At 70.5% G+C, this 43,276-nt stretch carries 45 protein-coding genes and 2 pseudogenes; 26 read left to right on the top strand and 21 right to left on the bottom strand.

The window, feature by feature from the left end:
- Positions 1-155 precede the first annotated feature (155 nt).
- From PINTE_RS07780 to PINTE_RS07795, 4 genes are read left to right on the top strand one after another with little or no spacing between them, the layout of a single operon-like run.
- Positions 156-710, top strand: a complete 555-nt coding sequence (locus tag PINTE_RS07780; RefSeq protein ID WP_084343360.1) for a DUF2243 domain-containing protein — start codon at positions 156-158, stop codon at positions 708-710.
- On the top strand, positions 710-1,534 hold the full coding sequence (locus tag PINTE_RS07785) for a cytochrome c oxidase assembly protein (protein ID WP_068428298.1): 825 nt from the start codon (positions 710-712) through the stop codon (positions 1,532-1,534). Before PINTE_RS07780 ends, PINTE_RS07785 begins: the two co-directional genes overlap by 1 nt.
- 33 nt (positions 1,535-1,567) lie before the next feature.
- The gene (locus PINTE_RS07790) at positions 1,568-1,897 is read left to right on the top strand and encodes an ArsR/SmtB family transcription factor (protein WP_068428303.1); all 330 of its coding nucleotides are present in this window, start codon (positions 1,568-1,570) and stop codon (positions 1,895-1,897) included.
- Positions 1,894-2,418, top strand: coding sequence for an SRPBCC domain-containing protein (locus tag PINTE_RS07795; RefSeq protein ID WP_068428310.1), 525 nt, complete (start codon positions 1,894-1,896; stop codon positions 2,416-2,418). The genes PINTE_RS07790 and PINTE_RS07795 overlap by 4 nt, the downstream gene beginning before the upstream one ends.
- A gap of 782 nt (positions 2,419-3,200) precedes the next feature.
- On the opposite strand, the gene PINTE_RS07800 is transcribed toward PINTE_RS07795, so the two are convergent.
- From PINTE_RS07800 to PINTE_RS07820, 5 genes are all read right to left on the bottom strand, one after another.
- The gene (locus tag PINTE_RS07800; protein ID WP_068428313.1) at positions 3,201-4,427 is read right to left on the bottom strand and encodes a sensor histidine kinase; all 1,227 of its coding nucleotides are present in this window, start codon (positions 4,425-4,427) and stop codon (positions 3,201-3,203) included.
- The gene (locus tag PINTE_RS07805) at positions 4,400-4,942 is read right to left on the bottom strand and encodes a hypothetical protein (protein ID WP_157087126.1); all 543 of its coding nucleotides are present in this window, start codon (positions 4,940-4,942) and stop codon (positions 4,400-4,402) included. Before PINTE_RS07805 ends, PINTE_RS07800 begins: the two co-directional genes overlap by 28 nt.
- On the bottom strand, positions 4,939-5,622 hold the full coding sequence (locus tag PINTE_RS07810; RefSeq protein WP_217996532.1) for a response regulator: 684 nt from the start codon (positions 5,620-5,622) through the stop codon (positions 4,939-4,941). Before PINTE_RS07810 ends, PINTE_RS07805 begins: the two co-directional genes overlap by 4 nt.
- 111 nt (positions 5,623-5,733) lie before the next feature.
- Positions 5,734-5,961 carry a hypothetical protein gene (locus PINTE_RS07815; protein WP_068428320.1) on the bottom strand — a complete coding sequence of 76 codons (228 nt, stop codon included), beginning with the start codon at positions 5,959-5,961 and terminating at the stop codon, positions 5,734-5,736.
- Positions 5,962-6,142: 181 nt separating this feature from the next.
- Positions 6,143-6,769, bottom strand: a complete 627-nt coding sequence (locus PINTE_RS07820) for a TetR/AcrR family transcriptional regulator (protein WP_068428322.1) — start codon at positions 6,767-6,769, stop codon at positions 6,143-6,145.
- A gap of 157 nt (positions 6,770-6,926) precedes the next feature.
- Between PINTE_RS07820 and PINTE_RS07825 the strand changes: the two genes are divergently transcribed.
- Both PINTE_RS07825 and PINTE_RS07830 read left to right on the top strand, forming a co-directional pair.
- Entirely contained in the window at positions 6,927-8,243 is a 1,317-nt protein-coding gene (locus PINTE_RS07825) for an FAD-dependent oxidoreductase (protein ID WP_068428325.1), read from the top strand.
- Between the two features lie 205 nt (positions 8,244-8,448).
- Positions 8,449-9,351: an alpha/beta fold hydrolase gene (locus PINTE_RS07830; RefSeq protein ID WP_068428328.1), complete on the top strand. Its 903-nt coding sequence runs from the start codon at positions 8,449-8,451 to the stop codon at positions 9,349-9,351.
- 259 nt (positions 9,352-9,610) lie between these two features.
- Here the strand turns inward: PINTE_RS07830 and PINTE_RS07835 are convergent, their stop codons facing one another.
- The 3 genes from PINTE_RS07835 to PINTE_RS07845 form a co-directional block, all read right to left on the bottom strand.
- Positions 9,611-10,852: an RNA polymerase sigma factor gene (locus PINTE_RS07835; RefSeq protein WP_068428337.1), complete on the bottom strand. Its 1,242-nt coding sequence runs from the start codon at positions 10,850-10,852 to the stop codon at positions 9,611-9,613.
- 18 nt (positions 10,853-10,870) lie between these two features.
- The gene (locus PINTE_RS07840) at positions 10,871-11,242 is read right to left on the bottom strand and encodes a YciI family protein (RefSeq protein WP_068428340.1); all 372 of its coding nucleotides are present in this window, start codon (positions 11,240-11,242) and stop codon (positions 10,871-10,873) included.
- A 144-nt stretch (positions 11,243-11,386) separates the two neighbouring features.
- Positions 11,387-13,204, bottom strand: a complete 1,818-nt coding sequence (locus tag PINTE_RS07845) for a glycosyltransferase family 39 protein (RefSeq protein ID WP_068428347.1) — start codon at positions 13,202-13,204, stop codon at positions 11,387-11,389.
- 366 nt (positions 13,205-13,570) lie between these two features.
- Between PINTE_RS07845 and PINTE_RS25020 the strand changes: the two are divergent.
- The 4 genes and pseudogenes from PINTE_RS25020 to PINTE_RS07860 all read left to right on the top strand — a co-directional run bounded on the left by PINTE_RS25020 (position 13,571) and on the right by PINTE_RS07860 (position 15,427).
- Positions 13,571-13,781, top strand: a pseudogene (locus tag PINTE_RS25020) (winged helix-turn-helix domain-containing protein).
- 153 nt (positions 13,782-13,934) lie between these two features.
- Positions 13,935-14,636 carry a hypothetical protein gene (locus PINTE_RS07850; protein WP_068428350.1) on the top strand — a complete coding sequence of 234 codons (702 nt, stop codon included), beginning with the start codon at positions 13,935-13,937 and terminating at the stop codon, positions 14,634-14,636.
- Entirely contained in the window at positions 14,633-15,094 is a 462-nt protein-coding gene (locus PINTE_RS07855; RefSeq protein ID WP_068428354.1) for a helix-turn-helix domain-containing protein, read from the top strand. Before PINTE_RS07850 ends, PINTE_RS07855 begins: the two co-directional genes overlap by 4 nt.
- 90 nt (positions 15,095-15,184) lie before the next feature.
- On the top strand, positions 15,185-15,427 hold the full coding sequence (locus PINTE_RS07860) for a type II toxin-antitoxin system Phd/YefM family antitoxin (RefSeq protein WP_068428431.1): 243 nt from the start codon (positions 15,185-15,187) through the stop codon (positions 15,425-15,427).
- A 238-nt stretch (positions 15,428-15,665) separates the two neighbouring features.
- On the opposite strand, the gene PINTE_RS07865 is transcribed toward PINTE_RS07860, so the two are convergent.
- A complete protein-coding gene (locus PINTE_RS07865) occupies positions 15,666-16,070 on the bottom strand; it encodes a phosphotransferase (protein ID WP_068428356.1) in 405 nt (134 codons plus the stop codon).
- Positions 15,976-16,278, bottom strand: a complete 303-nt coding sequence (locus PINTE_RS24205; protein ID WP_245642844.1) for a phosphotransferase — start codon at positions 16,276-16,278, stop codon at positions 15,976-15,978. Before PINTE_RS24205 ends, PINTE_RS07865 begins: the two co-directional genes overlap by 95 nt.
- 97 nt (positions 16,279-16,375) lie before the next feature.
- On the opposite strand from PINTE_RS24205, the gene PINTE_RS07870 reads away from it, so the two are divergent.
- From PINTE_RS07870 to PINTE_RS07880, 3 genes are read left to right on the top strand one after another with little or no spacing between them, the layout of a single operon-like run.
- Positions 16,376-16,609 (top strand): type II toxin-antitoxin system ParD family antitoxin, encoded by a 234-nt coding sequence (locus PINTE_RS07870; RefSeq protein ID WP_068428362.1) that lies wholly within the window; start codon positions 16,376-16,378, stop codon positions 16,607-16,609.
- Positions 16,606-16,896: a type II toxin-antitoxin system RelE/ParE family toxin gene (locus PINTE_RS07875; protein WP_068428364.1), complete on the top strand. Its 291-nt coding sequence runs from the start codon at positions 16,606-16,608 to the stop codon at positions 16,894-16,896. The genes PINTE_RS07870 and PINTE_RS07875 overlap by 4 nt, the downstream gene beginning before the upstream one ends.
- A 31-nt stretch (positions 16,897-16,927) precedes the next feature.
- Complete coding sequence (locus PINTE_RS07880) at positions 16,928-17,602, top strand: NADPH-dependent F420 reductase (RefSeq protein WP_245642845.1); 675 nt, start codon at positions 16,928-16,930, stop codon at positions 17,600-17,602.
- A 230-nt stretch (positions 17,603-17,832) separates the two neighbouring features.
- Here the strand turns inward: PINTE_RS07880 and PINTE_RS07885 are convergent, their stop codons facing one another.
- A complete protein-coding gene (locus tag PINTE_RS07885; RefSeq protein WP_068428370.1) occupies positions 17,833-19,419 on the bottom strand; it encodes a 4-hydroxyphenylacetate 3-hydroxylase family protein in 1,587 nt (528 codons plus the stop codon).
- A gap of 191 nt (positions 19,420-19,610) precedes the next feature.
- On the opposite strand from PINTE_RS07885, the gene PINTE_RS07890 reads away from it, so the two are divergent.
- Complete coding sequence (locus PINTE_RS07890; RefSeq protein ID WP_068428374.1) at positions 19,611-20,234, top strand: TetR/AcrR family transcriptional regulator; 624 nt, start codon at positions 19,611-19,613, stop codon at positions 20,232-20,234.
- Positions 20,235-20,403: 169 nt separating this feature from the next.
- On the opposite strand, the gene PINTE_RS22625 is transcribed toward PINTE_RS07890, so the two are convergent.
- Entirely contained in the window at positions 20,404-20,589 is a 186-nt protein-coding gene (locus PINTE_RS22625) for a hypothetical protein (RefSeq protein ID WP_157087127.1), read from the bottom strand.
- A 326-nt stretch (positions 20,590-20,915) separates the two neighbouring features.
- A complete protein-coding gene (locus tag PINTE_RS07895) occupies positions 20,916-22,127 on the bottom strand; it encodes an ATP-binding protein (RefSeq protein ID WP_068428375.1) in 1,212 nt (403 codons plus the stop codon).
- A gap of 149 nt (positions 22,128-22,276) precedes the next feature.
- Between PINTE_RS07895 and PINTE_RS07900 the strand changes: the two genes are divergently transcribed.
- Positions 22,277-22,741: an SRPBCC family protein gene (locus tag PINTE_RS07900; protein ID WP_068428378.1), complete on the top strand. Its 465-nt coding sequence runs from the start codon at positions 22,277-22,279 to the stop codon at positions 22,739-22,741.
- A gap of 42 nt (positions 22,742-22,783) precedes the next feature.
- Here the strand turns inward: PINTE_RS07900 and PINTE_RS07905 are convergent, their stop codons facing one another.
- From PINTE_RS07905 to PINTE_RS07915, 3 genes are all read right to left on the bottom strand, one after another.
- Positions 22,784-23,125, bottom strand: a complete 342-nt coding sequence (locus tag PINTE_RS07905) for a rhodanese-like domain-containing protein (RefSeq protein WP_068428379.1) — start codon at positions 23,123-23,125, stop codon at positions 22,784-22,786.
- 101 nt (positions 23,126-23,226) lie between these two features.
- The gene (locus tag PINTE_RS07910) at positions 23,227-24,087 is read right to left on the bottom strand and encodes an Fpg/Nei family DNA glycosylase (protein WP_068428385.1); all 861 of its coding nucleotides are present in this window, start codon (positions 24,085-24,087) and stop codon (positions 23,227-23,229) included.
- 4 nt (positions 24,088-24,091) lie between these two features.
- The gene (locus PINTE_RS07915; protein WP_068428387.1) at positions 24,092-25,192 is read right to left on the bottom strand and encodes an App1 family protein phosphatidate phosphatase; all 1,101 of its coding nucleotides are present in this window, start codon (positions 25,190-25,192) and stop codon (positions 24,092-24,094) included.
- Positions 25,193-25,281: 89 nt separating this feature from the next.
- Here PINTE_RS07915 and PINTE_RS07920 point away from each other — a divergent pair, with 89 nt between their 5' ends.
- From PINTE_RS07920 to PINTE_RS07935, 4 genes are all read left to right on the top strand, one after another.
- The gene (locus PINTE_RS07920; RefSeq protein WP_068428389.1) at positions 25,282-26,124 is read left to right on the top strand and encodes an SMP-30/gluconolactonase/LRE family protein; all 843 of its coding nucleotides are present in this window, start codon (positions 25,282-25,284) and stop codon (positions 26,122-26,124) included.
- A 508-nt stretch (positions 26,125-26,632) separates the two neighbouring features.
- On the top strand, positions 26,633-27,727 hold the full coding sequence (locus PINTE_RS07925) for a YihY/virulence factor BrkB family protein (RefSeq protein ID WP_068428392.1): 1,095 nt from the start codon (positions 26,633-26,635) through the stop codon (positions 27,725-27,727).
- A 571-nt stretch (positions 27,728-28,298) separates the two neighbouring features.
- Positions 28,299-29,078 carry an inositol monophosphatase family protein gene (locus PINTE_RS07930; protein WP_068428394.1) on the top strand — a complete coding sequence of 260 codons (780 nt, stop codon included), beginning with the start codon at positions 28,299-28,301 and terminating at the stop codon, positions 29,076-29,078.
- Between the two features lie 21 nt (positions 29,079-29,099).
- On the top strand, positions 29,100-29,990 hold the full coding sequence (locus tag PINTE_RS07935) for a D-hexose-6-phosphate mutarotase (protein WP_068428396.1): 891 nt from the start codon (positions 29,100-29,102) through the stop codon (positions 29,988-29,990).
- A 190-nt stretch (positions 29,991-30,180) separates the two neighbouring features.
- On the opposite strand, the gene PINTE_RS07940 is transcribed toward PINTE_RS07935, so the two are convergent.
- Both PINTE_RS07940 and PINTE_RS07945 read right to left on the bottom strand, forming a co-directional pair.
- Complete coding sequence (locus PINTE_RS07940; RefSeq protein WP_068428398.1) at positions 30,181-31,257, bottom strand: tartrate dehydrogenase; 1,077 nt, start codon at positions 31,255-31,257, stop codon at positions 30,181-30,183.
- 100 nt (positions 31,258-31,357) lie between these two features.
- Complete coding sequence (locus tag PINTE_RS07945; RefSeq protein WP_068428401.1) at positions 31,358-32,260, bottom strand: LysR family transcriptional regulator; 903 nt, start codon at positions 32,258-32,260, stop codon at positions 31,358-31,360.
- 166 nt (positions 32,261-32,426) lie between these two features.
- Here PINTE_RS07945 and PINTE_RS07950 point away from each other — a divergent pair, with 166 nt between their 5' ends.
- Complete coding sequence (locus tag PINTE_RS07950) at positions 32,427-34,025, top strand: SLC13 family permease (RefSeq protein WP_068428410.1); 1,599 nt, start codon at positions 32,427-32,429, stop codon at positions 34,023-34,025.
- A gap of 151 nt (positions 34,026-34,176) precedes the next feature.
- Positions 34,177-34,719: a Uma2 family endonuclease gene (locus tag PINTE_RS07955; protein WP_068428435.1), complete on the top strand. Its 543-nt coding sequence runs from the start codon at positions 34,177-34,179 to the stop codon at positions 34,717-34,719.
- A 9-nt stretch (positions 34,720-34,728) separates the two neighbouring features.
- On the opposite strand, the gene PINTE_RS07960 is transcribed toward PINTE_RS07955, so the two are convergent.
- The 3 genes and pseudogenes from PINTE_RS07960 to PINTE_RS22630 form a co-directional block, all read right to left on the bottom strand.
- Positions 34,729-35,439, bottom strand: a complete 711-nt coding sequence (locus PINTE_RS07960; protein WP_068428411.1) for a GntR family transcriptional regulator — start codon at positions 35,437-35,439, stop codon at positions 34,729-34,731.
- Positions 35,440-35,546: 107 nt separating this feature from the next.
- Positions 35,547-37,105: pseudogene (locus PINTE_RS25025) on the bottom strand (alanine/glycine:cation symporter family protein).
- Positions 37,102-37,254, bottom strand: a complete 153-nt coding sequence (locus tag PINTE_RS22630) for a universal stress protein (protein WP_157087128.1) — start codon at positions 37,252-37,254, stop codon at positions 37,102-37,104. Before PINTE_RS22630 ends, PINTE_RS25025 begins: the two are co-directional and overlap by 4 nt.
- Positions 37,255-37,473: 219 nt before the next feature.
- On the opposite strand from PINTE_RS22630, the gene PINTE_RS07970 reads away from it, so the two are divergent.
- The 5 genes from PINTE_RS07970 (at position 37,474) to PINTE_RS07990 (ending at position 42,945) form a co-directional block, all read left to right on the top strand.
- Positions 37,474-38,592, top strand: coding sequence for a proline racemase family protein (locus tag PINTE_RS07970; RefSeq protein WP_068428412.1), 1,119 nt, complete (start codon positions 37,474-37,476; stop codon positions 38,590-38,592).
- A gap of 158 nt (positions 38,593-38,750) precedes the next feature.
- Positions 38,751-39,353, top strand: coding sequence for a short chain dehydrogenase (locus PINTE_RS07975; protein WP_068428438.1), 603 nt, complete (start codon positions 38,751-38,753; stop codon positions 39,351-39,353).
- Positions 39,350-40,663: an NAD(P)/FAD-dependent oxidoreductase gene (locus tag PINTE_RS07980; RefSeq protein ID WP_281178838.1), complete on the top strand. Its 1,314-nt coding sequence runs from the start codon at positions 39,350-39,352 to the stop codon at positions 40,661-40,663. Before PINTE_RS07975 ends, PINTE_RS07980 begins: the two co-directional genes overlap by 4 nt.
- On the top strand, positions 40,663-41,562 hold the full coding sequence (locus PINTE_RS07985) for a dihydrodipicolinate synthase family protein (protein ID WP_068428416.1): 900 nt from the start codon (positions 40,663-40,665) through the stop codon (positions 41,560-41,562). The genes PINTE_RS07980 and PINTE_RS07985 overlap by 1 nt, the downstream gene beginning before the upstream one ends.
- A gap of 66 nt (positions 41,563-41,628) precedes the next feature.
- Complete coding sequence (locus PINTE_RS07990; protein ID WP_068428418.1) at positions 41,629-42,945, top strand: aspartate aminotransferase family protein; 1,317 nt, start codon at positions 41,629-41,631, stop codon at positions 42,943-42,945.
- The last annotated feature ends 331 nt before the right edge of the window (positions 42,946-43,276 follow it).

Consider the following 43,276-nt stretch of genomic DNA (forward strand, 5'->3'; position numbering starts at 1 on the left):
CGGCCCTGAAGGCGCTCGGCCCCGAAGAGCCGCCGTTCTGAGTCGGTGTGCACCACGGGTGTGTGGACACGGTTTCGGATCGCGGTCGGCCCGATCGGATGCGAGGGTGAGGGCGCCCGGGCAGCCCTCTCGGGCCGAGTGCGAGGAGGCCCGCCATGTCCCACCCCGACCACGCCGGAGGGGGCGCGGCCGACGTCGCGGCCGATCGTCCGCCCCTCCCGCCCCGCCCGGTGAGCATCCGGCTGCCCGGCGTGCTGCTCGGCATCGGCCTGGGCGGCTTCCTCGACGGCATCCTGTTGCATCAGCTGCTGCAGTGGCACCACATGCTCTCCAGCTCGGGCCGCGACCGGCTCGGCCTCGACGTCTACGACCCTGCGACCGTGCCCGGACTGCAGATGAACACCGTGTGGGACGGCATCTTCCACACCACGACGTGGCTGTGCACGCTCGCCGGACTCGGCATCCTCTACGCACGGGTCAGCCGAGAGCGACGTGCCGTCTGGGGTTCGCGGGTGCTGTGGGGCTGGGTCCTGTTCGGGTGGGGGCTGTTCAACCTCGTCGAGGGGACCGTCAATCACCACCTCCTCGGCATCCACCACGTGCGCTCCGGTCCGAACGAACTCGCCTGGGACCTGGGATTCCTCGCTCTCGGAGCGGCGCTCATGTCGATCGGTTGGGGGATGACCCGCCGAGCGCGGCCGGCGCTCTGATGCACGACCACGGCTCCGGTGCACCGTTCGGTCCGGACCTGCTGTTGCCCGCCGTGGTGGCCACGCTGACGCTGGCCTACATTGTGCTCGCCCTGCGCGCGGCGGCAGTCGGCGGCGGCCGGTGGCCCGTGCGACGGTCAGCGGTGTTCGTTCTCGGAGCGGGTCTGGTGCTGTGGGCGCTGACCGGCCCGCTGGCCGCGGACGACACCTTCGCGGCGCACATGGCCAAGCACCTGCTCGTCGGCATGCTGGGGCCGTTCCTCATGGTGCTCGGCGCGCCGATGCGGCTGCTGCTGCGCTGGGGGCCGCGGGCCTGGCGATCCCGGATCGGGGCACTCCTGCACGCGCGACCCGTCCGGTTCGTCGCCCACCCGGTCGTTGCACTGATCCTGGCCGTCGGTCTGCTGCCGGTGGTGTACGCGACGCCCCTGCATTCCGCGGCCACCGCCTCCGCGTGGGGGCATGCCGCGTTGCATGGACACTTTCTGGCCAGCGGCTACCTGTTCGCGTGGGTCATCTGCGGCCCCGACCCCGCACCCGCGCGCCCCTCCGTGCCCGCGCGGCTGGTCGTGTTGGGCGTCGCGGTGGCCGTGCATGCCACCGTCTCTCAGCTCATGTACGCCGGGTTCTTCCCCGCCGACGTCGAGCCCGTCGACCTGCGTCGCGGCGCCACGCTCATGTACTACGGCGGCGACCTCGTGGAACTTGCGCTGGCCCTGGTGCTGGTGACCCAGTGGCGACCCGGCCGAGCCGCCTCGGCAGCCGCAGCCGCGCCCGGCCCGACGAGGAGTCGGACAGGCCAGGCGCGAGCAGCCAACCGTTGACATGTGACTAAAAGGTCACCTATCGTCGTTCACGTGGACGACGACCTGGTGTTCAAGGCGCTGGCCGACCCGACGCGGCGGCTGCTTCTCGATGCGCTGTTCACCAAGGGTGGACGCACCCTCGGCGAGCTGGAACAGGTCGTGGCCGAACGCACGGAGATGACGCGATTCGGGGTGTCGAAACACCTCAAGCTGCTCGAGCAGGCCGACCTCGTCGTCTCTCGCAAGCAGGGCCGGGAGAAGCTGCACTACCTCAACCCGGTCCCCATCCGGTTGATCCACGACCGCTGGATCGACAAGTTCACGCAGCACCACGTCACGGCCCTGGCCGATCTCAAACGACAGCTGGAGGACAAGCCATGAGCAGCACCGACGACCTGACGATGACCGACGGCACCGACCGCAACGCACCCGACGTGCAGGTGTTCCGGGTCTACATCGAGGCGACCGCGCAGCAGGTGTGGGACGCCATCACGAGCAAGGAGTTCAGCACCAAGTACGGCTACGGCGGCGAGGTGTTCTACGACCTCGTCGCCGGCGGCGAGTACCGCAGCGACACCACCGCCGAGATGAAGCAGATGGGCATGGGCGACGTCGCGGTCACCGGCCAGGTGCTGGAGGCCGACCCGCCGCACCGACTCGTGCAGACCTGGATCGCCGCCTGGCACAGCGAGGAGACCACGCTGACGTGGGAACTCGTCGAGTACGGCGGCCCGCTCACCGGCCTGACCCTGACCCACGACTGCACCGGCGCGCAGAACACCGCCCGCGACATCGAGGGCACCGGCAACGCCGAGCAGGGTGGCGGCGGCTGGCCGTGGGTGCTCGCCGGCCTCAAGACCTACCTGGAGACGGGGCGCCAGATGGTCGGCTCCGGCTCCTGAGTCGACCACCCGCGGCGAGGCCGGTCGCCAGCCGGCCTCGCCGCGGTCCTGGGTCTATGCGCGGAATCCGGTTGTCGACCGCTCACTCTCGTGGAGGCGCGGAGCGTCTGGAGCCGGTTCGCTGCGACCTCGCCGGCCCGCTCTCGCAGGTTCGTGGGCTGCCCGGCAGGGCGTGCACGACGATCCCCTGCGCGGCGGCGGTCACCGCGAGGATGCCCGCCCGTGCGCCCGTCACAGCGGGAGGTCCGGGAACGGCTGCGGCCACGGCGAGGGCGGACACCAGCGCCGCAGCTCCTGCTCCGAGCGGTCCCCGAGCGGGATCGGACACGGGGGCGGCCAGCAGACCGTCGGCCGTGCCATGTCGTCGGGCGCAGGTCGCGGCCAGCACTCCCATCGGCCCGATACCGACGAGGACGTGCCCGTCACGACGGAGCCGGCCGTCGATGTCGTCGGTGCAGCACCCGTCTCGGCCGCGTGGGCCACCTGGCCGCCTGCGAACGAGGCGGCCAGCAGGCCCGCCACCGTGGCCGCTCGAGCCCGTGGGAATCGCCGGCGCGCCGCGGCGTTCGTCGTGTGTGTCATCTCGTCCTCCCGTGCCGTGCCTCGGGGGCCCCGATGTCATCGAGACCCGCCGAGGGTGTGTCCCTGACACCACGAGACTGCGAGCGCGACACCGGCTCCAGCATCGGCCTCGATGCTGATCTACGGCTACGTCAGCGCGATGACGCGACGAGGGGCTGCGGCATCCACGGCCGGCGAGCGGGCCTTCGGGCGAACGGTCGTCAGGCCCGGCCCGCGGGGATGCGGGCGCGCACGCGGAACGCCTGCGCCGTGCCGTCGGCCTCGACGTCGCCACCGAGTTCGGCGAGGCGTTCGGCGATGCCGCGCAGGCCCATGCCACACCCGTGACCCGACAGCGCCGCGTCGCGTCCGGCGCCGCCGACGCTGACGACGTGCGTGACCACCGAGTCGTCGTCGATCTGGAAGTGGATGCCGACCCGGCAGCCGCGGCCCTGGTGGCGCAGAGCGTTGGCCAGCGACTCCTGCACGACGCGCAGCACGGCGTGCTGCTCGGCCGGCGGGAGGGCGGCGACGGCCTGAAGTCCGACCGTGCTCACGCGCAGACCGCACGCCCGCGTGCTGTCGACGAGTGCGCCGATGTGCGCGACCAGGTCACCGGAGCCGGTGCGAGCCGAGGGCTCGTCGGCGGGCTCCGGCGGTTCGGACAGGAAGCCCAGCAGGCTTCGCAGCTCCTGCATCGCGGACGTGCTCGTGGCCGTGATGTGCCCGAGCGCGTCGGTGACCCGGGGGTCCCCGGGCGGCAGGGCGCGGGCCCCGGCCGCCTGCATCGTGATCGCCCCGATCGTGTGCGACAGAACGTCGTGCAACTCCCGCGCCAGGGCGACGCGGTCCTGCTGGCGCGTCAGGTGCAGGCGCGCCGCGAACACCTCGTCGCGCAGCCGCAGCATCTGCGCGTTGCGGTAGGTCACCTGACCGGCCATCCACACGAGCGCGGTCAGCACCGCCCACAGCGCGGCGTTGAGCGCGGTGCCGAGGCGATCGACCCCGCTGAGCGCGGCGGCGTTGGCGGCGTTCAGCAGCCACGGGGCGGCACTGGCACTCAGGTATGGCCAGGCGCGGCGGGTCGGAATCCGGCGCGCCAGCTCGTAGAGGGCCAGCAGCAACGCCGTGAACGGCTGGTAGTGGGGCAGCAGCGCGCCCCAGGCCAGGGAGTACGCCCAGGCCACGGCGAAGCCGGTGGGTGCGTCGCGGCGTTCGTCGAGCAGCACGGCGAAGACCGCGACGGCGCCGATCACGACCACCCAGGTCGGCGCCGCACCGCCCCAGCGCAGCGACCCGTCTCCGCCCCACATGGCCAGGTCGAGCGCCGCGGCCGCGAGGCACACGCACACGCGCGACCAGCGGGGCCGCCACCGTCGCGGTGCGGCCCCGCTCTCGACGCGTGTCGACACCGGCTCCGTCAGCGGCACCCCCAACAGCCCGGCCACAGGTGGCACCACGGCGGACGGACGCCGCCCATCCGGGTGCTCTCCCGGCGTTCGAAGCCGGGGCCATCGGGCGCGGCCGGAGGCTGAGTCGGGTCGGCCGCGCCGGCCGCCAGCAGGAACTCCTCCAGGGCGGTGAAGCGCGCGGGGTCCTCGCCGAGGCTCGGAGTCGGGATGGGCGTGGGCTCCTCGGCGATCGGGAAGTCCAGTTCGACGGCGACGAGCTGGCCCGGCACGGTGTCGTTGCCGAGGATGACGCCGCCGTCGACGACGTACCTGGAGAACTCGGTGTCGACGACCACGCGGAGCCGGTTCACGGCCTCGCCGTCGGCCAGCACCGTCGCGGCCGCGCGCGGGTGCAGGACGACGAACGTGGTCGTGGCCAGGGTGGCGTCACCGAGGAACTCCCCGGTGGTACCGTCGCCGCCGAGGCGCCAGACCGACACGCGAAGCGCCGAATCCGGTTGCCCCGGAGTCTCATCACGGTCCGGCGGCTGGGGGTTGAGTCGATCGGTCATGGTCGGGTCTCCCATCCGAAGGCCGGGATCGGCGCGGCCCCGCAGCGATACGCGAGCACGACGGCCTGGGTGCGGTCCCGGGAGTCTGTCTTGGTCAGGATGCGCGACACGTGCGTGCGCACGGTCGCCTCGCTCACGACGAAGGCCTCGCCGATCTCGCGGTTGGATAATCCGTGCGCCATGAGGCGCAGCACGTCCAGTTCCCGCGGGGTCAGGTCGGCGAGCGGGTCGCCGTCACCGGGGCGCTCCCACGGCTGCTGTCTGCGCAGGGTGTCGAGCACGGGTGAGGTCACCGCCGGGTCCAGCCAGCTGCGGCCGGCCGCCACGGCGCGCACCGCCTCGCCGAGCCGGGTCGGTGCGGAATCCTTGACGAGGAACCCGTCGGCCCCGGCGCGCAGCGCCCGCACCACCGTCTCGTCGTCGTCGAAGGTGGTCAGCGCGAGAACGCGCGGGCGCCCGGCGCCGGAGTCGGCGATGCGGCGGATCGCCTCGGTGCCCGCCAGCAGGGGGAGGCCGAGGTCCATGAGCACGATGTCGGGTGCGAGGTCGCCGGCGGATTCGACGGCGACGAGCCCGTCCCCGGCCTCCCCGACAATGCTCACGTCGTGCTCGGCGGCGAGCAACATGGCGATGCCGGAACGCACCAAGGGGTCGTCGTCGACGACCAACACGCGGATCACACTGCCTCCGTTAGTCGCTCGTGGGTCTGGACTCGCGGAGGGGTTGCGAGGTGGTGGTCGGCAGCCGCCGGCGGTGCGAGGCCGTCAACGGCTGCCGAGGTCTCGGCGCGGCTATTGGGCCACCGTCACCCAGGCGCTGCCGTTCGAGTCGACCGGGTGGTCGGTGTACATCACGCCGCCGCTGGAGTTCGTGTACTTGTAGATCGTCTGCCCGTTCATCACCCGAGTCGCCGTCAGCCTCCAGCCGCCCGTCGCGGACGCGGAGTCCACCGGCAGGGCGGCCAGACCGGCGGTGGCCAGCAGTGCGCTCAGGGCGATGGTCGTCAGCCTCTTGTTCATGTCGTGTCCCTCCCCTCATCGGCAGCGCGGGCTGCGCCACCTGGGATATCGACGCTAAGAACGCGAGAGGGCGCGGATCGTCAGCGCGCAGGCGTATTCCGTCGTACGCGCCCAGGCTGATGCGGGCGGTCGACGTGCGCTGGTAGGGCGCCTGACGGCACTCGGTCGCGCGGCGGCCCGGTCAGGGTGTCTGCCCGGCGCCGGTCGGGGACAGGGGGCCGGTCAGGTAGCGCTGCACGCTGGGGGCGATGAGCGTGACCAGGTCGTCGAGGCTGTGCTCGACCAGCGGCGGCACCCGCAGGATGTAGCGGCCCATCGCGATGCCGACGATGTGGGTGATGGCCGTCGCGATGCGCAGTTGCGGGTCGTCGTCGGGCAGGTGGGGGCGCAGGCCCTCCATCACGGTCGACATGATGAACTCCCGCAGCCGCGCCATCGCCTGCTCGTTACCGAACGCCGACACCACGGCCGCGCGCATCGGTGCCGCGGTCGGCGGCTCGTCCCACAGCTGGAGGTAGGCGCGCGCCAGCCGCTCCCCCCATTGATCGCGCGGTCCGTCGACGGTCTGCAGGACGACCCCGAGCGCGTCGATCGGCAGCTCCATGGAGGCCGTGAACAGGCCCTCCTTGTCGCCGAAGAAGTGTCGGATGAGCCCCGGGTCGACCCCGGCCGAGCCGGCGATCGCCCGCAGGGTCGCGCCCTTGTAGCCGTGCGCGCTGAACTCCGCGCGAGCCGCGCGCAGGATCTCCTCCCGCGTCGAGACGGGCCCCGGCCGACGTCCGGTGCGGCCCGCGCTCTCATCCGACATGTGCGTCTCCCCGGTGCTCCCTCATGACTGCGCCAGTATTCCACAACCGTTGATTTCTACAGATGAAGAGTTCTACAGTTGTGGACATGGCCGCGCGGCGACCGCCGTGAACATCGAGCGGCGACGTCTGACGACTTAACCCACGCCAGGAGGAGTCATGACAACTACGTCTGAGCGCGACACCGGCTCCGAGAAGTCGAACGGGAGCCGCAGCGAGCGCACGACCTGCGTCGTGGTCGGCGGCGGACCGGCCGGAATGGTGCTGGGCCTGCTGCTGGCCCGCGCCGGCGTCCACGTCACGGTGTTGGAGAAGCACGCCGACTTCCTGCGGGACTTTCGCGGCGACACCGTGCACCCTACGACCCTGGACCTGCTCGACGACCTCGGACTGTTCGAGCGGTTCGACGCCCTGCCGCACAGCAAGCTGAGCCGGGCGCGGGTGCAGGACTCGGACGGGCGGGAGGTCACGCTCGTCGACCTGACGCGGCTGCCGCTTCGGCACCCGTACATCGCGATGGTGCCGCAGTGGGACTTCCTCGACCTGCTCGCCGAGGCCGGGCGCGCGGAGCCGACGTTCGACCTGCGGATGCGCCACGAGGTCACCGGTGTGGTGCGCGACGGCGATCGGGTGGTCGGCGTCGACGTCGAGAGCCCGGACGGTCCGATCCGGCTGCTGGCCGATCTCGTCGTCGCCTGCGACGGGCGCTGGTCGCTCGTGCGCCGCGAAACGGGGCTGCCGAAGCGCGAATTCCCGGTCGGCTTCGACGTCTGGTGGTTCCGCATCCCGACCCGGCGCGACCTGGCCGAGTCGCTGCTGCCGCGGTTCAACGACGGCGAGGTGGCAATCGCGATTCCCCGCGAGGGTTACCTGCAGGTGGCCTACCTGGGCCGCAAGGGCAGCGACGCGGCGCTGCGGGCGCGCGGCATCGAGGACTTCCGGGCGCGGATCGCGCGGCTGCTGCCGCAGGCCGCCGATGACGTCGCGGGCATCGCCTCGATGGACGACGTCAAGGTGCTCGACGTGCGCGTCGACCGCCTGAGCCGCTGGCACGCGCCCGGGGTGCTGTGCATCGGCGACGCGGCCCACGCGATGTCGCCCGTCGGGGGAGTCGGCATCAACCTGGCCGTGCAGGACGCCGTCGCCACCGCCCGCCTGCTGGCCGGGCCCCTGCAGCGCGCCGGCTCCGACGGCCCGGTGCGGGAGGCCGACCTGCGTCGGGTGCGGCGCCGCCGCCTCCTGCCCACGGTCGTGGTGCAGGGTGTGCAGCGGGTCATGCATGCGGCACTCATCGACCGCGTCCTCGACGGCGACGTCACCGGCCCGCCCGCCGCGGCCGTGGCGGCGTGGCGTCGGGTTCCGGCCCTGAGCGCGATCCCCGCCCTGCTCATCGGAGTCGGTCCGCGCCCCGAGCGCATCCCGGCCTGGGCCCGCCGGGCTTCGTCGGCGCGCGGTCGGCGGCTCGTGCGTCGCTAGCGGTACCGCGTCCGATCCTCTCCCCATCGTCGCCACCGCCCGGCGAGGAGACGACGGACGCCAACGCCGGGACCATCGGCCCGGTCCGACGGCCCGGTCGACCCGCCCAATCCCCGGCTGCGGGATCAACGTGCCGCATGATGGTGAAAAGTCCACTCTCTTCGGAGGGTTTGGCAACTGCGGGGGGACGAGTCGAAAGGAAACCATGGCCTACTCGACCTGGAGCGTCGCCGTCGAGGGTGGCAGTCTCGGCGGTCTGGATTACGGGGGCGCCGGGCAGGACCTGCTGTTCATCCACACCGCGGGCATGTGCGCCCTGACGTGGGATCCGGTGATCTCGCAGCTGAACGGCTTCCGCGCCGTCTCGATGGACGTGCGCGGACACTCGCTCAGCGCGTCCGCGCCGGTGACCGACGCGGGGTACAACTGGCGTGACGTGCTGACCGTCATCGACGAGCTCGGGCTGAACCGGCCGATCGTCATCGGCCACAACACCGGGGGATTCATGGCGGTGGCGGCCGCCGCCGACAGCCCCGAGCGGTTCCGCGCCGTCATCACCATCGAGTTGAGCCTGCCGCTGGGGTCGCGGCAGGAGGTGCACGACGACCTGCAGATGGCACAGTCCGACGAGTTCATGGACGACCTGTGCGCCCGCTTCGGCTTCGGCCAGGTGGTCGCGTCACAGGAGGAGGTCGAGGCGGCCGCGCGCGAGCAGGCGGCGAACTCCTCCACGGACTGGCTGATGGCCGGGGCCGGCGAGGCGATCGCCGAGGAGACGCGCTACTCGTTCGTGCAGCGACCCGACGGCACGTGGCTGCACACGCCCGACCGCGCGACGCTGCAGCGGCTGTACGAGATCGACATCGACGCCCCGTACTTCCCGACCGCCGACTTGTACGACCTGATCGACGTGCCCCTGCACCTCGTGCAGCCCGAGGCCGGCATGGTCACGCTGACCCCGCCGGAGGTCGAAGCCCTGCTGCAGCGCCGCCCAGACCTGCACGTGCACGCCATCGGCGGTGCGCACCTGGCGCACCGGTCGCACCCCGGCGAATTGGCGTCGATCATCCGGTTCGTCGCCGAGGACCGGTACGAACCCGGGGCCTGATTCGGCCCCGGATCGCGGGTCGAGACGAGAATGACTTACACACTCCCGTGCAACTAATTCGGTCGTCTCGCTGACCTGCGGTGATGCAGAGCGCCTCATCGCCGAGCGCGGAGTATGTAAGCCAACTTCGTCTTCGGCCCATCCGCGCGCGGCACTGTCCGCGACCGCGTCCTCCTGCGAGACCCCTGCAGCGCACATGTCGCAATGACTGCGACACAAGGACATTCGTGATCCGAGGCGCAAGCGCGGTCTGTTTCGCTCAACCGGCCGTCGACCACTCCCGTCTCAGGCCCTCCAAGTGCGCGCGCTGAGACGGGTCGTGGGTGAGCGACAGGGCCTTGTCGAGGGCCTTGAGGGCGTCGGCGTGCCGCCCGGCGCGGGCGAGGAGGTGGGCGCGGGTGACCCACGCGGGCTGGTAGCGGGAGGCGGTGTCACCTGGGCCGGCCTGCGAATCCAGCACGGCCAGACCGGCGTTGGGGCCGTCGACGTCGGCGGTCACCGAGGCGAGCGCGGTGACGGCGCCCAGGCTCGGGGCGAGGTCGACGAGGGCGCGGTGTAGCTGCAGGAGGAGCGTGGGGTCGGGCTCGGTGCCGTCGATGCGGGCGCAGTGGAGCGCCTGGATGGCGGCCTCGAGCTGGAAGCGGCCGAGTTCCCCGAGGCCGTGCGCGGCGGCGAGGTGCGCGCGGCCCCGGTCGATGAGCGCGCGGTTCCAGCGCGACGGGTCCTGGCGTGCGAGCGGCACGAAGCGGCCTTCGTCGTCGGTGCGCGCGGACCGGCGGGCGGCGGAGAGATCGACGAGCGCCGCCAGTCCGCGGACCTCGGCGTCGCGGGGCATCAGCTCGGCGAGCACCTGCGCCAGCTGCAGCCCCTCGGGAGGCAGCCCGCTCGCCTCGGGACCGGTCGACCACTCGATCGTGTACGCGGCGTAGACGGCCTCGAGCAGGGTGTCGAGCCGGTCCGGTAGATCGGAGCGATCCGGGATGCGGAAGGGGATGTGTGCCGCCTTGATCCGCGACTTCGCCCGCGTCAGCCGGGTCGACATCGTCGGCGCGGGCACGGCGTAGGCGCGCGCGATCTGCTCGGCGGTGAACCCGAGAACCGTATTGAGCATCAACGCGGTTCGCGCGTTGGCGGCGATGGCCGGGTGCGCGCAGACGAGCATGAGCTCGAGGCGGCGATCGGGGATCGCGTCGGGGTCGATGTCGTCGAGCACGTGCGGCAGGCCTCCCGCCTCCGGATCGAGCTGCTGCGTGCGGGTGTGTTCGGCGGACTTCCACCGGTCCCGCAGCCGGTTGCGGGCGACGGTGAGCAGCCAGGCGTCGGGGTAGGCCGGGATGCCACTCTCGGGCCAGGCGCGCAAGGCCCGCTCGAAGGCGTCGGCGAGGGCGTCCTCGGCGGCGGCGATGTCGTTGGTGGCCGAGCTGAGCAGGGCCAACAGCCGGCCGTAGCCGGTGCGGGCGCGCTCTTCGGCGACGGCCCGCACCGGCTCTGTCGTGCTCATCGGGTGCTCATCGGGTGCTCAGTGGGTCCAGGCACCGTCGACGTAGGAGGTGCCGGCCGGCCGGACCTCGATGACGCCGAACTGCGCGGCGGGGCACTTCTCGGCCCACCCGATGGCGGCGTCGAGGTCGGGCACGTCGAGCACGAAGACCCCGGCGAGGGCCTCGACGGTGTCGGCGAACGGCCCGTCCTGAACCTCCAGGGAGCCGGTGCGCCGAGTCACCGTCGTCGTGGCGGTGCTGGGCTGGAGCACCTCGGCGGCGACGAGCACCCCGGCGGAGTGCAACGCGTCGGCGTACGCCTGGAAGGCGCGCATGGCGGCCTCCATCGTCTCCGGGTCGATCTCGCCGGCGGCCGGCTCGCGGTAGTGCAGCAGCAGGGAGTAGCGCATGGTCTGATCCTCTCGTCGCTGGGCGACCCGTGTGGCTGCCCGACACCTCCATGACGATCGGCCTCGGCGCGATTCGTCACCCTGCCCCGGGTGTTGTGGATCGGGTTCTGGCAGTCGGGCCACGAGTGCGCGGGGAGACCGCGGTCACGACAGGTCGTAGACGCTCGTGCCGAACATCGTGATGGCGTCGTAGTGCGTTCGGGCCCACTCGCTGATGCGCCACGTGTTCTGCATCGCCGCTGCCGGCCCGCCCCACCAGCGCGGTGCCACGGGCTGTGTGGCCGCCCGGGTCGGTGACGGCTCCGGCACGATGACGTAATAGCGCACCTGGCCCCGGCGCACGGCGTCGAGGAACGCCGGGAGCGCAGGGGTCGCGTCGGTGCCGTGAAATCCACCGATGGGCATGACGGGCACGCGGGCTTGCACCTCGAGGTTGGCGGCCTCGTACGAGCCACGGACCGCGGCGGCCCAAGGGGTGCCCTCCGAGCGGAGGGTGGCGATGAACTCCGGGGAGTAGGTCGTCGGACGGTCCTTGGCGCGCAGGGTGAGCACGGTTCCAGCGACGGGCGGTGCGCCTTGCTGGAGCACGGGGTTGACGCCCCCGTGCGGGGAGTCGATCGTTGCGACGGCGTAACCGGCGGGTGCCAGCGCCACCACGAAGGCGCTGACCAGCGTGACGTTCGACCACCATCGCGAGGGAACCACCAGCAACGCGGCCGCGACGACGACGGTGGCGACCGCCAGCAGAGCCGCCCACCTTGTCGCGCCGTCCCACCCGCCTCGGGCGTACAGACTCACCTCCCAGGCGCCCTGGAGGAGCACCACGCTCGCCACCGTGAGTCGGCCGGGTGCGGGGAGGCGATTCTTTCGCGCCGCATCGACGCCGAGCCCGAGGAGGATCGCTGCCGGCGCCGCCAGCGCAGAGGTGTAGTACGGGTGCACGATTCCGCGCATCAGGCTGATGACGAGCGCATGCGTGAACAGCCAGGTGGCCATCGAGAGCGCCACGGCTCGCGCGAGGTCGTCGCGCGGGAGGCCGCGCCTGCGCCACAGGACCCACAGCAGCGCAGCGGTCGCCGGCAGCAGGATCCAGGAGGACTCGAGGGCGAACTCTCCGGTGAACAGACGGAACGGTCCGGGACCGCCCTCGGGGCCGAGGCGTTGCCACCACGACTCGGTGTTGCCGGCGCTCGCGCTGGGTGTAGAGCGACCGACGATCCGCGCCAACCCGTTGTAGCCGATGACCAGGTCGAGGAACGAGTTAGTTGCGGACTCACCGAGGTAGGGACGCAGGTTCGCCGGCCAAATCTGCAGCAAGAGGACGTACGAGCCGCCGGTCGCGAGCGCGGCCGCGGCTGCCGCGCCGACTCGAGCGGCGCGGCGACGAAGTGGCTCCTGGCCACCCAGCAGCACCAGCAGGGCGAAGGCGGGTGCGGCGATGAGCCCCTCCAGCATCTTGGCCAGGAAGGCCAAGCCCACGGCGGAGCCCGCGAGCAGCGCCCAGGGCCAGGCGGGTCGCCGGACGAGGCGAAGGCTCGCGGCGGCGGCGGCGAGGAGACACAGGTTCATCACGGCGTCGGGGTTGTTGTACCGATAGATGAGGACATTCGCCGGAAGTAGCGCCATGCAGACCGCGGATGGGAGGGCGGCTCGCCAGTCCGTGAGGCGTCGCACGATGGCGTACACCGCCGCGACCGAGACGACGCCCATGAGAACCTGCGGCACGAGGGTGCTCGCGCCGCTGAAGCCGAAGACCCTGGCGGAAAGCGTCATGAGCCACGTCGATAGAGGCGGTTTGTCGACCGTCACGGTGGCACCGGGGTCGATGGCGCCGAACAGCCAAGCCTTGGCGCTGCGGGTTCCGGCCCAGGTCGCTCCGGAGTAGAACGCGTTGCCGAACCCCACCCGATCCAGGTGGTTCAGGTATAGGGCGCCGACGGCCGCGGCGAGCAACGGCGCCACCCAGTGTGGCTGCCCGGCCGGCTCCGTGCGATGTCGCCGGGTGAGTGCATTCGGAACCGTCCGCCCCAAGGGCGCAGTGTCGACAGCCATCGTTCGGCCTCCGTTCGCAACCGACGCAGCGATCGTCACCGGCGGCAGCTGAAGCCACACCAAACGGAGCCGGTGCCGGGCGAGTCGGCTTCAGAGTGGTTTCAGACATGCGTGCTCGTCGCGCGGCTGAGGGCGCTGGCTCGGCGAGGGGCGCCGGAACACCCCGTCACGTTGACCGTCGGCGAGCCCACCCTCGACCCGAACACCCGGCGCGTCACCTGTCGAGGGCAGGAGATCTCGCTGACAGCCAAGCAGTTCGCGGTCCTGCAGTTCCTCATGCGCCACCCCGACGAGGTGCTGTCGAAGGCCGAGATTGTGGGATCCGACCTACGACGGCGGCGAGAACATCGTCGAGGTGTACGTCGGCAATCTGCGCAAGAAGATCGACATCCCCTTTGATCGTCACTCCCTGGAGACGGTGCGCGGCGCCGGCTACCGGCTCCGCCCGGTCGCCCCGGAGGACGGGCGAACTTTCTGTCGTCCGTGAGGACCGGCGCGTCCAGGGCCTCTGCCGCCGCGACGTACCGCGCGTCGTGCGCCGCGAGGTCGTCGCGCAGCTCAGGCGTTCGTCGCTGCGGCGGCTGCGCGGGGTGCAGCTAGCTCGACCCGGTACCGTATCAGAACTGATACGATGAGTGCCATGACACGCTCACCCCGGCTGCAGGCGGTCCTGCGCTCGGCGGCCAGGCTCCAGGAGTTGGTTCCCGATGCTGTCCTCGTCGGGGGTACCGCGTCAGCCCTGCACGCTGGGCATCGGCTGTCACTGGACCACGACCATGTCCTGGCCGATCTCACCGAGCGCTACGCCGAGATTGTCGAAGCGGTCGAGGCCAGCGAGGGCTGGGTGACGTCGGTGCGCGCCAGCAGCCCGCCGCTCACCCCGCTCGGGAGCCTGGACGGTATCGAGGCCGGCCTGCGTCAGCTCCGACGCACACGTCCGCTGGAAGTCGAGGACGTCGACCTCGGAGCCGGGGTCACGGTGCGCGTTCCCACCCTCCCCGAGATGCTCCGCGTCAAGGCGTACCTCGTCGTCCAGCGCAACGCCACCCGTGACTACCTCGACACGGCGGCGCTGATCGACCGGATCGGGGAGGCCGCGGCGGCATCAGTTTTCGTGACGATCGACGACTACTACGCCGACCGGTCGAACGAGGGGGACTCCGTGCTCACCGCAGTGACCCTTCGCTTGGCTGAGCCGACGCCCAAGGATCCACGGGTAACCACCCAGCTGCGGACCTATAAGGAGCTGGACGAGCGGTGGCACGACTGGGCGTCGGTGACCTCGGTCTGCGCCGAAGTTGCCGACCGCCTCCTGGAGCTCACCGAACAGGACCAGCGATGACGTCTCCTGCGCTGCGCCGACTGCGCCACGTGGATGTCGACCCGTCGGATCCCGTGGCCACCTGGCCCTACGAGGCTCTGTTCGCCGTTCTGGAGCGCGGGTCGCTGCGGGACTGGGCTGTGCTCACCGCAGAGATCGGGCGCGACCCGTGGGGCCCCGTGGCGCGCCAGCTGGAGGACTACCTGCGGCAGGAGACCGTGCCCGGCCTCGAGCCCCTCCTGCGCCGAGCAATCGCGCGGGCGCGGCGCCGTGCGGAGCGGACCGAGCGAGCCGCCGTCGCCGCTCGCGTGTCGCAGCTAGTGACTGAATCCGGCCTCAGCCCAGCCGAGTTCGCCGAACGCATCGGCACCTCGCGCAGTCGGCTCTCGACCTATCGCCACGGTCGAGTCACGCCCTCCGCTGCCCTCATGCTTCGCATGGAGCGCGTCGCCCGTGGTCCCAGCGGCCTGGCGCCCTAACCGGGGGACCGGTTGTGCACCGGTAAACAGCTGGCCGCAGCCTTGCTCTCACGTACGTAATGACGTACACCTTCGGTGAAGGAGGCCATCATGACTTCGGTGAGTGCAACGTGGGCCAGGGCCAACCTGTACCGGCTGATCGATCAGGTGAATCAGGAGTCGGAGCCGCTGACCATCACCGGGCAGCGTGGTAACGCCGTGCTCGTTGGCGAGGACGACTGGCGGGCGATCCAGGAGACGCTGTTCATTGGGTCTGTCCCGGGTCTGGCCGAGTCCATCCGCGCCGCGCGAAGCGAGGGTGTCGAGGCTGGTTCGACTGAGCTCGACTGGTGAGTGGTGCTGGGTGGACCGTGGTCTACTCCCGACAGGCCCAGAAGGATGCCCGCAAGCTGGCGTCGTCGGGCCTCAAGACAAAGGCTCAACAGTTGCTCGATCTGTTGGCGCAGGATCCGCTCGGCACGCCACCCCGCTTCGAGAAACTCGTCGGCGATTTGGAGCTTAGTGTGTCACCCCAACACCCCGCGGCGCCCTGACCAGCATCAACACCAGCCAGAACCACCACAAGCCCCCCTCACCTGTGCAAGTCAGGTCGGAGTTGTCGGCGTGCTGGTGCCTCCAACATGCTCCAGGCGTAGAGGAAGTCGATGGATCGGTCGCCCACGCCCATCCCCCCGAAGTCGATCACCCCTGCCAGGCTCCCGTCGGGGTGAACCAGGAGGTTCTCCGAAGACACATCGCAGTGGACGAGGCACGGCAGCTCCGTCGCGGGCGGGACTCTTCGCAGGCGCCGCCAGGCCTCGTGAACGGCCGCCTCGTCGAAGAGATCGGCGAGCTCCGAAGCGGCGCGGTCGGCCCATTCGTCGATTGTGTCCGTGACCGGTTCACCGCAGCGGTATCCCCAGTTCGCCCACAGCCACGATTCTCGGCACAGGGGACGGGAGTCTGGCAGCGAGGTGGGGGAGCCAGCGCACCTCATTGAGAAGGTCGGGGACGTAGCTGTCGGTACGAGGCAGCCGAACGGCAAGCTCCTCGCCCAGACGGAAGACCCAGTTGCTGCTGCCGGATGTGGAGCTCGCACGAACCGGCAGATGAGCCAAGTGAGGCACCTGTTCAAGCAATAGCCGCGTGACCATCTCGGGCCCGGGCGCGATCTCGGATGAAGCGTTGCCGGCGGAAGTCGTCACCGTGCCCATGCTGGCCGCTGCCGCTCTCCGGGCAAACCGGGTTTCGCGCAGGGACGTCGCCGACTAGCGCTTACCAAAGATTGGTATTATCCAGCGCATGGCGCGCAACACCTCGATCAGTCTCGATGAGCACTTCACGAACTTCCTCGCCCGCGAGGTGGCTTCCGGTCGCTATCGCAACGCCAGTGAGGTCGTCCGCGCCGGGCTGCGGCTACTTGAGGATGAGGAGACGCGCCTCGCGGCTCTGCGCCAGGCACTCGTCGCCGGTGAGGAGAGCGGCCCTGCCGAAGAGTTCGACTTCGACGCCTTCATCGCGGCCAAGAAGCAGTGACCCGCTATCGGCTCACCCCTGCAGCCCAAAGAGACCTTTCTTCGATCTGGGACTACACCGAGGACCGGTGGGGAAGCCAGCAGGCGGAGAGCTACACCCTGGAGATCAAAGCCGCCATCGAGCGCGTCGCGGCCGACCCGAGGCTGGCGCGCGCGTGTGGGGAGATCCGAGCCGGATATCGCCGCCATGGCGTGGGCAGCCACATGCTGTTCTACGTCGAGAGCGGCGCCGGGGTTGACGTGATCCGCATCCGCCACCAGCGGATGGATCCAACGCGCCACCTCTGACGGAACACCTATCCGCAACCCGGTACTCACGGTGCACGACCGCGTCCTCGCCGCCCGCCTCGCAGGGCTCGGCCAGGAGGTCGTCATTGGCACCCGCGACCCGCGGGCCACCCTCGCCCGCACCGAACCCGACGCCCTCGGCACCGTGCCCTACGCCCGGTGGGCCGCCGAGCACACCAACGTCCGCCTGCTGCAGCTCGCCGAGGCCGGCGCCTTCGCCGAGCTGGTCATCAACGCGAGCAACGGCGCGAACAGCCTTGCCGCGATCGAGGGCGTCGGGGCGGAGAACCTCGCGGGCAAGGTGCTCATCGACGTCGCGCTGCCGCTCGACCTGAGCCAGGGCATGCCGCCCATGCTCACCGTCGCCAACACCGACAGTCTCGGCGAGCAGCTGCAGCGCGCCTTCCCCGAGGCCAAGGTCGTCAAGACGCTCAACACCGTCTTCTGCGAGGTCATGGTCGACCCGTCCCGCATCCCCGGCGAACACAACCTCTTCATCGCCGGCGACGACGGGCAGGCCAAGCAGGTCGCGCTCGGCATCCTCGAGTCGTTCGGCTGGCACCGCGACGCCGTCATCGACCTCGGCGGCATCATCGGCGCCCGCGGATCGGAGATGTACATGCGCCTGTACTTCCAGCTCGCCCAGCTCCTCGGCACCTTCGACGTGACCATCCAGGTGAAGCGCGGCGACACCGCCGGCCGTTGATCACCGGCCCCCAGACCCAGAAAGAGGAACCGTCATGGCCATCTCGATGACCCTGCAGTACGACACGCTCACCGTTGACGACTACGCCGCCGCAGGCCGCGCTCTCGACTTTCCCGGCCGCTGGCCCGAGGCCTCCTGCACCACGACAGTGCCGTCATCGACGGCAAGCTTCGCGTGTACGAGGTGTGGAATTTCGTGACCGTCGACGGGGTGCAGGCTCCGTGAGGACGTCAGGGGGTGTTCTGCGTCTTCGAGGGGTTCGGGAGGGGGATCATCAGCGGCTGGCCGGGTGGTGTGCATCCGGTGGCGCAGCACCGGCCGGGTTGACGGTTCCTGGTGATCGAGCGTCCCGACGAGTGCTCGGCTGCTGCCAGTCCGCGATCGAGCAGCCGTTCGACGAGTTCGACCTTGGAACCGACGGGGTAGTTGCGCCAGATCTCCTGCTTCATGGCGGCCGGGGAGCCTCCCCCGTGCAGGCTGATCACGGAGTACCAGCCGCCTTGATAGGACGCCGTCAGATCCTCCAGGAAGCGTGCCACCTGGATGCGCTGCTCATATGGCACGTCCGGGTTGGCCTGGAGCACCTCGGACAGGCGCGCCGCTGTCGCAGGGTTGTGGTCCTCGTCAGGTCCCGGCAGAGCGACGATGAGGCCGCCGGACACCTGGTGGGCGAGGCGGTGCATGTCGTAGATCTGCGTGGACAGCAGCAACTTGCCGATGTTGGAGAACACCGGATCGGGCATGAACGACCCGGAATGCTCGTCCTGCGTGGCGTAGACGCTGGCTGCGACCCCGCAGGCGTAGAACCCCTCGGTGATGGTGATGAGTTCGACCATGGGGTCGCGGAGTGCCGCCTTCCGGTCGGGATCGAGGCCGTTGGCCTCGCACATGAGTGTCCCTGCGCCGATGAGCAGGTCGCCGAAACCGGCGCGCGCGGCGATGCAGCTGTGCCGGTGGTGGGTGGCGTAGCTGTACGTCAGGACGTGGCTGCGTTCCCACTCGCCGTCGAGGAAGACCCGCTCCCAGGGAACGAACACGTCGTCGAAAAGAACGACGGCGGTCGACTGGCCGTACCGTCGCGAGAACAGCGGGTCACCGTGTTCGGGCCGCTCCCCGGGCCGACCTGCCGGCCGCGCCACGATTGTCACGCCTTCCGCGTCGACCGGAACCGCGCAGCACACGGCGAAGTCGGCGTCGTCGGCGCCCATGTTGCGGCTCGGCATGACGAGGAGTTCGTGCATGTAGGGCGCGCCCGTCACGATGGCCTTCGCGCCGCTGATACGGATCCCGCGGGCGTCGCGGCTCACGACATGGACGTAGGCGTCTGCCCGGTTCTGCTGATGCGGTTTGAGGCTGCGGTCACCCTTGGCGTCGGTCATCGCCACCCCGAGGGCCAGGTCTCTGTCCTGGACGTCGGCTAGGTATGCGGCGAACCGTTCCCGCTGTTCACGGCCACCGCGGGCGTCGTCGATGTGTGCGACCGCCTGATGGATGCCGTTGAGGGCGTCGTGGGCCAGATACCGCTGGGCGCATCCGGTCTCTTGGCAGAGGTGGCGGACGGCTTCGAGCTTGTTGAGCAGGTCGGAGGGGTCGGCGTCGATATGCAGCATCCGGTCGACGATCCTGTTGCGGTCGCGGGCCACGGCCAGGGCGATGGGCTCGAGTTCGGGACGCAGGGCGTAGTCGTACGTGTACGCCAATGCGTTCACGCCCGGTCGCAGCATCGGCTCGTCGGCAACGTTGTCGATCCGGCATCCGTCGACATAGACGACGGGATTCAGCCCGCGCAGGGACTCGCGGAAGTCGTCTCCGCTCATCAATGGTGCGCGGGTGTTCGCCTCGGGGTGTGTGGTGTCGTGCGGCAAGACAACTCCTCAGGTGCAGAGCGGGCTCGGAGCCAGGCGGGCCGAGAAGGGCTGAACTGCCAGGGCCGTTGAGCGAGGTTCATTCTTCTGAACAGTGTTCAGAAGGTAGCATCATCGTCCAGTTCCTGGGTAGAGGGAGTGCCATGTCCGACGACGCACGCGCCGAGCGCCTGGCCGCCGTGAACGAAGCCAAGCGCGCCCACATCCTCGGATCAGCGCTGCGGGTGTTCGCGCGCGACGGCCTGCAGAAGGCGAGCATCCGCGCGATCGCGAACGAGGCCGGGTACGCCCCCGGGGCGATCTATGGGTACTTCTCGACGAAGGACGACATCTACGCCGCCGCCCTCGAGGAGTCCCTGACACGGTTGCGCGCCGCAACCGAGGCGACGGCCACCTTGCCTGGTGAAGGTGGGCCGGCGATGCGGTACCAGGCCGCCTCCCTGGCGTTCTACGACTTCTACGACGCCAACCCGCAGGACCTCGACATGGGTTTCTACCTGTTCTCCGGCGGCGTGGCCCCCCGAGGGCTCACCGACAGCCACATCAACCGCCGGCTCAATGCCGCCCTTATCGCCGCACTGGCCCCGATCCGTGAAGCGGCAGAGGAGGTTTTCGGGGCCGATGCCTCCGCGCGCGTCGCTGCGGACACGTTCGCTCACGCGTCAGGCTTGCTCCTGCTGCGCCACACTCGCCGACTCGACCTCTTCGAACTGGACGCCCGCGACCTCATGAAGCGTTACCTGCATACCCAGCTCGCGACGACTTGAGCCTTGCGGCCCGGCGCCTTCGCGGAGCTGGTCATCAACGCCAGCAACGGTGCGAGCAGCCTGGCAGCCCTGCAGGCGTGGGGTCCGCTGAGACAAGGCAACACCGCGATCCGTGAGGAGCCGGCCATCGTCGCCATCGCCCAGGCCTACGGCGTCACGGTTCCGCAGGTCATCGTGTGCTGGATCGATCGTCCAGCGACGCGCCACGCTCGTCGCAAAGAGCACCCACGCCGAGCCGCTGCTCGCCCACATCGACGTCTACGACTTCGCGCTCGCCGACGACGAGATGGCCGCCATCAGCGCTCTCGACAAGAAGCAGCCCAACGCCGGGTTCACCCACCGGGACCCCCCACATGCTGAAGCTCCTTCAGCGGTTCGACTGAGCGGCACGACAGAGGCGGGCCCCGGAACCTTGAACTGCCCGGGGCTCGTCGCGCCCAGGTGCCGGAGCGTGCTCATCGGCATGACACCGCGACCACGCGCGGCCGCGCCATGAGCGGACGTTCGCAGCCGGGGTGGGCCCGGGCTTGGTCGCGACACTGCGGCCTGGCTCGCCTCCCTCCGGCGTCTCATTTCTCACGCCAACGGGGCCGTTTGTCGGCTCACTTGTCCCACGCAACTCGCGAGAGTCTCACTTTGACGCGTTGCGGACACCACTGCTCGCCACGCTCGCCACGTGAGTCACGCCGTGTTGCGCAGGTACTTTCCGAAGTGCGGAACCGTGAACGCGATGCGGCCGCGTTCGCCGGAGTAGATCAGGCCCTTCTTCAACAGCCCGTCCCGCGCGGGAGACAGCGACTGCGGCTTGCGGTTTAGGTGCTTGGCGACCGTGGCGGTGGGCACCGACTCCGTCTCGTCCAACTCCTCGCCGGCGGCGAACAACTCGGCCGCCACGTCGGCCATCGCGCGCAGGTATTCGCGCTCGCCGGGGGTGGCGCGTTCGAAGCGCGAGCCGAAGAAGCCGACTCCCAGTTCCTCCTCGGCCTCCGGGCTGGCGACCGTCACGTCGTCGGCCGTGATCGGCGACTTCGGCGCCACGTCCCACGCCACCTTGCCGTACGCCTGGATGAAGTACGGGTAGCCGCCCGTCGCGTGGTACATCGCCTCCAGCGCGTCGGCGCCCCACTCCGTCTCTTCCTCGCGGGCCGGAGACTGCAGCGCCAACTCCGCTGCATCCCGGTCCAGGCGGTCGATCCGGGTGTAGCGAAACAGCCTCTCCGAGTAGGACTTCGACGCCGATAGCAGCGCCGGCAGGTGCGGCAGGCCGGCGCCGACGACGATCACCGGCAGACTGTTCTGGCTGATCTCGTGGCACGCCGCGCACAGCGCCGACACGTCATCGGCCCCCAGGTCCTGCATCTCGTCGATGAAGATCGCCACGCCCTTGCCCACGTCGGCCGCCAGCCCGCCTACGTCCGTGAGCAACTCGACGAGATCGATCTCGATGTCGCCCGAGTCGGCCCGCCCCGTCTGCGCCGGCGCGTCGATACCCGGCTGCCACTTGTCGCGCAGCTTCGCGTTCGCCGGCGCCTCCCGCAGCGCGAACGCCTTGATGACGCCCAGCACCTGGTCGACCTCTTCCGAGGCGGGGTGCCCCAATTCGCGCACCGCCACGTGCAGCGCCGCGCTCATCGGCCGCCGCAGCCCCTGCTCCGGCCGCGCCTCGAACTTGCCCGAGCCCCAGCCCGCCCGCACCGCCGTGCCGCGTAGCGCGTTGAGCAGCACCGTCTTGCCCACGCCGCGCAGGCCCGTCAGCACGATCGAGCGCTCCGGGCGCCCTCGGGCGATGCGCTCGAGCACCACCTCGAACGTGCGCAGCTGCTCGTCACGACCGGCCAGCTCCGGCGGGCGCTGCCCGGCTCCGGGCGCGTAAGGGTTGCGAATCGGGTCCACGCGAGCAATCTATTCGCAGCTCTAGTCGATTCGACAGAGACACGCAGAGAAACGGATCGGCCGCTTCTCGGCCGGTCTTCCCCCGCAGTCAAGGGCCACAAAGCCCACGTGTCGGGTGGTGTTCAGACGACCGCCCAAGGGTGGCGCCCATGGAGCAGTCCATCGAGAAGGTCGACGCGGCCCCTCGCGTCGTGGCCCTGCGAGCGCGTGTCAACGCAAGCGTGCACGAATTGTGGCGGATGTTGGCCAACCCCCACCGTCACCACGAGGTCGACGGGTCCGGCACCGTCCAGACGCGTGTCATCGGCCCCCGCGAACTCGAACTCGGCGACCGGTTTCGCGTCGACATGCGCATGATGGGCGTTCCGTACGCCATCACCAGTACCGTCACCGCTCTCGAGCAGGACCGGCTCGTCGAATGGCAGCACCCCGGCGGCCACCGCTGGCGCTGGGAGCTCGAGGCCCAGCCTGACGGCTCGACGATCGTCACCGAGTCGTTCGATTACTCGACCGCGCGGGCGCCGCGCATCATCGAGCGGATCAAGGCGCCCGAACGCAACGCAGTGAGCATTCGTGACAGCCTCGCCGCCTTGCAGCGACGATACGGAGGCTGACCGCTCACCTCCGGCAGGGAGCCGGACGGCGCCTCCGATCGCTCAGATGACGGTCGGGCAACCGGGTCCGTCGTGCGTCATCGGCCGGCCCGCGGCGTGCCAGGCCTGCATGCCGCCGGCGAGGTTCACGGCGTCGAAGCCCCGCGAGAGCAGGAACTCGACGATCCGCGAGGAGCGCCCGCCGCTGCGGCACACGACGACGATCTGTCGGTCGCGCGGTATCTCCGCCTGGCGAATGCCCACCTCGTCCATGGGGATGTGAAGTGCGTGGGGTGCCCGTCCTGCGGCCCACTCGTTGTTCTCGCGCACATCGAGCAGCGCCGCGTTGTCGGGGAGGGCGTCCTGCGTCACGGCAGGAACGGCGTCTCGCGATTGCGTGCTCATGCGCAAAGTCTTCCACCCCCACCCCGGCGTCGTCAGGACTTCTGGCCCGGTGGTGCCCGAATCTGCACGCTTTGGGTGAGCTGACCCCGTGTCGCACAGGTCTACTTCAGGAGACGGCTCATTCGGCGGTCGGCCAACGGCCTGCCGCCGGTCTGGCACGTCGGGCAGTACTGCAGCGACGAATCCGCGAACGACACCTCGCGCACGGTGTCGCCGCACACCGGGCACGGCTGGCCGGCGCGGTCGTGCACCGCCATCCCGGCCCGCTTCGCGTCCTTCAACTCCGCCGCCGGCTTGCCCGAGGCCGCCGCAACCGCACGGTGAAGTGTGCGAAGTATCGCCTCGTGGAGCCGGGCCACCGCCTGCTCGTCGAGCGAGCCCGCGAGCGCGAACGGCGACATCTTCGCCGCGTGCAGGATCTCGTCGGAGTAGGCGTTGCCGACGCCGGCGATGACGCTCTGGTCGCGCAGCAGCCCCTTGAGCTGCTTCTTGCGGTCGGCGAGGATGCCGGCGAGCGCCTCCACCGTGAAGTCCGGCGACAGCGGGTCGGGCCCCAGGCTCGCGATCCCGGGCACCGCCGCCGGATCCTCGACCAAGTAGACCGCCAGGCCCTTCTTCGTGCCCGCCTCGGTGAGGTCGAAACCCGAATCGTCGGAGAACCGAACCCGCAGCGCGATCGGCGAACGTCCCGGGCGCAGACGGGCTTTCGGCGCCGTCTCCGACCAGCGCAGCCAGCCGGCCCGGGCCAGGTGGAAGATCAGGTGCAGCCCGTCGCAGTCGATGTCGACGAACTTGCCGTGCCGCCCCACCCCGGCCACCATGAGCCCGACGAGCGCGTCCGGAGCCGGGTCGTACGTCTTGAGCACCGCCACCGACCCGAGCTCCACGCCGGTGATCGCCAGCCCGTCCAGACGCGTGTCGAGGAAGTCCGACAGCGCCTGCACCTCGGGCAGCTCGGGCATCGGCTCAGAGCACTTCCTGGCCGCGCAGCACCGCCCGCACCTTCGGCAGCAGCCCGTAGCCGTCGGGCGCCCGCACCACCGGCACCGGCCGGTGCACCTTGGGCAGGAAACCCTCGTTGGAGACCGGGATGCCGTGGCTGAGCACCTGCTCGGTGGGGGTCAGTTCGCGGATCGCGATCGCCCGCACGACATCGGCCCGGTCGCGCGCGAAGTCGCCGTAGATCTTCGGGTCGTGCTGCCCGTCGTCGCCGACGAGCACCCAATGGATGTGCGGGAACTCGCGGGCCAGCCGGTGCAGCGTCGTGCGCTTGTGGTCCTGCCCCGAGCGGAACCAGCCGTAGTTCGTCGGCCCCCAGTCGGTCAGCAGCAGCGGACCCGAGGGGTAGCCGTGCCGCTTGAGAAAGCGGGTCAGCGTGCCGCACGTGTTCCACGCCCCGGTCGACAGGTAGAAGATCGGGGCGCCCTCGTGCTCGGCGAGCAGCTCGCGGTACATCGGCGCCATGCCCGGCACGATGTGGCGCGCCTGCTCGTGGCGCATGAACGTGTTCCACGCCGCGATGAGCGGTCGCGGCAGCGACGTGATGAGCACCGTGTCGTCGATGTCGCTGACGAGCCCGAAACGCACCGAGCCGGAGATGATCCGCACCTTCGCCTTCGCCGGCCGGCCGTCGCGCGGGCTGATCGTCACCGAGTGCCAGCCCGGCTCCAGGCCGTGGTCGGTGATCGTCAGGTCGATGTAGCCGCTGCGGTCCGTCGTCGTCTCGTAGTCGGTGCCGTTGATGCTGACGACCACGGGGTGGTCCATCGCCTGGGCCGTCATGAACGCCCGCCACCCGCGCAGTCGCTCCTCGGCCCGCTCCCGCAGCGTCGCGTTCGCGTCGATGCGCTCGTCGAGGGCCGCCGGGTCCTGGTTCGGCGGGGTCTGCGGCTCGTCGGTGTCCTGGCGCGAGAGCAGCACCCGCCCCAGCACCCGCAGGAACGTCTCGCCGCCGTACCCCGGATAGCCGATCGCCCGGCAGGTCCACCCCCACTGATCGCGCAGCACGCCCGTGAGGCGACGGTTCATCACGTCTTCCATTCGCGCCGCGGCGTGTAGGCGAGCCATGGGAAGACGGTAGTCCATGTGGTCCGGATCGATCGGTGCGAGAGGGTGCAAGCGGGTGCAGGTGGTGCGCGCCCGTGATGCCATGGGGCATGGGCAGCGTCGAGAACGTCACCGGACCGCAGGCCTTCCACGCCGAGGGGCCGGTGTGGCACCCCGGGTGGGGCGGACTGCGCTATGTCGACCTGACGGCGGGCGACCTGCTCACCCTCACCGGAGACGGTGTCACCCGCCGCCACGTCGGCACCGTCGCCGCGTTCGTGCGCCCCCGCCGCGACGGCGGCTTCGTCGTCGCCCTCGAACACGCGCTGGCCCTCGCCGACGACGAGCACAGTGAACTGCGCGTCATGCGACCGGTCGTCACCGATCCAGCCGTGCGCTTCAACGACGGCACGTGCTCACCCGACGGCACGCTGTACGGCGGCACGATGGCCAACGAGCAGACGCCGGGCGCCGGGGTCTTGTACCGCTTCGGTGCCACACTCGATGCCGCGGAGCCGATCGAGACGGGCGTGACCGTCTCCAACGGGATCGGGTTCGCACCCGACGGCACGCTCGCCTACTACGCCGACACCCCGACCGGTCGCATCGACGTGTTCGACAACGTCGACGACCGTCTCGTGGAGCGCCGCCCGTTCGTCGAGACCGGCGCGAATCCCGACGGGCTGTGCGTCGACGCCGAGGGCGGGGTGTGGGTGGCCTGCTACGGCGACTCCCAGGTGCGCCGCTACGGCCCCGATGGCCGGCTCGAGGCCGTCGTCGAGGTGCCGGTGACCAACGTCACGGCCTGCACGTTCGGCGGCGACGACCTGGCCACGCTCTACATCACGACCACGCGCGAGAACGTGCCCGAGGGTGAGCAGCCCGACGCCGGAAGCGTTTTCGCCACCCGCCCGGGCGTGCGCGGGCTGCCGGTCGCGCCGTACGCCGGCTGACCCGGGCGGCGAAGGCCTGCTGGGCCGCGTCGTCGCAGGTCATCGGCACTCTCACATCCGTAGCGCCACGGCCGATGGGGCCGGAGGACAGCCGGTGCCCCGTGTGATCACGCCCGTGATCCGACGCCTGCGGGGCGCCGCGGATGGGGGGATTGGCCGTCATGGGCTCGAGGTCCGCGTGGACTCACGGTGCCCGGCCGCGCGCTGCCCGCATCTCCGGCGGCGGGTGCCGCCGATGAACGGGGGCCGACCCACCCGGCGGGTGAGCCGCGGGTACGCTCCCGCGCCGCGGACCAGGCGCTATCCGACTCCGCCGCGTGCCCTCGGGGCGACCGGGCGTGGACTGCGCCCCCGGCCGCCGGCGATCAGTCGCGACCACGTGCGGCTGCGCCGGCCCACCGGCGTCGGCTGCCGACACACCCAGGGGCTGGAGGAGGTTTGGTCGGCGCGACACCGGGGTACGGTCGGATTCGCCCTATCCGACTCCTTCCCCTCCCCGAGGAGCTTCATGACCGGCCAGAGTGAGGAACGGGCGGCCGAGAAGGCCGACACGGCCCCGCCCCCCGATGCCCCCGAAAAGCCCGACAGCCCGGCGGAACTCACCAAGCCGTCGTGGACCTACACGCTGAAGAAGGCGTTCAACGAATTCACCCGTGACCAGTGCACCGACCTGGCCGCGGCCCTGACCTACTACTCGGTGCTCGCGATCTTCCCGGCGCTGCTGGCGCTCGTCTCCCTCCTCGGCGTGTTCGGCCAGGGCGAGAGCACCGTGCAGTACCTGATGAACATGATCGGGGAGTTCGTGCCCCGCGACGCGCTCGACCAGGTGCAGCCGGTCATCGACCAGATGGTCAACACCCGGGCCGCCGGGTTCGCGCTCATCGCCGGTCTGCTCGGTGCCCTGTGGTCGGCCTCCGGGTACATCAACGCGTTCAGTCGCGCGATGAACCGCGTCTACGAGATCCCCGAGGGTCGCCCGATCTGGAAGCTGCGGCCGCTGTTCCTCGCCCTGACCCTCGTCATCCTGCTGCTCGTCGTCGTCGTTATCATCGGGCTCGTCGTCAGCGGCCCGGTCGCGCAGACCGTCGGCGACCTCGTCGGGCTCGGCAGCTTCACCGTCATGCTGTGGGACTGGCTCAAGTGGCCGGTGATCCTGCTCATCGTCATGGGCATCATCGCGCTGCTGTACTACGTCACCCCCAACGTGCAGCAGCCGAAGTTCCGGTGGGTGTCCGTCGGGTCCCTCGTGGCGATCGTCGTGTGGGCGCTGGCCTCGTTGGCGTTCGGCTTCTACGTCGGCAACTTCGGCAACTACAACGCGACGTACGGTGCGCTGGCCGGCGTGATCATCGCGCTGCTGTGGCTGTGGCTGACCAACCTCGCGCTGCTGTTCGGCGCGGAGGTCGACGCCGAGCTCGAGCGGGCCCGCCAGCTCCAGGCCGGCATCAAGGCCGAGAAGACGCTGCAACTGCCGCCGCGCGGCACGAGCGCCAGCGACAAGGCCGCCGCCAAGCGCGACGAACTCATCGACCAGGGCCGCCAGATCCGCCTCGAGAACGAGGCCACGCAGGAGTCGGCCAAGGAGTCCGATACGCGCGAGTGAACGCGTCCATCGACGGGGCCGGGTGATCTTCGGATCATCCGGCCCCGTCGTATATCCAGCTGGCGCACAGCAGGTTTCACGACTTGTCGACAAGCATTGTTGGCAATGGACGAGCGTTCAGTACGCTTGCACAAGACGGGCGTTAAGGAAGGTCGTGGGGGCGACCGACCGACACGGCGCAGTCACCGGCCTGGGGAGGCCGGGCACGACGGCGGAGTCCGATCGGCTGGGGGGGCCGAGGGGTGACGCCGACAGGGGGAACGGGCTGGGGGAGCCCGAGCAGTTGGGGACACGGGCTGGGGGAGCCCGAGCAGAACAGGGCTGGGGGAGCCCGATCGTTGGGGGAAGACCCGGGCAACCGGGAGCACCAAAGGGAGGGGAGCAGGCGCAACGGCCATTCCCTCGCGACGGGGGTACGCGAGGGCACGGGCAGGGCGCTTCGACACTTCAGAGGACGGCGGGATCGCGTTGGGGAACGCGGTCCCGCCGTCGTCGTGTGCGGGCTCCGGAATCGGGGTCGGGCCAGGGGTCACCCGGCATCGCCCAGGGCCGGTTGTGAGAACGTGGGGCCGTGGACACCGACTCCGTGCTCGCCCTCATCCAGGACGTCGCCGCGCAGGTCATCACCCCGCGATTCCGCAGTCTGCGGTCCGAGCAGGTCATGGAGAAGAACCCCGGTGACCTCGTCACGGTCGCCGATCGGGAGGCCGAGGCGATCATCGCGGCCTGGCTGCGCGAGCGGCAGCCCGACGCGCTCGTCGTCGGCGAGGAGGCGACCGCCGCCGACCCGGGACTGCTGGACCGGCTCGGCGAGGCCCCCCACGCCTGGCTCATCGACCCCGTCGACGGCACGAAGAACTTCGTCCACGGCCGCACCGACCACGCCGTCATGGTCGCCGAACTGCGCTCCGGGGAGTGCGTGCGCGGCTGGATCTGGCAACCGGAGTACGAACTGGCCTACGTGTGTGAGCGCGGCGCCGGCCTGACCCGCAACGGGGAGCCGGTGACGCGCCCGGCGCCCGAGATCGACCCCGCCTCCCTGCGGGCGGTTACGTCGCGGCCCGACCAGGAGGGTCGACACGGCACGCTGCAGTTCGGGCGAACCGCGTGGTGCTGCGGGGTGGACTACCCGATGCTCGCCGAGGGCCGTGTCGACGCCATCGCCTACAGCCGCGGACTGCCGTGGGACCACGCCGCCGGGAGCCTGTTCGTCGAGGAGATCGGCGGGGTGGTGCGGCACCTGGACGGTTCGCGCTACCTGCCCGGCACGGCGCACGCGTCGGTCGGTGGGCAACTCGTCGCCGCCGCGAGCCCGCAGGCGTGGGAGTACGTCGTCGCCCAGCTGCGGTGAACCGGCGCTACCGTCGGTGCCATGACGCACACCGATGACGTGCAGCTGCCCGAACTGCCCGACGGCGTGAGCCTGGTCGAGGGGGAAGGTGGGCTGCCGGCGGTCGCCGTGCACACCGACTCCGTTGTGGCGCAGGTGTATCTGCAGGGGGCGCATGTGACCTCCTGGGCGCCCGCCGGGGCGACGGAGGTGCTCTGGCTCAGCCCGACGTCGTCGTTCGCGCCGGGCAAGGCCATTCGCGGGGGTGTGCCGCTGTGCGCGCCATGGTTCGGGCCCGGGCGCGACGGGGACAAACCGGTGGCGCACGGGTGGTTCCGCACCGCCACGTGGCGGCTGGCCTCGGCACGGCGGGACGGCGGCGACGTGGTGCTGCGGTTCACGCTGTCGGGCGCGGACGCGCAGGTGCCGGCCGGTGAGCCGTCCAATGTGAGCGCGGAGTACGTCGTGCGGGTGGGTCGTGAGCTCGAACTCGCGCTGACGATCACCGCGGGGGTCGACGGGCTGCTCATGGAGGAGGCGCTGCACAGCTATTTCGCCGTCTCCGACGTGCGGGGTGTGCGGGTCGAAGGGCTTGCGGGGCACCGGTATACGGACAAGGTGAGCGACTCGCAGGAGGTGCAGTCCGGCGACCTGCGGCTGGCGGGGCGCACCGACCGGGTGTACGACCACTCGCGGGTCGCCACGGTCGTCGACGAGGGCTCGGGGCGGCGGATCGTCGTCGCCAAGGAGGGGTCGGACAGCACCGTCGTGTGGAACCCGTGGGAGGCCAAGGCCGCCGAGTCCGCCGACATCGGTGACGCGTGGCCCGGGTTCGTCTGCGTCGAGGTCGCCAACGCGCTCGACCACTACGTCGTGCTGGGGCCGGAGATGCCGCACACCATGGTCGCGACGGTTCGCGTCGAGTCGCTCTGAGTCTCGAATCGTCGACCGTCACCGCAGGCGGTTCTGTGGGGTGACCGCTCGGCGGCCGTCGAGCGGTCACCCCTGGGTTTGGCGAGGAGAACCGGGGTCGCTGACCTGCGGTGTTGCGAGGAGCGACCAACGTGACCGCTCGCGAGCGGTCACCGCCCAGACCCGTGTGGGAGACGTGGCGGCGAGCCCGTCAGTCGCCGAGGTTGGCGATGACGGCGTCGGTGACCTGGTCGGTGGTGGCGGTGCCGCCGACGTCGCGGGTGAGGATGCCGGCTCCGGTGGTGCGCTCGATGGCCAGCTGCAGCGACTTGGCCTCGTCGGGGCGGCCGAGGTGCTCCAGCATGAGGGCTGCGCTGCCGAGGGCGCCGATCGGGTTGGCGATGCCCTGGCCGGCGATGTCGGGTGCCGAGCCGTGCACCGGCTCGAACATGCTCGGAAAACGCTTCTCGGGGTTGAGGTTCGCGCTGCTCGCGAGCCCGAGGCTGCCGGCGAGGGCGCTGCCGAGGTCGGAGAGAATGTCGGCGTGCAGGTTGGAGGCGACGACGACCGACAGATCCTGCGGCTGCAGCACGAACTTGGCGGCCATCGCGTCGACGAGCACCTTCTCGGTCTCCACGTCGGGGTAGTCGGTGCGCACGCGGTCGAAGACCTCGTCCCACATGACGAAGCCGTACTGCTGGGCGTTGCTCTTCGTCACGCACGAGACCTTCTTGCGCGTGCGGGTGCGGGCCAAGTCGAAGGCGAACCGCATGATTCGCTCGCTGCCGAACTCGCTGAAGATCGCCGACTGCACGGCGAATTCGCCGCCGGGGCCGCGGCCGGCGAAGTTGCGGCCGCCGAAGCCGGCGTACTCGCCCTCGGAGTTCTCCCGCACGCACACCCAGTCGAGCTCGGTGTCGTCGGCCGCGCGCAGCGGTGAGGTCACGCCGGGCAGGAACTGCACGGGGCGCACGTTGGCCCACTGGTCGAAGCTCTGGCAGATGTTCAGCCGCAGGCCCCACAGCGTGATGTGGTCGGGCACCCCGGGCCAGCCGACGGCGCCGAAGTAGATCGCGTCGTGCTTCTTCAGCTCATCGAGCCCGGTCGGGTCCAACATCACGCCGTGCTCGGTGTAGTAGTCGGTGCCCCAGGGGTATTCGACGAAGTCGAAGGCGAGTCCGTCGCCGGAGCGGGCGGCCAGCGCGTCGAGCACGGCGCGTCCGGAGGCGACGACCTCCTTGCCGACGCCGTCGGCGGGGATCGTGGCGATGCTGAACGTCGTGCTCATCGGTGAGCTCCTTGCGGCCGGGGATGGGATTGCCCCTAGTCAACCGAGGGTGGCGGGTTCGCGTCCAAGACCGGGTGCCCATCGCGCTTATCGGCCGCTCCTATCGATCCCTGGCGACGCCTTCGAGGGTGGCGAGGAAGTCGGTGGCCAGCGGCGTGAGGCCCTGGGTTCGGCACACCGCGGCCGACCACATGCGCGGGGAGTCGGTCAGGGGCCGCACCCGCAGCCCCGAGCGTTCCGCAAGCTCCCGCCACGCCGTCGGCAGGATCGCCTCGCCGGCCCGGGCGAGGATGAGCGGCAGGATCATCGCCCGATGGTCGACCTCGCACGTGATGCGGGTGTCGGGCTGGTCGAGCAGCACCTCGTCGACGATCTGGCGCATCAGGCTCCCGGGGTGGGAGGTGATGAGCCGGCAGCCGGCGAGGTCGGTGACGCGCAGCTCGTCGCGCTCCGGGCACGGGCCGGGGTCGGCGGAGATGAGCACGAGGGGCTGGGCGCCGAGCGGCACGACCGCGAGGTCCTTCTCCCGCCGCAGCCGGGCCGCGGCAATGAGGCCGATCTCGACGAGGCCCTGTTTGACCATGCCCGTCACCTCCTCGGCGGTCCAGCCGCCGATGATGGAGACGGTGGCCCCCGGGTGCGCGGCCGCGAAGTCCGCGACGATCTGGGCACCCGGCGCGATGCCGGCGCTGGGCATCGTGGCGATGACGAGGCGCCCGCGGTGGGCCTGCCGGTTGGCGTGCACCGCGTCCTCGGCGGCCTGCATCGTGCGCAGCGCGCGGCGGCACGGTTCGAGCAGGTCGCGACCCGCCTCGCTGAGCACGACCCGGCGACCGACGCGGTGGAACAACGGGATTCCCAGCTGCTGCTCGAGCCGGGCGATGGCCTGCGAGAGCGACGGCTGGGCGATCCGCAGCTCGTCGGCCGCGCGGGTCAGCGTGCCGTGTTCGGCGACGGCGAGGAAATAGCGCAGCTGCCGGGTCTCGAGTCGCGGTCCGTCCATAGGTCGAGCCTATGTGCTGTGTCGTATTCCGGTCTTGGACCGCAATGGGTGCTGTGCGCCAAAGTTCCCGAATCGCGAACACACCGGTGTGCGACGTGCGGCTCCCTCGAGGTGGGCCTTCGGCGGGGGCCGGTGACACCGGCTCAACCCGACTTCGGGAGGCAGCGTGGCCACCACGACACGACGCGAGGGCTGGACCGACGTCGAGGCGGTTCTGCTCGGCGACAAGAACGCGCTCGGCGGTGAGCGGCTCAGTGACGCCGAGGAGCGGGTCGAGCGGATCCGCCAGACGAGCGGGTGGTTCCTCGCCCCGCTGTTCACGATCGTCTTCCTGCTGCTGCCGCTCGGCATCGACACCGCGCAGCACCAGCTGGCCGCGATCCTCATCGGCGTCATCGTGCTGTGGATCACCGAGCCGGTGCCGATCCCGGTCGGCGGCCTCATCGGCATCGCGGCGATCGTGTTCTTCGGGGTGGTGCCCGCGCGCGACGCGGTCGCGCCGTTCGGGTCGACGACCGTCTTCACGTTCATCGGGGCGTTCATCCTCGCGCAGGCGATGATGATGCACGGCGTCGCGCGCCGGATCGCCTACTGGCTCCTGGGGCTTCCCGGCGTCGGTAAGTCGACGATGCGGGTGCTGCTCGCGTTCGGCACCGTGACCTGCCTGCTGTCGGCGTTCGTGTCGAACACGGCGACGGTCGCGATGCTGCTGCCGACCGCGATCGGCATCGTCGCGGTCATCGCCAAGATGCTCCAGGAACGCGGCGACGTGGCGCCCGGCTTCGACCCCACCAAGCTCAAGGTCGCGACCGCGTTCATGCTCATGCTCGCGTACTCGGCGAGCGTCGGCGGCCTGCTCACCCCCGTCGGCTCCCCGCCGAACCTCATCGGCCGCGGGCTCATCGAGGAGGCCACCGGCGAGCAGATCAACTTCGGCCAGTGGTTCGCGATCGCGTTCCCGATCTGCACGGTGATGTTCTTCGCGCTCGCGATCATCCTCACGCTCATCAACAAGCCGGAGGTGCGCAAGCTCGAGGGTGTCGAGGAGTTCCTCGCGCATCAGAAGGCCGACCTCGGGCCGATCTCGCGGGCCGAACGCAACACGATCATCGCGTTCCTATTCACGGTCGTCGGCTGGCTGCTGCCCTCGGTGCTCAACGTGTTCTTCGGCGACGACCACCCGGTCGCCTCGGTGATCAGCGACCGCCTCAACGAGGGCATCGTCGCGATCGCCGGCGCGTGCCTGCTGTTCATGCTGCCCGTCGACTGGAAGGAGCGGCGCTTCACGATGAGCTGGGACGACGCCGCCAAGATCGACTGGGGCACGATCGTGCTCTTCGGCAGCGGCATCATCTTCGGCGCGCTGCTCGACGACACCGGGCTGGCGCAGACCATCGGGACGGCCGCGGCGGACGTCTTCGGCGTGACGAGCCTGGTCGCGCTGACGGTCTTCGCGGTGCTGCTGGCGATCCTCATCTCGGAGACGACGAGCAACACGGCGGCGGCCGCGGTGACCGTGCCGATCATCATCCCGCTGGCTGTGGCGATCGGCGTCAACCCGCTCGTGCCCGCGCTCGCCGCGACCTTCGGCGCCTCCTTCGGGTTCATGCTGCCGGTCTCCACGCCGCAGAACGCGATCGTCTACGGCTCCGGCGTCGTGCCGATCACCCGGATGATCCGCTCGGGGATCAGCTTCGACATCATCGGCGCGATCCTCATCATCCTGTGCCTGCCCGTCGTCGCCCGCCTCGTCGGCCTCGGCTGACGCCCCAACGACCCTCAAGACTGCGTGGTGCGGTCGCGCCTGCGGTTTCGCGCCGCAGTCCTCACCGCGACACGCACTCTTGACGTTCGGTCACGACCGTGCCGGGACCTGCGCGTGGAGGTTTGGGCCCGAAGGGGGCACCATGACGGTTATGGCCACGACCATCCACGACGATCGGGTCTGGACTCGGGCGGAGCGGGACGCGCTACCGGAGGACGGGCGGCGCTATGAGCTGCTCGACGGGGCGCTCATCGTGAGCGCCGCTCCGCGTCCGATCCACCAGATCGTGGTGTTCGGCCTCTATCGGCAGTTGCACGCTTCCTGCCCGAAGGACCTCATCGTGCTCGGAGCGCCGCTGGACATCTATCTGGCCGAGGACAGCCTGCTCGAGCCGGATTTGCTCGTCGCCCAGCGCGACCAGTTCGACGATGCGGGGCTACGTGGTCGCCCGGAGTTGGCTGTCGAGGTGATGTCGCCGAGCAGCCGCCGGATCGATCGGGTGCTCAAGCGGGAGCGTTTCGAGCGGGCAGGGACGCCCGCGTTCTGGCTCGTCGAGCCGGAAGGGCCGAGCCTGACGGCCTACCAGCTGCGCGAGGGCCGCCACGAACTCGCCGCGGAGGTCGCGGCCGGGGAGTCGTGGACGGCCACCGTGCCGTACGAGGTGACACTTACCCCCGATAACTGGGCGGACTGAGGCCTTTCGTCAACGGGGCGGCCGCTGCAGGAGGGCGACGAGCTCGCGGGCGCTGGCCATGGTGTGGGCCTCCAGGGCCTGCTGGATGCGGTCGGGGTCGCGGGTGCGGATCGCCTCGACGATGGCGCGGTGCACGTCACGGGCCCGCCTCGGGTCGCGCCGGGTCTGCTGGTCGCGGGCGAGCAGGATCGTCAGCTGCGCCTCGGTGGCCGGCCACAGCCGCATGAGCATCGAGTTGCCCGACGCCTCCCACAGGCGGCGGTGGAACGCCACGTGCGCCTCGTGCGCCGCCACCGGGTCGGCATCGAGGGCGAGTCGGTCGTAGTCGGCCCACGCCGCCTCCACCTGCGCCAGGCGGGAGCCGGTGTCGTCGGCGAGCACATCCTGCGCGGCGAGGGTGTCGAGGGCCATGCGGGCGCGGGCGGTGTCCATGATCGTGCCCGGGTCGACGTCGGCCACGCGCAGCCCGCGGTAGGGCTCCTGCACGAGCAGCCCCTCCTGCGCGAGCTGCGTCAGCGCCTCGCGCATCGTCGGCCGGCTGACGTTCAAGGAGGCCGACAGCCGGTTCTCGGTGAGCTTCTCGCCCGGCTGCAGGTCGCCGGTCACGATCGCTCGGCGGATCGCCGCGATCGCCCCGTCCCGCCGGCTCATCGACGCGATGGGGGCCAGGGCGCCGGAGCGGCCGGAGGCCGACGCGGCCCGCGCCACCGTCTCCGTCATGAGCCGCTGGCCGCTGAACTGGCGGGACGTGCAGTCGCCGCTCGTCCACTCGTCTGATTGTCAGGCACTCGCCGATCATACGGCGGCCGACGCGGACGCCGGACCTGTCACGGGCTGGTCGACTCCTCCGTGGTGAGGCGCCGCTGCGCTTGAGCACCGAGGATGAAGCGCTCCCGCGGCGGGATCTCGGCGAATTCTCCGGCATGCAGCCCGGTCCAATAGTCGCTGAACTCCTTGCGGATCACCTTGGCGAGGAAGTACAGGCCCAAGACGTTGCACAGCGCCAGCAGGAACAGCAGCGAGTCGGCGAAGAGGATGACCGGTCCGAGGGTGGCGGCCCCGATCACCGTGAAGCTCAGGAAGATGACCTTGTAGATGTTCTCGGCGAGCCGGTTGTCGCCGAACAGTGAACCGAAGGCCTTCATGCCGTAGTAGGCGTAGCTCAGGATCGTCGAGTAGGCGAATAACCAGACGGCCACGGCCAGCACGTAGGGGAACCAGTCGGCCACCGTCGCGAAGGCGTGCGAGGTGATCGTGACGCCCTCGATGCCCTCGGCGCCGCGCCATGTGCCGGTGACCACGATCGTCAGGGCCGTCATCGAGCAGATGATGATGGTGTCGACGAACGGCTCCAGAGAGGCTACGAAGCCTTCGCTCGCCGGGCGGTTGGTCTTGACGACGGAGTGGGCGATGGGGGCGTCGCCGACGCCGGCCGAGTTGGAGTACGTGGCCCGCTGGAAGCCGACGATGAGCGAGCCGATGGCGCCGCCGGCGACGCCTTCTGGGGAGAACGCGTGGGTGACGATTTCGACACGGCCGCCGGGATGTTGCTGATGTTGGCCCCGAGCACGATCAGACAGCTGCCGACGTAGAGGATCGCCATGAGCGGCACCATCATCTCGGTGACCCGAGCGATCGACTTGATCCCGCCGATGATGACCGCGCCGGTGATGAGCGCCGTCGCCAGGCCGATCGTCCAGCGGTTCTCGCCGAGGAAAGTGCCCAGGCCGCCGGTCCCGGCGACGTTGACCAGCTGAGTCGTGGCCTGATTGGACTGGAACGCGTTTGTGCCGATGGCCGCGATCATCATGAACGCCGCCCAGGTCGTGGCGAGGGCTACACCGGGGGTCGGCCGGCCGATCGAGGCGAGCCCGTCGCGCAAGTACCACATATGCCCGCCGGAGACGGTGCCGTCCGCGTGGACCTTGCGGAACTTCACCGCCATCGTGCACTCCGCCATCTTCGTGGACATGCCGACGAATCCCGCGACGAACATCCAGAAGGCGGCGCCCGGGCCACCGATCGTGATGGCGACCGCGACGCCGGCGATGTTGCCGAGCCCGACCGTGCTCGAGAGTGCGGTGGCCAGCGCCTGGAAGTGGGTGACCTCGCCCGGGGCGTCGGCGGGGGTGTACTTGCCGCGCACGAGGTCGAGGGCGTGCTTCATGCCGCGCACGTTGAGGAACTTCAACCAGAGGGTGAAGAACGTGCCGCAGACGACGAGCCAGCCGACGATGAGCGGGACCGCGGTGCCGAAGATCGGCACCGCGTAGAAGACGATCCCGGCCAATCCCTCGGCGAACGGGCCGAAGTAGCGCTGCAGGGTCGCGTCGACACCGTCGGCGGCGGGCGTGAAGGCTGGCGCGGCCAGTGCGAGCCGACTCATGTCGCCACGACCACGGGCGCGTGCTGCACCAGGCGACTGGGGGCGCTGCCGACGATGGCCGCTTCGACGTTCGACTCGCCCGTACGACACACGACGATGGGGTCCAGGACGTGCTCCTTGGCGTGGTCGATCTGCTGCCGCTTGTCCATTGCCCCACCTCCGAGGTCGACTAGCCAGAGCACGGAGACTGACAGGCGATTCGTCGGATGCGCAAGGGTTCGCCGCGTGGTGTTCGGCGAGCGGTCGTCGCGGGAACCCTTGCGTCCGAGTGCATTCGGCCCAGCGACCAGACCCTGACCTAGGGTCTGGGCCAGCGCACGGGCGACGGGCCCGACGCGCCATATCCTTCGATCCGCGAGGTGTTAGCCATGGACTCAGACGCGCGACTCGATCTTCACGAGGCCCTGGCCCTCGAGGTGATCGACGTGCACGCCGAGGGGGAGCCGGGTCGCGTCGTGCTCGCCGACGGCCTGGGCATCGAGGGCGAGACGATGGCCCAGCGGCTCGCGTGGTGCGAACGGCATCTCGACCGGCTGCGCACGCTGCTGCTGCGTGAGCCGCGGGGGTACCCGGCGCTGTGCGGGGTGTTCGTCACGCCGCCGGTCACGCCGGGCGCCGACGCGGGGATCATCGTGCTCGAGCAGGCGGGGTTCCGGCCGATGTCGGGCAGCAACACGATGTGTGCCGTGACCGCCCTCCTGGAGACGGGCGTGCTGGCCAGGCGCGAGCCGCAGACCCTCGTGCGTCTCGACACCGCCGCCGGCCCCGTGGAGGCCGTGGCCCGCGTGAGCGGCGGCGAGGTCACCTCCGTGCAGGTGCGCAACGTGCCTTCGTTCGTCGTCGGGCTCGACCTGCCGGTCGACGTGCTCGGCATCGGGACGGTGTCTGCCGACATCGCCTTCGGCGGGCAGTTCTACGTGCAGGCGCCCGCCGCCGCGCTCGGCGTCGAGCTCGGCGCCGCCAACGCTCCCGCGATCGCCCGCGCCGCGATGGGCCTGCTAGCCTCGGCCCGCGAGCAGCATGCCGTGCGGCACCCCACCGAGCCCGACATCGACGAGATCGCCCTCGTCATGCTCACCGGGCCCGCCGACCGGCGGGTCGACCGGCGCGTCGACGCCCGCAATACCGTTGTGCTGCCCAGCGGCCCGCTCGATGCGCGCGACGACTCGACGTGGCGCGGCACCCTCGATCGGTCTCCGTGCGGCACCGGAACCTGTGCGCGCATGGCCTGTCTGCACGCCCGCGGGCAGCTTCGTCTCGGGCAGGAATTCGTTCACGAGGGCGCGCTCGGCACGACCTTCACCGGCCTGCTGCACGAGGAACTCGTCGTCGGCGGCCACCCCGCGGTGCTGCCGTCGATCGAGGGGCGCGCGTGGATCACCGGGCAGGCCCGGCTCCGGCTCGATCCCGGCGACCCCTTTCCCGCGGGATACGCCGTCGCCGACCTGTGGGCGCAGACCGACCTCGGGCCCGGCGTCGGCGGCTGAAACCGCCCAGGCCCGGTGCCGACGCTGACCTCGGCGCCGGCGGCTGAAACCTCCCAGGCCCCAGCCCGGTTGCTTGCCTGTCTGACAATCTGCAAGAGTGGTGGTTCCGGTGGCTCGCTGATGAGCGAGCGGAGACGAGCGGCAAAGGAGTGTTCTGCGTGAAGGTTCTGCTGATCGGATCGTCCGGCGTGGTGGGCAGTGCGGCGGCGAGCGCGCTCGCCGGCAGCGGCTGCGAGGTGCTGGCCGCCTCCCGCTCCGGGGAGTTGACCGTCGACGCCACCGACGAGCAGTCGATCCGCGCCCTCTTCGAGCAGGTCGGCGAGGTCGACGCGGTCGTGTGCGCCGCGGGCGCCGTGCCATTCAAACCGCTCGCCGAGCTGAGCCGCGACGACTTCGTCACCGGCTACCTCGGCAAGGCCCAGAGCCAGATCGACCTCGTGCAGATCGGCACCCCGTACGTGCGCGACGGCGGCTCGTTCACGCTGACCACCGGCATCCTCGCCCGCGAACCGATCCGCACCGGCGTGGCCGCCTCCGCCGCCAACGGCGCCGTCGAGGCCTTCGTCATGGCCGCCGCCTGCGAACTGCCGCGCGGCCTGCGGATCAACGCCGTGAGCCCCTCGGTGCTCGCCGACGCCCCCGGCTACCACTCCGCGTTCCCCGGCTTCGAGCCGGTCTCGTCGCACTCCGTGGGCCAGCTGTTCGTCAAGTCCGTGCTCGGCGTGCAGACGGGGCGCGTGTTCGACCTGGACCGTCCGTGACCAGCGCGGCTCGTCGAGTCGCGATCGTCGGAGGCGGTGCCATCGGCCTCATGACCGCCTACCACCTGGCGCGCGAGGGCGCGGACGTCACGGTGGTCGACGCCCGCCGGACGGGTCGCGGTGCGGCCGAGGTGAACGCCGGCTGGTACTGCCCGGGTGAAAGTGCGCCGGTGCCCGGGCCGGGCATGGTGACCAAGTCGCTGGCCTGGATGCTGCGTCGCGACAGCCCGCTGTACATCCGCCCCAGCGCGAGCCCGGAGTTCACGCGATTCATGTACGGCATGTGGCGCGCGTGCACCTCGCAGGCCAACCTCGCGGGCTACCGGGCGAGCCTCGCGCTGGCCCGGGCCGCCGACGTCGGCTACGCGGACTACCGCGCCGACGGCATCGACTTCGAGTTGCGCAGCGGCGGCTTGCTGCTCGCCTACCGCGAGCGCGAGAACTTCGATGCGCACCTGGCGACTCTCGGCATCGCCCGCGAGCACGGGCTCGACCCGCAGGTGCTCGTCGGCGACGCCGTGCACGAGCGCGAGCCGCAGTTGAGCGAGCAGGTGCGCGGCAGCATCTACTTTCCGCACGAGTCCTACCTCGACCCCAACGCGCTCATGCGTGGGCTGCACGCCCGGCTCCTGGAGCTCGGCGCGACGATCATCGAGAACGCGCCGCTGGAGCGGGTCGAACGCGACGGGAGCCGGGTGCGCCGGCTGGTCGCCGGCGGCCGTGCGATCGAGGCCGACGCCTACGTGCTCGCGGCGGGCGCGTGGTCGGGGCGCCTCGCCCGCCTCTTCGGAGCCGGTGTGGCCGCGCAGGTGCCGGTGCGCCCCGGCAAGGGGTACAGCGTCGACGTCGCGCCACTTGTGCTGCGCACGTGCGTCAATCTGGCCGACGCGAAGGTTGCGGTGACGCCGCTGGCCACGCGGCTGCGGCTCGCCGGGACGATGGAGTTCGGCGGCCTCGACGAGCGGCTCGACCGGGTGCGTGTCGCGGCGATCCTCGCGGCCCCGGGGCGCTATTTCCGCGACTGGCAGGCGCCCTCGCCGGCAGACCTCGAACCGCGGGCCGGGCTGCGGCCGATGACCCCCGACGGGTTGCCGGTCATGGGCCCCTTGGCCGGTCTCGACAACGCGTTCGTCTCCGGCGGGCACGGGATGATGGGCATCACGTTCGGGCCGGGCGCCGCCTCCGTCATGACTGATCTTGTGCTACGTGAGCGCCACAATCCGGTGCTCGACGCCTTCTCGCCCGCCCGCTTCTCGCGCCGCCGACGTGCGGCGGGCGCCGTCGACCAGCGACTGCAAGGAGTTCGATGATGACCCGTAAGCCCGTGCAGCTCAAGGGAATTCTGGCTGCCGTCACCACCCCGTTCAGCGCCGATGGCTCAACCGTCGACGAGGAGGCGATCGTCGCGCAGACCGAACGACTCATCGCCGCCGGCATCCACGGCCTCGTGCCATGCGGCTCGAGCGGCGAGTTCTTCTCGCTGTCGCCGGACGAGTACCGCCGGGTCATGGAGGCGTACGTGCAGGCGGCGGCCGGGCGTGTGCCGGTCGTCGTCGGCATCGGCGCCATGACGACCGCCGAGGCTGTCGACCTCGCCCAGCACGCCGAGCGCGTCGGCGCCGACGCGATCATGGTCGTCGCCCCGTTCTACGAGCCACTCAGTCTCCCGGAACTGACGGCCTTCCTCACCGAGCTGTCGGCCGCGATCAATGTGTCGATCATCTACTACAACCTGCCCGACGCCACGGGGATCAAGCTCGACGCCGACCAGATCGCGCAGCTCGGCCGGATCGACGGGCTCGACTACCTCAAGGACACCTCCGGCGACGCGGTGACCCTGACCGACCTCATCGTCAACCGATCGGACTCCATCACGGCCTTCAACGGCTGGGACACCCTGACGTTCATGGGCCTGGCGACGGGCGCGCAGGCCGCGGTGTGGGGCGCGGCCGGGCTCGTGCCCGAGCAGGCGGTCGCACTGTACGAGGCCCTCGCGGTCGACGCCGACCTGCGGCGCGGGCGCGAATTGTGGCGCGACCTGTGGACGCTCAGCGACGCGTTGGAGTCGGTGAGCAATTACGCCGCGGGGCTCAAGGCCGGGCTGGAGATCCTCGGCCACCCGGTCGGACCGCCTCGGGCCCCCATCCAGCCGCTGAGCGTCGACGACCGGGCCCGCGTCGAGGCGGCTCTGGCTCCCTTCCGCGCGTAGGGCGCGTCGCCAGGGGTGCGCGCCGGCTGCGACACTTCAGATCACCCAACCCGCACGGAGGGCACCATGACCACCGAACCCGCCGGCCTGGCCACGAACGCCGACGTGACGAAGGCCGACCTGGCGCACGTCTTCCACTCCTGGTCGGCGCAGGGGAGCCTGAATCCCCTGCCGCTCGCCGGCGGCCTCGGCAGCGAGGTCTGGGACGTCGACGGCACGCGCTACCTCGACTTCGCCAGTCAGCTCGTCTTCACGAACATGGGGCATCAGCACCCGAAGCTGCTCGCCGGCCTGCGCGAGCAGCTCGACACGCTCGCCACCGTCGCGCCGCCGTTCGCGAACGAGACCAGGGCCAGGGCGGCCCGGCTCATCACCGAGCGCGCGCCCGAGGGCTTCGAGAAGGTGTTCTTCACCAACGGCGGCGCCGACGCCAACGAGAACGCGATCCGCATGGCGCGCCTGGTGACCGGGCGCGACAAGGTGATCAGCCGGTACCGCTCGTACCACGGCAACACCGGCGCCTCGATCGTCGCGACCGGCGACTGGCGGCGCTACCCCAACGAGTACGCGCGCGGACACGTGCACTGCTTCGGTCCGTACCTGTACCGCAGTGAGTTCTGGGCGAACTCGCCGGAACAGGAGTGCGAGCGGGCGCTGCACCACCTCGAGCGGGTCGTCCAGTGCGAGGGTCCGGAGACGGTCGCCGCGATCCTCCTGGAGACGGTGCCCGGCACCGCGGGGGTCATGGTGCCGCCTCCCGGCTACCTGGCCGGCGTGCGCGAGATCGCCGACCGGTACGGGATCAAGCTCATCCTCGACGAGGTGATGTGCGGTTTCGGGCGCACCGGCCAGTGGCTCGCGCTCGACGCCCACGACGTGCGGCCCGACCTCATCACGTTCGCCAAGGGGTCCAACTCCGGCTACGTGCCGGTCGGCGGCGTCATCATCAGCGACGACATCGCGGCCGCCTTCGACGAGCGGGTCTTCCCCGGCGGGTTGACGTACTCCGGGCACCCGTTGGCCGCCGCCTCCGTCGTCGCGAACCTCACCGCCATGGCCGACGAGGGTGCTGTCGAGCACGCCGCGACGATCGGACGCGACCACCTCGGACCGGCTCTGGTCGCCCTCGCGGACAAGCACGACGTCATCGGCGAGGTGCGCGGAGTCGGGGTGTTCTGGGCCGTCGAACTCGTCGCCGACCGCGGGACCAAGGAGCCGCTGGGTGCCGCGCCGATGGCCGCGCTCAAGGACGCGCTGCAGAACGCGGGGCTGTTGCCGATGATCGTCGCCAACCGGGTGCACATGGTGCCGCCGTGCGTCGTCACCCCGGAGGAGGTCGAGCGCGCCGTCGCCCTCCTCGACGAGGGTCTCAGCGCCCTCTGAGCGCCGACCGTCCATGCCGACCGTCCCCGTCCCTGCCGACCGTCCCCGCGGACCCGTCCCTGAACGACCTTGAAAACTGCGTGTCGTGGTCGGGACTGCGGCACGGACAGCCGTTCTCACCACGACATGTGCGCTGCACGGGTCGCACAGGAGGACGCGGTCGCGACAGTGCCGCGCGCGAATGGGCCGAAGACGAAGTTGGCTTACATACTCCGCTCTCGGCGATGAAGCGTTCTGCATCGCCCCAGGTCAGCGAGACGACCGAATAAGTTTCACGGGAGTGTGTAAGTCATTCTCGTCTCGCCCCCGAAAACTGAGGCCGAATCAGACC

Source organism: Piscicoccus intestinalis NBRC 104926 (genome assembly GCF_001515525.1).
GTDB classification, from domain to species: Bacteria; Actinomycetota; Actinomycetes; order Actinomycetales; family Dermatophilaceae; genus Kineosphaera; species Kineosphaera intestinalis.

What these genes read in the sequence shown, in the direction of transcription:
- PINTE_RS07780 (WP_084343360.1), top strand. Translation starts at nt 156, where the DNA reads ATGTCCCACCCCGACCACGCCGGAGGGGGCGCGGCCGACGTCGCGGCC.
- PINTE_RS07785 (WP_068428298.1), top strand. Translation starts at nt 710, where the DNA reads ATGCACGACCACGGCTCCGGTGCACCGTTCGGTCCGGACCTGCTGTTG.
- PINTE_RS07795 (WP_068428310.1), top strand. Translation starts at nt 1,894, where the DNA reads ATGAGCAGCACCGACGACCTGACGATGACCGACGGCACCGACCGCAAC.
- PINTE_RS07805 (WP_157087126.1), bottom strand. Translation starts at nt 4,942, where the DNA reads ATGACCGATCGACTCAACCCCCAGCCGCCGGACCGTGATGAGACTCCG.
- PINTE_RS07815 (WP_068428320.1), bottom strand. Translation starts at nt 5,961, where the DNA reads ATGAACAAGAGGCTGACGACCATCGCCCTGAGCGCACTGCTGGCCACC.
- PINTE_RS07820 (WP_068428322.1), bottom strand. Translation starts at nt 6,769, where the DNA reads ATGTCGGATGAGAGCGCGGGCCGCACCGGACGTCGGCCGGGGCCCGTC.
- PINTE_RS07825 (WP_068428325.1), top strand. Translation starts at nt 6,927, where the DNA reads ATGACAACTACGTCTGAGCGCGACACCGGCTCCGAGAAGTCGAACGGG.
- PINTE_RS07830 (WP_068428328.1), top strand. Translation starts at nt 8,449, where the DNA reads ATGGCCTACTCGACCTGGAGCGTCGCCGTCGAGGGTGGCAGTCTCGGC.
- PINTE_RS07835 (WP_068428337.1), bottom strand. Translation starts at nt 10,852, where the DNA reads ATGAGCACGACAGAGCCGGTGCGGGCCGTCGCCGAAGAGCGCGCCCGC.
- PINTE_RS07840 (WP_068428340.1), bottom strand. Translation starts at nt 11,242, where the DNA reads ATGCGCTACTCCCTGCTGCTGCACTACCGCGAGCCGGCCGCCGGCGAG.
- PINTE_RS07850 (WP_068428350.1), top strand. Translation starts at nt 13,935, where the DNA reads ATGACACGCTCACCCCGGCTGCAGGCGGTCCTGCGCTCGGCGGCCAGG.
- PINTE_RS07855 (WP_068428354.1), top strand. Translation starts at nt 14,633, where the DNA reads ATGACGTCTCCTGCGCTGCGCCGACTGCGCCACGTGGATGTCGACCCG.
- PINTE_RS07860 (WP_068428431.1), top strand. Translation starts at nt 15,185, where the DNA reads ATGACTTCGGTGAGTGCAACGTGGGCCAGGGCCAACCTGTACCGGCTG.
- PINTE_RS07865 (WP_068428356.1), bottom strand. Translation starts at nt 16,070, where the DNA reads ATGAGGTGCGCTGGCTCCCCCACCTCGCTGCCAGACTCCCGTCCCCTG.
- PINTE_RS07870 (WP_068428362.1), top strand. Translation starts at nt 16,376, where the DNA reads ATGGCGCGCAACACCTCGATCAGTCTCGATGAGCACTTCACGAACTTC.
- PINTE_RS07885 (WP_068428370.1), bottom strand. Translation starts at nt 19,419, where the DNA reads ATGAGCGGAGACGACTTCCGCGAGTCCCTGCGCGGGCTGAATCCCGTC.
- PINTE_RS07890 (WP_068428374.1), top strand. Translation starts at nt 19,611, where the DNA reads ATGTCCGACGACGCACGCGCCGAGCGCCTGGCCGCCGTGAACGAAGCC.
- PINTE_RS22625 (WP_157087127.1), bottom strand. Translation starts at nt 20,589, where the DNA reads ATGTGGGGGGTCCCGGTGGGTGAACCCGGCGTTGGGCTGCTTCTTGTC.
- PINTE_RS07900 (WP_068428378.1), top strand. Translation starts at nt 22,277, where the DNA reads ATGGAGCAGTCCATCGAGAAGGTCGACGCGGCCCCTCGCGTCGTGGCC.
- PINTE_RS07905 (WP_068428379.1), bottom strand. Translation starts at nt 23,125, where the DNA reads ATGAGCACGCAATCGCGAGACGCCGTTCCTGCCGTGACGCAGGACGCC.
- PINTE_RS07910 (WP_068428385.1), bottom strand. Translation starts at nt 24,087, where the DNA reads ATGCCCGAGCTGCCCGAGGTGCAGGCGCTGTCGGACTTCCTCGACACG.
- PINTE_RS07915 (WP_068428387.1), bottom strand. Translation starts at nt 25,192, where the DNA reads ATGGCTCGCCTACACGCCGCGGCGCGAATGGAAGACGTGATGAACCGT.
- PINTE_RS07920 (WP_068428389.1), top strand. Translation starts at nt 25,282, where the DNA reads ATGGGCAGCGTCGAGAACGTCACCGGACCGCAGGCCTTCCACGCCGAG.
- PINTE_RS07925 (WP_068428392.1), top strand. Translation starts at nt 26,633, where the DNA reads ATGACCGGCCAGAGTGAGGAACGGGCGGCCGAGAAGGCCGACACGGCC.
- PINTE_RS07935 (WP_068428396.1), top strand. Translation starts at nt 29,100, where the DNA reads ATGACGCACACCGATGACGTGCAGCTGCCCGAACTGCCCGACGGCGTG.
- PINTE_RS07940 (WP_068428398.1), bottom strand. Translation starts at nt 31,257, where the DNA reads ATGAGCACGACGTTCAGCATCGCCACGATCCCCGCCGACGGCGTCGGC.
- PINTE_RS07945 (WP_068428401.1), bottom strand. Translation starts at nt 32,260, where the DNA reads ATGGACGGACCGCGACTCGAGACCCGGCAGCTGCGCTATTTCCTCGCC.
- PINTE_RS07955 (WP_068428435.1), top strand. Translation starts at nt 34,177, where the DNA reads ATGGCCACGACCATCCACGACGATCGGGTCTGGACTCGGGCGGAGCGG.
- PINTE_RS07960 (WP_068428411.1), bottom strand. Translation starts at nt 35,439, where the DNA reads ATGACGGAGACGGTGGCGCGGGCCGCGTCGGCCTCCGGCCGCTCCGGC.
- PINTE_RS22630 (WP_157087128.1), bottom strand. Translation starts at nt 37,254, where the DNA reads ATGGACAAGCGGCAGCAGATCGACCACGCCAAGGAGCACGTCCTGGAC.
- PINTE_RS07970 (WP_068428412.1), top strand. Translation starts at nt 37,474, where the DNA reads ATGGACTCAGACGCGCGACTCGATCTTCACGAGGCCCTGGCCCTCGAG.
- PINTE_RS07985 (WP_068428416.1), top strand. Translation starts at nt 40,663, where the DNA reads ATGACCCGTAAGCCCGTGCAGCTCAAGGGAATTCTGGCTGCCGTCACC.
- PINTE_RS07990 (WP_068428418.1), top strand. Translation starts at nt 41,629, where the DNA reads ATGACCACCGAACCCGCCGGCCTGGCCACGAACGCCGACGTGACGAAG.